We start from the raw sequence: 45,345 nt of genomic DNA, 5'->3' as shown, positions 1-45,345 counted from the left end.
ACATCGTCGTCCAGGTGCACGTAGAGTGCGATCAGAAGGGCGTCTAGATCTGTCTTCACACACCGATCCTGGGCGCCCTTCACCATGCTCGCGGCCGGTTCAGCAATAACCCATCAACGATCTAGGGTGCGGCGCGTTCGCGGCACGGCGAACACGCCAGCGCACCCACCGACCACCATCGGCGCTGACTCATGGTCCTTGCTCGGCAACAAGTTACCCGGGTGGCCGTCGTCCCGGGGCGATTCGGTCGAACTTCCTGTACGCCCCGGGAAGAGCACGCGGTGACCGAGGACTCATCGATGACCGGTACTTCGCCGCCCGGGCTCCGGTGACCGTTCAGAGGTCGAGGCCGGCGAGTTCGGCGCGGGAGGCGACGCCGAGCTTGGGGTAGGCCTTGTAGAGGTGGTGGCCGACGGTCCGCGGGCTGAGGATCAACTGGGCGGCGATGTCCTTGTTGGACAGGCCCTGCGCGGCGAGGCGGACGATGTGGCGCTCCTGCGAGGTGAGGTCGTCGTGGGCGCCCGGCCGGGTCCGTCGGGGAAGCCTGGTGCCGGTGGCCTGCAGCTCGATGCGTGCCCGGTCGCTCCAGGGACGCGCGCCCAAGCGGTCCAGAGTCTCCAGCGCGCTGGTCAGGTGGACGGCGGCGGTGCTCTTGCGGCGTGAGCGGCGCAGCCATTCGCCGTACAGCAGTTCGGTGCGGGCGTGGGCGTACGGCTGGGTGATGTCGAGCGCGGCCAGGTAGTGGCGTTCGGCCTCCTGGCCGGTCGCCAGCAGGGCCCGGCAGCGTTCGGTGGTGGCCTGGTGCAGGGGCTGGCCGGAGGCGCGGGCCCAGCGCTCGTAGCGGGCGAACGAGGGCCGGGCCCGGTCGGGTTCGCCGTGCCGTACCGCGGCCTCGACCAGGTCGGGGACACAGCGCATCGCCGAGACGTGGTACCAGCCCGGTCCGCGGGTGAGGGCGTCGAGCCTCACCAGGGCCGCCTCCACCCGGCCCTGGCCGAGATCGAGCACCGCCTGGGCCCAGTCGAGCCAGTGCGCGCCGGGCATCGGGACCGCACCGCCGCGCGCGGCCTCGGCGCTCAGCCGCAGACAGCGGTGCTCGTCGCCCTCCACCGCGGCCGTGTAGGCGAGCAGTCCCCGCAGGAGCACGGCCCACTGCGCCTGCCGGGTGTCCTCGGCGGTACGCAGCGCGTCCTCGGCGGTCGCCGTCGCGTCCTGGTGGCGGCCGTGCTGGAACAGTTCGGCCTGGGCCTGGAAGAACTGCAGCATCGGCAGGACCCCGATGCCGCCGTGGGCGCGGCAGAGGGCCTGCATCCGGGTCGCCTGCTGCAGGACGTGGGCGTCCGCGCCGATCAGCAGGGGCGCGCCGCAAGCCAGCGCGTAGTCCCGGAGCGGGGCTCCGGGCACAGGGGTCAGGTCGGCCAGCGGCACCGCGTCCCCGGGGTCAGGGTCGAGCAGCCGGGTCAGCACGCCAAGGAACAGTTCGGCGACGGGACGCAGTTGCGGGTCGGCCCGCGGCGCGGCGGCCCGCAGCCGGTCCCAGACCTCCAGGAGGGCATCGTGCCCCAGATACCAGGCGGTCTGCACCGCCTGGACCAGGGCCCGAGGCGCCCGTTCAGGGGACAGGTCGGCGGCCGAGATGACCAGGCGGTGCGCGGCTCCGTACTCTCCGCGAGAGAACGCAGTGGTCGCCCGGACCTGGGCGAGCCGCGCCGCGAGGGCGGGATCGGCGGCGTCGCCTCCGGCTTCGTCGGCGAGCCGATCGGCCCCGTCCAGATCGCCGGCCTCGGTGGCCGCCTCGGCGGCCAGAGCCAGCCGGCCGGCCCGTTCGGCGGAGCCTTCGCTCAGCTCGGCCGCGCGCCGGTAGGCGGCCGCGGCCGCGGCACTGCCCAAGCGCGCGGCGGCCCGCCGCGCGGTGCGTTCCAGTTCGGCGGCGATGCGCTCGTCCGCGCCGGCGGTGGCGGCGGCCCGGTGCCAGGCCCGGCGATCGGCGTCCCGGTCGCCGGACAGCACCTCGGCCAACGCGCCGTGCACCGCCAGCCGTAGGCCGACCGGCGCGCGCTGGTAGACCGCCTCCCGGATCAGCGGATGGCGGAACCGTACGGCCCGCTCGTCCGCGGTGATCAGCCCGGCCTCCTCGGCGGGCGGCAGATCGGCCGTGCCCACGCCGAGCCGGGCGCCCGCCGCCAGCACTTCACCCAGCCCGTCTGCGACGGCCGCGACCAGCAGCAGCAGCCGGGAACGCTCGGGCAGGTGGTCGACCTGCCCGGCGAACGCGGCCTGGAGGCGGGCGGTGAGCGGGAGAGCGGTGGACGCCGTGCCGCCAGGGTCGTGCAGCGCGGCGGGCAGCTCGATCAGCGCGAGCGGGTTCCCGCGCGCCTCAGTGAGCACCCGGTACCGCCGCGCGGGCGTCAGCCCCGACCGCGCGGTCTCCTCCAGCAGCGCCGCCGCGGCAGGCACGCTCAGACCGCGCAGCCGCAGTTCCGGCAGGCCCGGGAACTCCTCGTCGCCACGGGTGGCGACGAGGAGGCCCACCGCGTCGGCGTCCAGCCGCCGCGCCGCGAACGCCAGTGCCTCCATGGACGGACGGTCCAGCCAGTGCGCGTCGTCCACCAGGCACAGCACCGGGCGCTCCTCGGCCGCCTCGCCCAGCAGCGACAGCACCGCCAACCCGACCAGAAGCCGGTCGGCTCCCGTCGCCGGTGCCAGGCCCAGCGCTCCCGACAGGGCATGCCGCTGCGGTTGAGGCAGTGCGTCCAGCCGGTCCAGCAGCGGGCTCAGCAGCAGGTGCAGACCCGCGAACGCCAGATTGCGCTCGGAGCCGGCGCCCGCCCGCCGGATGACGCGCAGCCCCTCCCCCCGAGCGGCGGCCAAGTCCAGCAGGGCCGTCTTGCCGATCCCGGGCTCGCCGCGCAGTACCAGCGCCCCGCTGCCGCCCGTACGGACCCGGCGGAGGAGCCCATCAACGGCGGATATCTCCGCGTCGCGCCCGTACAGCATGGTCAAGACGCTACCGATGCCTGCCGGTCATGACCAAAACGATTACCTATGGACGACCGATTCGCCGATCACGGGGGCCGTCTAGCGTTCTGTGCGTACCGAGGCAATCACGGAGGGCATCATGAACGACGTCACCGAACTGGTCACCGACTATCTCGCCATCTGGAACGAGACCGACCCGGCCGCGCGCCGCGCCGCGATCGAGAAGATCTGGGCCCAGGACGGCACCTACACCGACCCGATCGCCGTCGCCGAGGGCCACGACGCCATCGACGCCACGATCGCCGCCGTCCAAGGCCAGTTCCCGGGCCTGGCCTTCAAGCTGGCCGGCCAGGTGGACGCCCATCACGACATCGCCCGCTTCACCTGGGAGCTGGGCCCCGAAGGCGGTGAGGCCATGGTCGTCGGATTCGACGTCGCGGTCCTGACTCCGGACCGGCGCATCGCCAACGTCTACGGCTTCCTGGACAAGGTCCCCACCGGATTCTGAGAGCGCCCAAGGGGCGCGGCCCTCCACGCCGCGCCCCGGCCGCCGCAGCGATTCTGCGCGGCCGTCGGCCATGCGGAGAAGAACGCCGCCTGGGCCCGCGCGCAGGCCGGGACCTCGACCTGGTGGTGAACTCCTCAGACGCCCTGAGCGGTCACTCCGTACGGATCCAGGCGTGCGAGCAGGTTCCGCGGGAGTGCTGTCGGGTTCGGATGACCGCCGGTGCCCGCTGCTCCGGTCCCGGCCACGGCGAACGCGAGATCCTCGACGGTCTCGGCTTCGAGGTCGACCGCGGCGAGCCGATCTGTATCGTCCGCCCCTCGGGCGTCGACACGTCCAGACCAACGGTCGGGGTTCGAATCTACGCCTGCGGTCGGGCAGCGGCCCGTAGGCGCAGGAACGCGGTCAGCAGCACCAGCCCGACGAGCCAGCCGAAGAGCAAACCGTAGCCGTAGCTCTGGGAGGCGTCGCTCATCGCGTACGTCCCGTCCAGAAGACGGCCAGGCCGGCGGCCAGCAGCGTGACCGCGATGACAGCCGGCGAGACACCCCAGTCGGGACCGCCGGGGAAGATCCGATCCGGCGGGTCATCGGGCCTGGCCGGAACGTCGGCCCGCGGGATGCCGGTCAGCCCGGCCTCCGCACCGCCGAGCCGGTCGAGCCGGCCCAGCAAACGGCCACCGCCAAGACCAGCACCGGAATCAAGGCCGCCTCGGTCACAAACAACCGTTGCCTGTACGACATGTCCGTGAACGCTAGGCGCGCGACTTCCCCATGCGGATGGATGGCTTCACGTGATCGTTACCTTGCCCCGGCACATCCGCCGATCCACCGGCTCGTGGTGTGCCTCGGGTTGTGCGGAGTCGCGTTTCTGAACCCCGCCAGACCGCGCCGATCTGTCTGCGTGATGACGTGTGCTCGGATCGCCTGTATCCCTGGCCGAGCGGCCGGTATTGGCTGGTAATCGGTCGGTCACTGCTGGGGCTGCGCCGGCCGCCCGGGTCCGTCTGGAGGCCAGAGCCCACGGGTGCCGGCGCCGGACGGTCCTGGGCCGGCGGCCGGTCGCAACAGGATCTGCGGCGTTCGTGATACCCCTCGGACAGCCATGGTCCTGCCATTACGGCTCGGCCACCAGTGCGGGGACGAAGCCGTCCTCCGCTTTCCTGCCGCGTCGAGAGAAGTCAATGGTGAACAGCGCAGACCTTGATCGAGCAGCCTGTGACCCGCTGAGCCGGGTCGCTTCGGCCGGACCTGGCCGTGACGCCCCGCGAGGGGGCACCGCTGCACGTGCGGTGGCGCGTGGCGGCCCGCGGACCGGTCTCCTGCCCGCCGGGGCCCTCCCCGCCCCGGTACCGGCGCAGGTGCGGTACGCCCGTGCCTACCTGACCTCCCGGTACGCCACCGGCGTGCACGAGGTCCTCTGGGAGGCCAGGGAGCGGCCGATGCCCGACGGTGATGCCGTCGACGCGGTCCTCACCGCCTCCGATCACTCCCGGCGGGGCGCCGGCGAACCTCTCGGGCTGATGGACGTCGCGGCGGCGCTGGTGGTGCTGAGCGCCATCCGCCTGGGGCTGGACCGGGCCGAGGCCCGCCTGCTGGACACCGCGCAATCCTCAGGCATGAACGTCGAGCAGATCGCCGCGATCCTCGATCGCAGCACCGAGGAGGCCGGGGAACATCACCGGAGCATCAAGGCCCGCCCGGACGAGCCGGCGGCGGGGTGAAGGTCACGGCTCCCGTGGCCGGTGAACTCGTTCAGACCTCGCGCTGGTGCACGTAGCACCATCTCCATGACGATCCAGGCTCCATGGCGCCCACGACCGGGTGATCGGTCTCCCGATAGTGCGCTCGGCCGTGCTGGCTGGGAGAGTCGTCCGAGCACGCCACCCACCCGCAGTGCAGGCATGCCCGCAGCTTCGTCCAGGTGCCGCCGGCCTTCTGGCAGAGCGGGCAGCCGCCCTCTCGCGGGACCGCCGGCACCACTCCGTCGAGATGTTCGCAGCGAGGGGCCGACCCGTTCGGGCGGATCGCAGGGATGTTGAGAGTAAGGGGTGGGCGAATGCCGTCGTGATCGATGTGCATGACCGATGCTCCTTCCGTTCCGAGCCCGGCAATACGTCGTTCGGATGGACTTTTCCCGCTCATCGCCATCCAGCCAATCGCGCTGCCATCACCGCGGAAACAGGTAAGGTGCGCGGAACTCATCACCAAAGCGCATGACCCAGAGCGGCGAAAAGCCGCCCTTCCTGCCGAGCGGACGCCAACGTATGCTCGGCTGAGGGCCGTCGCGACTCGGGAAAGAAGCCCGGCGGCCGTGGGCCGGCCGTCTGCGCGAACGAACCGCACCGGCTCGGCCGAACGGGCGATGACATCCCCCGGGGGGTGCCGCTTGGAACTCCGCCAGCTGCGTTACTTCGTCACCGTTGCCGACGAACTGCACTTCGGACGGGCGGCCGCCCGGGAGCACATCGTGCAATCGGCGTTGAGCCAGCAGGTGCAGCGGCTGGAACGCGAGCTGGGGGTGCGCCTGCTGGAGCGCAGCACCCACCATGTCGCGCTGACCACCGCCGGAGCGGCCTTCCTGGTCGAGGCGCGGCAGATCCTGGCGCACGTGGACAGGGCGGCACGGGTCGCGCGAACCGCGGGCAGTACCTCACCCGCTCTGAGGGTGGGCATCATCGACGCCGGCTACGACTCGATGCCCCAGCTCCTGCACCAGGTCCAGGCCCGCTATCCCGACCTCGTCATTCACCAGATCGAGGCAGGGGTGCCCGAGCAGTACCAACTGCTGGCCGACGGCCGGCTGGACGTCGGCATAGGCCGTGCCGCGCTCGCCCCACCCCAGATCGCCTCGCAGCTGTTCCGCCTGGACCCGCTGGGCATCCTGCTCCCGCGCGGGCACCGGCTGGCCGACCTGGAGGCGGTGCCGGTCGCCACTCTGGCCGAGGAGCCGCTGCTGCTCGCCGAAGATGCCCGGGCTCCGGAGTTCAACCAGTTCACCATCGAGCTGTGCCGGTCGGCGGGCTTCACCCCGACGGTGTACGAGGGGACCGTCGAAAGCACCCGAGCCGCCGCCGCCCTGGTCGCCCAAGGGCGCTGCCTGTACTGCGTGCCGTCCTCGTGCACCAGCGCGCTCCCCGGCACCCTCTGGCGTCCGCTCACCGGGCCGGCCTCCTTCTACCCGTGGTCGGTCCTGTGGCGCGCGGGCAACGAGTCCGACCACGTCACCGCGATCGTCGACTGCGCCCGCGCCATGGCCGCGCACTTCGGGTGGCTCACCGGCACGGAGCCGTCTTCCGCCGGCCACACCGGCACCGGCCGCAGCGGATCGCACCGGCTTCGGTGATGTCCTTCTCGACGGCGCGGTCCCAGCCGTTGGAGCGGTCCTGCGGTGCGGGCTCAGGGGAGCGGAAGTTCGGCACGGCTCCATGCGGGGAGCATGGCCTTGGCGGTCGACAAGCCCGGCGGGACGTCCGGGCCGGAGGAGATGATGTGCATGAGGGGAACGGTGCCCGAGGTGTGGGTCGCGGCCGGCGGCGGCTGCGACCTGGTCCGCGCCGACGCGATCGTGATGCTGCGCATGGACAGGACCGGCCGGCTGACCGCGCAGCTCCGCGACGACGCCAAGCTCAGCGTGACCCTCCTGGAGGGCTCGGCGGGCGACCATCCGCCCGCCGACTTCCATCGCCGGTTGGTCCGGACGATCGCCGAACTCGCCGACTCCAACGATCCGCACCTGGTGAGCGCACGCGACGAAGACGGCACCTGGCGCTGGGTCAGCGAACCGCTGTAGACGTCCGGCGTTCGTGCTCGGCGGCATGCGGCGACGTCGGCGGAAAGGTCACGATGCGTTCCGACGACCGGCTCCAGGCCGCCCTCGGACGCAGCAGATCGACCTCGGCCCAGTCCCTGAACGCGGGTACCACGAGCCGGGCCAGCCGCCGCAGCGCCTCGATCTCGTTCAGCGGGGAGCTGGATCGCCGCCGTCTGCTCACCGGATGCCCAAGCCCGCGCAGCCGCGGGCGTCCTCCGGAGCCGAAGTGACTGCACCGGGTGTTCGGATCTCGGTCTGCCGCCGGCGTTCAGGCGAAGGGAGCCGGCACGGGCGGCATAGTGGTATTTGGTGGTCGATGGAGTAGGTTGGCATCATCCGGTAACGCCGAGGTCGCGTTCTGAGGCCGACGCCAAGCCGGGCTCACCCCTGAAGGGGATGGCATCGTGATCTCGGTTTGAGGCGATCCACTCATGGGCCTGCACGGTCCGTACGGGAGCACCGGGCGTCTCGTGCCCGTGGCCGCCGAGGAGGCGGCGCACCGCACCGTCCGGCATCGCACCGGTCACGCGGCGGCGAGGCCGGTCACGGAGTCGGCCGCGGACTCCCCACATGCGATCGGAGTTCGCGATGACCATTCATCCGCTGCCGGTACCACTGACGGCTTGGCGTAAGACGGCCACACCTCCTGCCGAGGTGAGCATGCCCGCCCACCCGCGCCCTGGCCACACCATCGTCGCGCTGCACGGTGACCTTGACGCGGACTCGGCCCCGGCTCTGCGCGCGCATCTGCTGGGCGTGCTGCACCGCAGTGCCCGGCTGCTGTTGCTGGACCTGGGCGAGGTGCCGCTCTGCGACGCCGCGGGACTGGCCGTGCTGATCGGGACCCAACGCCGCGCCACCGGTCTGGGCATCACTCTTCGCCTGGTTCGTCCCCGCCCTCAGACCACCATGTTGCTGCACAGCACCGGGCTGGCCCGCAGCCTCACCGTCCAACGCTCCGCCACATCACCGGCCATCACCATGGCCCGGGCCTGCTGAGTCCGGCGCCGCGACCTGAGCGGGCGGCGACGACCGCTGGGTGCCACAGAGCCGCCGCGCCGGGGCGGCCCGTTCCAGGACGGGCGTCCCGGTTCCGTCCTCGCCCGGGTGGACGACGTCACCGGCCACAGCTTCCGGATTGGATATCCAGCATGCACATCATCGGCGCCCTGCGGGATCCGTCTCAGCAGACTCGCGAAGGCTCTTCCGGCCGCACGCTCGACTCGATGCGAGAGAAGCTCGTCGCTCTCCCGCCCCGGCGCGAACGTCCGAACGCCGCTCTGCCCGGCCCCGGCCCGCTGAGGAACGCCGGCGTCGCAGGTGTGAACACGTGTACCGCCACCCCCTGCCGCCCACCTGGACACGGACGCCCCCGCGCCCCGGGCCGGGAACCGGGAGTACGGCCTCACCGAACCAACGCACGGAGCCGGGACCTGGCGACATGACGGACGCCGAGATCACCCCCGCCGCCTGGAAGAGGGCCAACAGCACTCGCACCGCCACGGGCCGCCGGCGGCTCGATGCCACCTTCGAGGTGATGACGGCGGTCCTGGACGGTACCGACCTGACCGCCGCACTGACACTGGTCGCCGCCCGTGCCCATTCCATGGCCGGCGCCCGGCTGGCCTTCATCGTTCTGCCGCTCCCGCAGACCGATCTGCTGCGGATCGATATCGCGGTCGGGACCGACTGCGCCCGGCTCCGAGGTCAGACCTTCCGGTGCGGCCGCTCGGTCATCGGCCGAGCCTTCAGAGCCCGGCGTGCCCTGTCCACACAGATCGCCGTGGGGCAGGTCCTCAGTGATCTGCCGACCGGCCCCATCCTCTTGCTGCCCCTGGAGACCGGCGAGGCCACCCACGGAGTCCTGGCCGTCTCAAGCGGCCCCGGCAAGCCGCCGATCGACACCCCCACCGCCCGGGAACTGTTCCGCTTCGCCACGATGTCCGCCACGTTGATCGACCTGGCCGAGGAGCATCGCGTGGCCGGCCAGCCGACACTGTGAAGCACATGCTCCAAGCGCGCGCGTCGTCACGAGTGTAGAAGCCGACTGCGGGGACGGTGCTGGCGGGAACGGGGGACAGGCGGCGGGCCGAGCGGGTGGTGGCGCAGGTCGGCGGTTCTGACCATAGTGGCCGGGGCCCGTGGGTGCACCTATTCGCACTGGGTACCGGCGGGCGTGCGCATGGAGGTTTGAGAGCGGCGTATCCGGCGAGAGTAGGGGCACTCTGGGGCGTCGCGACGACGCCCGAGGTGTGGGGGATGGCCGATGGTGCCGCACGACGAGGCGTGGCCGGCGGAGGATTGGCTGGCCGGGAAGCTGGGCCTCGGCGTGGAGCCGGTGGGTGCGTGGTGGCTGGTGCGGCTGCGGGGAGACCTGGATGTGGTCACCGCGCCGCTGCTGGTGGAGCGGGTCGGCAGGCTGATCGAGCCGCACGCGGCGACCCCGGTCGCGTTGGAGACCTCGCAACTGCTCTTCTGTGACTCCTCCGGTCTCAACGCGCTGGTCCGCTTGTGGAAGCGTGCCGCCGCGGCCAGCGGGCGGCTGGTACTGGTCCAGCCCACTGCCCGGCTGGTCGACGCCCTGGCCGTCACCGGGCTGGACCGTTTCCTGCAGGTGCACGGCACCCTCCCGGATGCGTGACGCTTCCGACGGCTGGACCCATGGGACGAACCCACGATCGCCCTGGCCGGATAAGCTGTGGGGCGATCTGTGCGTCCAGCCACCTTCACGGTGCGGCTCTCGTGGCAGCAACGTCCGCAGGCCGGTGGCGGCCTGGAGTTCCACGAGCCAGGAGTGATTCGGCCAGAGAACGTAGATCGCTTTCCTGGGCGGTGGCAGGGCGTGGGTTGTCTTTCAGCTTGCGCCCCCCTGAGTTCACCTGCGTCTGGGCAGCAGCTCCCTCGACCTCACCCTGGTGATCGTGTCGAGGCCCGCCGTGCTCGGGGATTCGTGGTCATGCCACGCCGCTGGAGCGTGGAACGCACGCTGTGCTGGCTGGTGCGAGCCTGCCCCCGACATGCGGCACTACGAGCGGCCGCCCCAGCACTCCAAGACTCGTCTGACCTGGGCGGTCGTGACCCGGCCAAGCCGCCGTCGGGCCAAGCGGGCGCCGCGCCGCCCGGCGCCGCGTTCCCGCCGCCGACCTGGCACCGAGTGCCTTGGTCTCCGGCGGCGGACGGGCGGCCGTTGTCCGCGATCGTACGGGTCCCGCCGGATGGGGTTGGGGTGTTGGCGGCGGGGGTAACGGTGGGTTGAAGCCGGTTTGTGGCGGTGCTGTCCTGCGAGGTCGTGCCGCCCGGCTTGGCGGGGTGTGCGCCCCGGACCCTGGTGTCGCCCCGGTCTGTGCAGATGTCGGATCGGGTGAGGTCATTGATGGTGTCCAGGCGGGCCGCTTCCCGGTCCGCGTCGCCTGTCGCGGCGGTGTCGGCCGATGCGCGCGGCCACGTCGGCGTGGAACCGGCGGTGGCGGCCCCGTCTCGGCGCGTGCTGGTCAGTGCTGAGCAGTGGGAGGTGCTGGCCGCGGCTGCGGCGCTGGCGGGGATGAGCGTGCCCGATTACATCGCGGTGGCGGTGGCCGCTCGTGTCCGCCGGGACCTGGAGCATCTGGCCACCCCACTCTTAGAGCCCGGCAGGGGCGTGCAGGCGTGCGGGGAGGAGGCCGCGGGGCCGGCCGGACCGGTGACGGCGCTGGTGCGCGCGGCCGCGGCGCACGGTGCCGTCGGCGGCGGGCGGCTGGTGCACCGGGAGTTCGAGTGTGCTCAGGCGGCGGTGGCTCAGGGCCGGGTCTTGCTGCGTGAGGCCTGGCGGGAGTGGGGTGCGGTGGCGCTGGCCGGTGAGGGGATGCTGATGGCCAGCGAACTGGTCACCAACGCCGTGGTGCACGGTGGCGGAACGGTGTCGGTGTGGCTGGGAACGGGCCCGAGCGCCGGCGGGCACGGTCGCGGTGAGGTGGTGTGCGCTGTGGCCGATCCGAGTGCGGTGCCGCCTCGCCGCCGGCGGGCCGGCCGGGGTGATGAGAACGGGCGTGGGCTGGCGCTGGTGGCGGGGCTGGCGGACCGGTGCGGGTGGTATCGGGCCGGTGCGGGCAAGGTGGTGTGGTTCTCCCAGTGCCTGGGGCGTGCCGGCCACGATGGCGACTGCGGTCGCTGCCACGGTGAATGCCGGGGCGGTGACGCGGGCGGGGAGGGAGGTGCGGGTTTTCCGTTGGCGGCCGGTGCGCCGCATCCGCTGTTGGAGGGGGCGGTGCGGTAGAGCAACCGTCCCGGCCGGGCCTCGGGGCGTTCGGCCGCTGCCGCGCAGGGAGTGTGCCGGGCCGGTTCCGGAGTCGGCTGCCGGTGGGGGGCTTAGGTTGGGCGATGGCTGACATCGATGCGGTGGGCGGTGAGCGGTGGTGATCGGTGGTGAGGCGAGGGTCTGGGGGCTGATCGCCGCGTGCGCGCGGCGGCGGGCGGCTGCGGTCTCGGCGCAGGACGCCTGCATCGCTTGTGCGCGGGCGCTGGCTCTCAGCGGGGTCGGGGTGTCGCTGGTGGCTGGGGATCGGCTGGAGCCGGTGCAGGTGGCCGGGCGGTTGGGGCGTGAGTTGCTGGAGGCGGAGTTGACCAGCGGGGACGGCCCGTGTGTGGAGGCGGTGGCCACTGGTGGTCCGGTGCTGGTGGCGGATCTGGCCGAGCCGGTGTGCGGGCGGCGCTGGCCGGTCTTCACTGCGACCGCGCGGGCGGCCAGGGTGCGGGCGGCGTTCGCGTTTCCGCTGGGCAGTGGTGCGGCGCGGGTGGGGGTGCTGGTGCTGTGCCGCGATCGGCCTGGCCCCCTGGGGCCCGCTCAGCGCACCGATGCGCTGATCTTCGCCGACGCGGTCTGGACGCTGCTGCTCAACGACCAGGCCGGCGCCGCCGGGCAGCCGTTGCCGGCCGGGGCGCTGGCGCTGGGGCCGCAGATCCATCAGGCGGCCGGGATGGTGTCGGTGCAGCTGGACTGCGCCATCGACCAGGCGCTGGTGCGGCTGCGCGCGCACGCCTTCGCCCATGACGTTGCGCTCACCGAGGTCGCCCGGCAGGTGGTGGAGCGGCGGATCCGGTTCACCCCCGACCCCACCCCGCAGGACTGAGCAGGTTCCGGCAGGACCGAGCAGCATTGACGCTTCGAGGGGCCAGGGAGGCGACCATGACCGAGGCCGCAGAGGGACCGCCGCGTGATCAAGAGCTGCGGCGCCGGGGCGTGCGGACACGCCGGCGGATCGCCCAGACCGCTGAACGGGCCGCCCAGGCCGCCGTGCGGCAGCGGCAGGTGACCCGGGCCAACCGGCGGGCCGGTGAGCGCGCGGCCGCCGCCCGGCTGCGCGGTGACCGCGTTCGCGCGCAGCAGGCCCAGCTCACCGCACCGGCCGGGTTACTGAGCGAGCTGCAACGGGCGCTGGCCGGCCCGCCGGCCGGTGCCGCCGGTCACGGCGCGCCCGGGCCGCCGGTGAGAGCGGGGCGCGCCCGGCAAGGCACCGAGGTGGGCGGCAGGGCCTACGACGGCCCAGGCGGCGGGCGTAGGCTGCCGGGTGTGAGTACCCTTCCTGCCCCTGAACCTCACCGGGTGGCGCGGGCGTTCGTGGCGCTGGCCGACACGCTGGTGTCGGGGTTCGACGTGATCGATTTCCTGCAGGAGCTGGCGGAGCGGTGCGTGAACCTGCTGGAGGTGGACGCGGTCGGGATCCTGGTGACCGATCAGCGCGGTCATCTGCGGCTGATGGCGGCCTCCAGCGAGCAGACCCGGCTGCTGGAGCTGTTCCAGCTGCAAAACGAGCAGGGCCCCTGCCTGGAGGCCTTCCACGATGGCGCCGTGGTGCACTGCACCGACCTCAACCACGACGACGCGGCGGCACGCTGGCCACGCTTCACCCCGCGCGCCCGCGAGGCCGGGTTCGCCGCGGTGTCGGCGCTGCCGATGCGGCTGCGCACCGAAGTGATCGGCGCGATGAACCTGTTCCGCGCCCGGCCCGGTGCCCTCGCCGCCGACCAGGCTGCTCTCGGGCAGGCGATGGCCGACATCGCCACCATCGGGCTGCTGCAAGAACGCGCCATCCGCCAGGGCGAGATCCTCACCCAGCAACTGCAGACCGCCCTCAACAGCCGGGTGGTCATCGAGCAGGCCAAAGGCGTTCTGGCCGAACGGCACGGCTGCTCGATGGAACAGGCCTTCACCGCCCTGCGCGACCACGCCCGCAGCCACAACCACCGCCTCACCGACCTCGCCCACGCCCTGATCACCCGCACCCTGGACCCCACCGAACTCCACCGGCTCGACCAGAGCGTCACCGGCACCGGCAGCACCGGCTGACCAGCAAAGCCGCCCCCCGAACACCATCGCCCCTGACCGCAATCCCCACCGCCGGGCTGAGCACCGTCAAGAGCCGCTGTCGGGATCGCCGTCAGGCTGCAGCCGGCGCTCGACCACGCGCCGGGCGAGATCGCCGATCGGCTCATCGTGAGCGAAGGCGTAACCGCGCAGCCGCACCAGCGCATCGGCGACCGGCACGTCCAGCAACGCCGCCAGCACCCCCGCGGCCTGATGCACCACCGGCGGAAACCCGAACGGCGGCTCACCCGCGGCCATCTCGGCCAGCCGCATCGCCACCGGATGCTGCGAGAACGCCACCGCCGCCGCCACACCGGCCAGCGCCTCACCATCGGCCGCCTGCCCGGCCGTCAACGCCCCGGCCCGGCACCGGTAGAAGTCCACCGCACCGATCCGCACCCCACCCACCTGCAGCACAAACGCGAACACCGCCCGCACCCCCGCGCCGCCACCACCGGCACGAACCCCGGCCACCGCCCCGCCGCAGCCGCCAGATCGGGCACCAGCACCGGCACCACAGCAGCGTAGGCATCGGTGCACGGCCCCTGCCCGCACGCCAGCTGCGCCTCCTCCACCAACACCCCCAGCTCATCCGAGGCGCACCCCAGCTCCCGCACCCCCGGCGCGGTCAGCAACGTCACCCCGAACCCATCGGCGCCCACCACCTCGGCCGCCACCGCACACACCCGCTCCAGCGACACCGGCCCGCCCAGGCCGGCCGACCCCTCGGCCGCCCGCCGCCACGCCCACTCCTGCCGGTCCACACCCGCACCGTACTCCTGGGGCACCGAACCACCTCAGTAGCGGACCCGGCCGGACTCGGCGGCCGACCAGGACTCCAGCGGCACCCCGCCGCCCCGCTCCGCGGCCGCGCTCACCCGCCACGACGAGCGAATGGGGGAGTCGCTGTTGCCTGCGCCCAAGAGGCCGGGCCGGCCGTCGCGATGGCCCAGACGCCAGCACATCGACGGGATACGCCGGCGGGTCCGGGCCGGTGCGCCCTGGCGCGACGTACCGGCCCGCTACGCACGCCCGGACCGGAAGCAGCGCGGTGATGCCGGTTCATGGAGAAGACACGGCCGGCGATTGAGGTCGGGTGAGGTCCGGACGGTCAGTCGATCTGCGGCCCTGGCGCGGCCATGAGCTGAACGCTGGTTCCGCCGTCCACCGCCAGCGCCTGCCCGGTGATGTAGGACGCCGCGTCCGAGCAGAGCCAGACGATCGCCTCCGCCTGCTCGACGGCCGTCGCGTACCTCTTGAGCGGAACGAGCGCGTCCACCATGGCGGCACGCTCGGCGCCGATGCCGCCGGACCGCGAGCTCTGTGCCAGTGCAGGGGTGTCGGTCCACCCGGGGCACAAGGCGTTCACGCGGACACCGGCCTGGCCGCACTCGTTGGCGGCGGTGGCCGTGAGGTGGATGATTCCGGCCTTGCTGGCCCCGTACGCGGGACGCGTGGGCGATGCCTTGAGCCCGCCGACCGAGGCGACGTTGACGATCGCGCCCGCGCGCTGCCGCACCATCTGGCGCAGCTGCCGCCTCACGCGATCCCATGTCCTCTGGTCGGCGTTCACGATGGGCGCCGCGTCTCCGGCGGCGGCCATCGTGAACGCCGGTGGAACGCCGAGCGCGCCATGGCGCGATTCGCGCGCCTCGACCGGGACGCCGTCGGGCCGGTGCCCGACGAGGTGATCTCCGTGTCCAGCACTGGAGCGCTGGTATCGGTGTTGTCCTGGTGGGTCACCAACGACTTCCCCCTAAGGCCCGAGACCATGGCCGAGCAGGTGACGTCGCTGCTGGGACGGGGGACGCGCGCCGCCGCGGGCCTGCACTGATCCGCAGGGCCGCGTTCCAGCGCGTGTTCTGGGCGGGCAGCGGCGCGATCGAGCAGGGCTCGAACCTGCCAGGTCCTGGACAACCTGCAGCGACTGGCTGGCCGAGGAGTTCAGGCTGGACGGGTTCGGATGGATCAAGGGCCAGAGACTCAAGGCCCTAGCCGTCGCCGGCCTCAGCCAGCCAGGTCAGTTCGGTCAGCTCCAGCAGCCGCCACATCCCGGCGGACATCCCGGCCAGCAGCAGCGGAACCCCCTCCCGCCGGGCAGCGTTGCGCAGCGCCACCAGCGCTCCCAGCCCCGAGGCGTCGATGAACGACACCCCGCCCATCTGCACCACCACCCGCTCGGCCCGGCACCGGTCGCCTATCCCGGCCAGCACCCTGCCCACGCAGTCCAGCAGCGGATCGGCCGTGGCCACATCCACCTCTCCGACCACCCGCACCGTCACCGTGCCACCGGCACGGCCGACCGACACGCGAAAAGCGTCCACATGATCCATCGGGCCCAGCTCCCGGGGTCGCGGCGGAACGTTGCCGACGACCGCGAACCACCCGCCCCTGACCGGGACCGGGCGCAAGCTCTCCGCCCGACCAGGGGAACGCGCCAACGGCCGCCGGAACCGACATCCGTCGTGACGCGGGGTCTGGGCGGCACGCAAGAGATCGATCGGTGAGCGATACACCAAACGTCACGATCACCGTAATCGCATCCTTCACCACCTAGCGTAGCGATATGTCGTTGATCGGTCCACCGAACCTCCACTCGCGGTACCCGCAGAAGCATGGTGTTGCCGTCATCGGCTGGGGCCTGGAGCCGGGCCTGACATCGGCCGAGCTTGCCGATCCGGTCGCCGCGCGGCGCAGGATCGTCCAGCTGGAAACCGAACTGGCCGTCACCAGACGGGCGGTCGAGCTGGTGAGAGAGGCGGTGCCCCCAACGACGCTTCCAAGCCATCGCGGTGATGGCCGGGCGAAGGCCCGCCCATCAAGGCCGGCTGCCGCGTCCTGAGCGTGTCCGAACCGGGGTTCCACATGTGGCGCAAGCGGCCGCCTTCACCGCGGGTCATCCGGTACGTGTGGCGGACCGAGCAGATCCAGGGGATGGACAGTGCTACCGCCCCCAGTGCGATGACGTCGTGCGGGCATGGTCGACATGGCGAGCTCGACGATCACGAGTCTGCGGCTCCTACGCGCGCATAAGCCTGTCGGCCTGAATGGTCCGTTCGGCACGTCCTCGGAGAGCTGGAACATCCCGCCTCGCAGGCCCATCCCAGAGGCAGGGTCGATGCCTGCACGCTCGCGGCAGGACACGGAAGTGCAGAGGCCGCCGAGGCGAGATGGCCGAGGACCACCAATGGATCTCGCGGCCGGACTGCTGCAAGGTCACCAGCGCCCACGGCTGGGTCTGCAGCCGACCTGCCGAGCACCCTGACGGGCACGCCTTCACCGTCGAGCGCTTGCCTACGAGGTCCGGGAACCCCGTCTTGAGCCGGGCCAGTTGGAGCAGAGGCCATACGTGTAGGAGATCCCTCTGAGGTGCGGATGTACACGCCTCCACCCTGATCGGAACCTGTCGAACACCTGACCGCCGACCCCTGACCGGGGGCTGATCGAACGGGATGTCCCAGCCCGGCCATGACGCTGTGCCGTTACCGGTGGGGCGGCAAGATGCCGCAGCGTGGACGTGGGCGCTGTGGTGCCGTACGGAGGTGGCCGGCCCTCTATCCAGGCTCGGGCAAAGGGCGTAAGCAGAAGGAGGGAAAGGCCCGAGGCGTCCGATCTGGCCCCGTGGCCGCTGGGGGGGGTAAGCGACCCGGCGACCAAGCTTCGGGCCTTTCTCCTTGACCTGACCTAAACCCGGCAGCGCGCGCCGGTCAAGTGGCCGGGCCGGGCCCGCGCTACGACCGCGGCACCCGCCAGCTCGACGGCCGCGCCACCTACCGCCTCGCCTCCCGGCTGGCCAGCGGGTCCTGATCAGAGCGCCCAGGCCATCCAGGGACCATGTCGGCGCCACTCAAGGCTTGCCCGCGCGGCGCTCACCCAGCAACGCGAGCGATTGCCCGCGGCAGGCTGCTCATGCCAGCTCTGTGAGCGCGGCCATGTTGACGAGCAGATGCATGGCGTCGTCGACGACGATCTTCCCGAGACCGACGATGATGCCGCGGCGGCGTGGCGGGCCGAGCTGGTCAAGGGGTACCGGACGGTGCAGCAGTTCATCGAGCTGCTGTCGGAGGTCACGCGCCGCCCTGCGGCGCTGGCTCGGAGCAGGTGGAGCCGGCCAGCGCCGGAACGGTCGATGGAGGAAGGCGAGTGCCGTGGAGCGGCCGACCGCAGTAGTGATCGACGCCGTCGTCTTCGCGCTGACGGCGATCACCACCACCCACATGACGTCCCGCGCGGGCAAGTAGCGAGGAGTGGACGGCGCGCCGCCCGGTGCCGGCCTGGAAGCGACAGGTACGGGCGGCGTCACCCACCCGGCCTTCCACGCCGGCGTGCTCCGCGCGTCGTCCCGCCGTGTTCACTCGCCGCTGTCGGTTCCGGCGGCGGCCCTTTCGGCCGTGATGCGGAAGACGGGCGTGTGTTCGGCGATGCGCTCGAACTCCTCCAGCGGCGCCCGCACGTCCACCGGGACGTGCGGGCGGGCGCCGGGTGCGCACTGCAGATAGCGGCGCAGGATGGGGCGCGGCACTCCGGCGTCACCTCTTCGAGACGGACGTTCTCGCGCCGCCCGTGCCGTAGTACGACCCGGTTCCCGGCCGCGCGGACGTGACGTAGCCGGTTCGCTTCGGCGCCGAGCATCGCGGGCGCGTGCCGGCATGCCGCGTTCAGCGGCGCGTGCGATGGGGTGTCCGTCCGCGGTTCGCCTCTCGGGACCGACGTCATCGGAGCCGGGACCAAGGTCCACCTCTGAGGGCCGGAACGGAGATCTAGCGTGTGGCCATGAACGAGATCGTGGTGGGGGTGGACGGCTCCGAACCCGGCATGGCCGCCGTCGATCGGGCGGCCTGGGAGGCCGTGCTGCGGAACGCCCCGCTGCGCGTCGTCCACTCGGCCCCGCCCTGGCTGTTCCACCCGCCGGCCACGCACCGGCTCGCGGCCGTCCGCGACTGGATGTACGCCAATGGCGAGGAGATCCTGCGGAGAGCGCTGGCCCGGGCTCGCGGCAAGGCTCCCGGGGTACGGGCGTCCGGCGAGCAGATCGGCGGGCAGGCCGCCGACGTGCTGATCAGGGAATCGGCCGAGGCGGCCATGGTCGTCGTCGGCGGCCACGGTGCCGGTGCGCTGGCCGATCTGCTGCTGGGGTCGGCCGCTCTGCAGGTCGTCTCGCACGCCGTTTGCCCCGCCGTGGACGTGCGCCCCGGCGGGGATGCGCACGCGCAGGACCCGACCGGGGAGATCGTCGTCGGCGTGGACGGCTCACCGGGCAGCGCCGATGCCCTCGGCTTCGCCTTCGAGGAGGCGGCACTGCGCAAGGCCCCCTTGCGGGCTCTGCTGGCTCGGAGCCGTCCCGCCTCGCAAGGGCCGGGTGACATGCAGCCGCTGGTGCACGACCCGGCCGTGGTGATGAAGGAGGAAAGGGCGCTGACCGAGTTCGTGGCGGGATGGGTCTCCGAGTACCCCGACGTGGCCTTCACGCATCAGGTGGTGCACGCCAGGCCCGCACGCGCGCTGGTCGAAGCCTCGGCCGGGGCCGGCCTTCTGGTGGTGGGGGCGCGGGGGAGGGGCGGATTCTCCGGCCTGCTGCTCGGTTCGGTCGGCCACGCGGTGCTCCACCGCGCCCGCTGCCCGGTCGCCGTGGTGCCACACCGGCGGCGCTGACCGCTCGGGAGCCCCGGACGGCGGATGCCGCAGAGGTCGCCTACACCGTCCGTTGTGAGGTGTGCTGATGCGGGTGCGCACCGCCGTCCGGGATGCGGCGGCCGGTGATGATGTCCGCGCGGATGCGGAGGAAATGGTCGCGTTCGCCAGGCGCCCATGGATGGAGGGGAAGGTCGCGCAGGGCGGCCAGGTCCGCGGAGTCGGTGACGGCATGGGCACGCCCGACCACGACGACCGACCACCCGCTGCGGTCGGTGGCGTCGAAGTCGTCGATCTCGAAGGCGACGACCGCGTCGCCGGCGGCGGCCGCCAGGCGGGAGGACGCGGAGGTGCGCACGACGACGTCATCACCGGTGAAGGCGAAGTTCACCGGCTGGATCGCGGGAAGCGCCCGGTCGGTGAAGACGATGCGCCCCAGTGACGCGGCGGCGAGCAGGGACCGGCACTCCTCGGCGTCGAGGATCTCCAGTCCACCCTGATCGAATGGCATGGTCACAGCTTGACACGGCGGGGACACCGATCGTCAGGGACCAAAGTCCCCAATCCGCACCACAGGGCTGACGTGCTGTTTTCGAAGCAGGTAAGATCCCCTGCCCGCTTCGCGTGCCGTGCGGACCCTCCTGCCCGGGCCGGCGGGCGCGCGCCGTCACCCGCGGCCGAGCCGCCGGTGGCCCGTGCCGAACGAGACCGGTCCCAGCACCAGCAGCGGCTCCACGATGCCCAGCCCGCCCGGGAGCGGCCCAGCAGGCGCACCGGGATGACCGCCAGGTGCAGCGCGGCGAGGACGGCCGGAGTGGTCGCGACCCGCGCCACGTGCGCCACCGGCAGGAAGGCCGCATCGCGAGGTTCCACACTGGCGCGGTCCCGTGACCGCGTCCCGCCGCGGCCGGGCCCTTCACCGGAGCCGGCGGCCCCGGTCCGTCGTGGTGCGGTCGCCGGCATTTTGGTCTCCTTCGCGCGGCACGTGGCACCGCATGCCGGTACCGGGGTGGTCAGTCGCGGCCGGAGCCGTCCAGGACGGCGACCCTGGTGACGCCGGGGACGGTACGGACGATGGCGTCGGCCAGCCGCCGCGCGGACTCGTCGCCCCGGCCGTGCAGCTCGACGATGCCGTCCCACACGGTGACCGCCCACCGGCCCTGCTCGCCGTACTCGGCCAGCGTCGCGGTGACGTCGTCGTGGACGCGCGCGTCGCCCCGGGCCAGGACGGCGATGAGGTCGCGGCGGCTGACCATGCCGATCAGCTCGCCGTCGGCCACGACGGGCACGCTCTTGATCCCGGTACGGACCATCATGTCGGCCAGCGCGGCGGCGTCGGAGTTGGCGCACGCGATGCGGACGTCGGCGGTCATGACGTCGGAGACCAGGCGCGGCGGCGCCTCGCCGCGCCCGGCGACCGGCCGCGCGAAGGCGCGCGGGTCGGCCTCGAACGCGCCGCGCAGCAGGTCCATCTCGCGGACGATGCCGACCATGCGCCCGCCCGACCGGGCGACCGGCGCGGCGGTGATGTCGTGCTCGTGCAGGACCCGGATCGCCTGGCGGACGGTGGCGTACGGCGGAACGGTCACCACCGGAGCGGTCATCACTTCGTGGGTCAGCATGGGGCACCTCCGCGGAGGCTCGGGCCGGGGCGCAGGAAGCGGCGGTCGGTTCCGGTGATCCGCAGCAGACTGCGCAGCCCGGGGCGGGCCCCGACCATCGTGATCGTCCCGCCGCACGCCGCGGCCAGGTCGGCGGCAAGTTCCACCGCGGCCAGCCCGGCCGAGTCGCAGAAACCGAGCCGCGAGGCGTCGATCACCACGTTCGGCCGCCGGGTGCCGATCACACCGGCCAGCGCCGCGCCGAAGGAACCGGCGGTGGCCATGTCGAGCTCGCCGCTCACCCCCACCACGGTGGACGTGTCCGTGGTGCTCCACACCACGGTCGCCAGGCGGACGCTCTCTCCGGCCGCAAGGTTGGGTCGCATCGTGCGCCTTCCCACGCATTCCTTCAGGACGGTTCCATCCTTCGCCCGCCGCTGCGGCACCGACAGGGACCAAGGTCCTTCCCGGCCCGGACGAGGTCCGTGATTCACCTCGCATCAACGGCCGTTCCGCCCGGACCGCGAGGCCCGGCGGCCTGGCCGGCGGGGACCTTGGTCCTCATCGCGGTCAAGGGGGAGTGTTCTACTCCGCCCCGAGGGCGAGCCAGTGGCACTTGCGGGCGGAACGGACGGCCCCGCTGGACGAGGCGAGCCAGTACGCGCAGGAAGCCGGTCAGGCCCTCGTGGCTGCGAGCGGCCGGGCGGCGTCGCTGCTCGCCGTCGGCACCCGCGGAGCCCGCGGCTTCCCGAAGTGGCCGTGACCCCGGCGATGGCAGCCAGGCCCTCCTTCCCAGGCCCTGGTCACGGTGCCGGAAAGCGGCGCTGGTCGTGGTCGGGGACTACGAACGGCGCCATCGGCGCGGCATGCCCCTCGGCCGCGTGAACCACTCCGTCCCGCACCGTGCGTGCCCGTGGCGGTCGTCCCGGCCCCGTCTGCTCAGGCGGCTCGGCCGCCATGCTCGGGCGCATGGAGAGCGAACCGCCGCCCCGTCATCATCCGGTTGCCGATGCGGAACGTGCGAACGCTCCCGCGGACCGGCCGCGCACGTGATCCCGCCGGCCACGGCCCCGCGTGATCCGAGGACTCGGGCGGCGTCCCGGCCCTGCCGATGATGGTGACCGACCAGCCCGTGCCCGCCGGGCCGGAACCGTCGACCTCGAAGGCCACGATGGCGTCCCGCACCGCCGCGGCGAGTTCCGAGTCCGGTGCGGTGAACACCGTCACGTCCCCGTTCGCGTCCAGCGCGAAGGCGACCGGCTGGATCGCGGGCAGCGCCCGCCGGGTGTACACCACCCGGCCGACCTTCACGGAGCGTGTCAGCGCCAGGCATTCGTCCCGGCCGAGCTCCGGGATGTCGTCACCGTTCGTCTGCATGGCACCAGGCTCCACCCGGGCTGATGGCGGAGAGCAGAGGCCAACGTCCTGGCCGGAGGGTGGCGTACGCCGTCAGAGAGCATCGCCTGAACGCCGCCGGGGCACGAGCCGGGGACCAACGACTCTAGGTCGGTCCACCGGCGGGCGGTGGACTCCAGACGAGGGGAGGGCACGTCCGGTGCCTGACACGAGCGGGAGGAGGCGGCATGCCCAGAATCCTTGTGACCTACGGTTCCAAGCGGGGCGGGACCGCCGAGATCGCCGAATGGATCGTCGAGGCGCTGCGCGAGGAGGGCATCGAGGCCGAGGCCCGCCGGGCCGGCCTGGTGCAGGACGTCACCGGCCATGACGCCGTGATCGTGGGCGGTGCCCTGTACGCCTCCCGGTGGCACCGGGACGCGCGCCGCTTCGTCCGGGCGCACCGGGACGCGCTGGCGTCCCGGCCGGTCTGGCTGTTCAGCAGCGGCCCGCTGGACGAATCGGCGGCCGACCGGCAGCCCGCGCCGGTGCGGGGCGTCGCCGGCACCATGCGGCACCTTGGAGCGCGCTGGCACGTCACCTTCGGAGGGCGGCTGGTCCCCGGCGCGCACGGGACGATCGCTTCCAAGATCGCGCAAAGCGCGAGCGGCGACTACCGCGACCGCGAGCGAATCCGGAAAAGGGCCAAGGGCGTCGCCCTGGAACTCCGGGCGCTCGTCGCCTGAGCCCGCTGGATAGAAGTGCGCTGAAGCTGCGCCTTGGGCCTTGGCACTGCGCGCAGCCCCAGCCGCGGATACCGGGCGAGCGCCATGTGGCCGGTCACGTACGTCGTGATGAGGCACGTGGCCGATCACATGGCGGTGAGCGCCTCGTGCCGCTCCAGCTCCGAGAACGACCTCTGGAGTCCGCTCCTCCGATGCAGGTCGGTAAGGCGCCGGAGCCTCGTGTTCAGTCGTATCACCTGGGCTCGGTCGGCGTCCGGGGGCCGGTGCCGGGTGTGCCGATCAGCATGGACATGAGAACGGCAGGCGCTGGAACGGGGCCGTCGACGAGGCCCGGCGGCACGAGATGTCGCTGTCCGCGCTGCACCTCTGGGATGTCTACATCGTGGGCTCGATGGCCAGGGGCACCGTGGATCTTCTGGGGTTCGGTCCAAGGATTCCGGCCATGGCCAGTTCTCTCGCTCGCTCTTAAGCATCAAATCCGTTTGATGTACCGTCGCCCTATGGTGCCGCCCGGGCAAGCCGATCCGCGGTCGTTCCTCGGCCTGGTCGCTCATCCGCTGCGCTGGCGGCTGGTGGCCGAGCTGGCACGCGGCGACCTGCGCGTGGGAGAACTCGTCGGCCTGGTCGCCCAGCCGCAGAACCTGGTCTCCTACCACCTGCGGCTGCTGCGCCAGGGCGGGCTGGTCACCGCGACCCGGAGCAGCTTCGACGGCCGCGACAGCTACTACCACCTGGACCTGGACCGGTGCGCGCACGCGCTGGCGGGCACCGGTGCCGCCCTGCACCCGGCACTGCGGATGGCCCCGGCCGCTCCCGCCTTCGCCCCTGGACGGCCGCCGGTGACCGTTCTGTTCGTGTGCACCGGCAACAGCGCCCGCTCTCCGATCGCCGAAGCCCTTCTACGCGACCGCACCGCCGGGCGGGCCGAGGTGGCCAGCGCGGGCAGCCGTCCCAAAGCGACGCTGCATCCCCGCGCGGTCCAGGTCCTGCGCGACCGGTACGGCATCGACATCGCGGGCCGGCGCCCCCGCCATCTGGACGCCGTGCGCGGCCGCCGCTTCGACCACGTCATCACCCTGTGCGACAAGGCCCGCGAAGTCTGCCCCGAATTCGGCGACTCCGCCCGGCGCGTCCACTGGAGCATCCCGGACCCGGCCACGGCGGGCCGCACCGAGCACGCCGCGTTCATCGGCGCCGCCGACGACATCGACACACGCATCCGCCACCTACTGCCCGTCCTCGCCGCATCGGAGGCCCAGCAATGACGGCACCCGGCCAGTACGCCAGCGTCCGCTACCTCGTCGACGACGTCCAGGCGGCCGTCGACTTCTACACGACCCACCTCGGCTTCACGCTCCACGCCAGTGCCGCGCCCGCGTTCGCCGACGTGGTACGCGGCCCGCTGCGGCTGCTGCTGTCCGGTCCCGCCAGCTCCGGCGCCCGTGCCACCCCCGCCGAGCATGCCGCCGCCGGACGCAACCGCATCCACCTGATCGTCCAGGACCTCGACGCCGAGATCGCCCGCCTGCGGGCCGCGGGCCTGCCGTTCCGCAGCGACGTCGTCGCCGGTCCCGGCGGGCGCCAGTTCCTGCTCGCCGACCCCGCCGGCAACCTCATCGAGGTGTTCGAATCCGCGTCGCGGCCCGCCGGGTCTCACCACCCCTGAGGAACTCCGCCCGCCGCGAGACGTGATCGGCATGCCCCCGCGCACGCCGGCGGGGGCTGTCAGCCGAGTGCGACGATCATGCTGGTCACCGCGAGTGCGAGCGCAGCTGGTGTGCCGATGTACCGCTCCGGCTGGCTGCGGGCCAGCGCGTTGGTGACGGTGCTGAGCACCGAGAGCCCGAAGACCGCCCAGGTGCCGGCGACCGCTAGAGGCCGAGCCAGCACGTCGATCCCGCCTGCTCGGCTCGAGAAACGACGGCTGCGAACGCGACGTACAGGACGAGCGCGGCGGCACTCCCGATCCGCAGCCGGACCGGAAGCACCCCGTGCTGCCCCCGCCCCACGCGAGCCCGCCCCACGGCGCGCCGCACACGAGCGCGAGTTGGAGCACCGCCAGCAGCGTGAGGACAGCGACGAAGAGGACCGCAGCCGGCGCGGCGCCCGCTTAACGAGCGTCCCCTGTGCCCGCCACGGAGTGGAGACCGCCGCCGACCGTCCCCGCGCGGTCAGGATCGAACGGTTGCGACTTAGATGTCCATCTAATTTGACTTCGATCTATATAGGGCGTCAGACTTGGTCCAGTGCCTAGTTAGACCAACTTCGAAGCAATGGGTGCGGGGATGATCCATCGCCGTCCGCCGGCTCGCGTGCCACTGGCACGGTCCTGGCGCGCCCCCATGCCCCGGTCACCGGGCCGGGGCGCCCGCTGTAGCCGCACGTACCCGACGAGAGGGGAACCCGATGTCCCGCGTCCAGCTCGCTCTGCGCGTGTCCGACCTGGAAGGCTCGATCGCCTTCTACACCAAGCTGTTCGGCACCGGACCGGCCAAGATCCGCGACGGTTACGCCAATTTCGCCGTCACCGAGCCGCCGCTCAAGCTCGTCCTGATCGAGGCCGAGGGCAGCGAGCCCACGCGCCTGGACCACCTCGGCGTCGAGGTCGAGACCACCGGCCAGGTCACCGCCGCCGGACGGCGCCTGGCCGACGCCGGACTGGCCACGTTCGAGGAGAACGACACCTCCTGCTGCTACGCCGTCCAGGACAAGGTCTGGGTCACCGCACCCGGGCGAGAGCCCTGGGAGGTGTACGTGGTCAAGGGCGACACCGACACCCTGACCAAGGCCGAGGACTCGGCATGCTGCACCGCTACCGCCGGTGAGTCCGCGACGGCGCCCGCGGGTTCCGCCTGCTGCTGAACGCCTGACGTGGGCAGGATGCCCGCGGCCCGCCGAGGCCGCGGGCACCGCTCCGGCTTCCGCGGTCAGCGGGTGGCCAGGCCGTGGGCCTGGAAGGTCGCCTGAACCCGGGCGACGAGGTCGGTGCCGGGCGGTTCGGCGTCCCTGAGGGGAAGGGGATCCCGGGCCGGTCGTACTTGGCAGCGCCGAGGCGGTGGGACGGCAGGACGTCCACGTACTCGATGTTCGGGAGCGCGGCGGAGAACGAGGCGATGCCCGCGACCTCGTCCGGCCCGGCGGTGACGCCCGCCCCGAGCACGAAGCGCACCCACACCGGCACCCACACCGGCACCCGCAGCCGGGCCAGCCGTTCGGCGAAGCGGAGCGTCGGGCGCAGCTCGGCGCCGGTGAGGCGGCGGTAGGCGGACGGGTTCCATGCCTTGATGCCGAGCAGGATCAGGCCGGTGCTGGCGAGCAGGGCGTCGGACGCCCTAGCGCCGAGAAACTCGGAGGTGTCGAGGGCGGTGTGCAGCCCGAGGGCGCGGCAGCGGCGCAGCAACTCGCCGGTGAAGGCCGGCTGGAGCAGCGGTTCGCCGCCGCTGATCGTGACGCCGCCGCCCGCGACCGCGAGGAAGTCCCGGTACTTGGCGATCTCGGCCATCAGCCCGTCCACGGTGGCCCGGCGGCCGTCGCGCATCCGCTGGCTGTCGGGGTTCTCGCAGTACAGGCAGCGCAGCGGGCAGCCGCTGGTGAAGATCACGAACCGGGTGCCCGGCCCATCGACCCGGGTGGACAGGTCCCAGGAACGGACGGCACCCGAGGAGGCCGGGCCGCCGGGCTCGCGCAGCTCGGCGACGGCTTCGCTCAGGACGCGCTCGCGGGCGTTCACAGCGCACCGTGGAAGGTGCGGCCGACGACGTCGCGCTGCTGTTCGGGCGTGAGCCGCACGAAGTTGACCGCGTAACCGGACACGCGGATGGTCAGCTGCGGGTACTTCTCCGGATGCGCCATCGCGTCGAGCAGCGTGGCCCGGTCGATCACGTTGACGTTCATGTGGAAGCCGCCGGAGGCCGCGTACCCGTCGAGGATCTCCGCCAGGTTGGCGACCCGGTCGTCCTCGGTACGGCCGAGGCGGGCGGGCATGACGGTCTCGGTCAGCGAGATCCCGTCGCGGGCCCGGTCGTAGGGGATCTTCGCGACCGACAGCGCGGCGGCGACCATCCCGTGCCGGTCGCGGCCGTTCATGGGGTTGGCGCCGGGCGCGAACGGCTCTCCGGCGCGGTGGCCGTCGGGAGTGTTGCCGGTGTGGCAGCCGTACACGACGTTGGACGTGATGGTGAGCACGGTCGGCGTCTCGGTAGGCAGGGTGGCGGCGCACCTTGGCCATGAACGACTCGACCGGCGCGACCGGCTCGACGGTGATGCGGTCGGCGCGGTCGTCATTGTTGCCGTTCGCCGAGTAGTCGCCGTCGATGGTGTGGTCGACCGCGAGGCCGGGCTCTTCACAGATCACGCCGACCCGGGCGTACCTGATCGCCGAGAGGCTGTCGGCGGCGGCCGACAGGCCGGCGATCCTCCGGGCGGGCGGTCTCGCGCCCCGGTGGCCGGGGCCGCCCGATTCCCGCGCTCCTCCGCGGCGTCCCTGCGGGGACGGCCGGAGCTCATCGGCTGCGGGGCGAAGGTCCCTGGCGTGATGCCGTTCAGCGCAGCGGGAAGCCGAGGAGGCGGCCTTCGCGGCGGAGGCCGTCGCGGGCGTCGGGGTGGGCGACGTGGTCGACGATCTGCTGGGCCTGGGCGGCGGCGTCGTTGCCCCAGACGGTGGCGGTGCCCTGCTCGCTGACGATGTAGCTGTGCTGGAACGAGGTGACCGGCCCGGCGAGGCGCGGGATGACGGTGGAGACGTCGGCGCGCGGATGCCAGGACGGCAGCGCGATGACGGCGTGGCCGCCGGGGGAGTGCAGGGCGCCGACGACGAAGTCGGTCTGGCCGCCGAACCCGGAGTAGATGGCTCCGCGCAGTCGGCTGGCGTTGGCCTGGGCGAACAGGTCGACCTGGAGCGCGGAGTTGACCGACACCAGCCGCGGCTGCCGGGCGATGAGGCCGGGGTCGTTGGTCTTCTCGGTGCGCAGCATGCGGACGCGCTCGTTGCGGTCGGCCCAGTCGTAGAGCTCCTGGCTGCCGAACATGAACGACGCGGTGATCGGCGTGGCGGGATCCAGGGCGCCGGCCTTCTCCAGCGCGAGCACCCCGTCGCTGAACATCTCCGACCACACCGCCAGCCCCGTGCGCTCCTGCAGCGCGGCCAGGACGGCGTCCGGTACGGCGCCGATGCCCAGCTGGAGCGTCGCGCGCTCGGGCACGAGCCGTGCCACCCGCCCCCCGATCTCCAGGGAGACCCCGCCGGGCGGCCGCGGCACCGGCGTGGCCAGCGGCTCGTCGGCCTCGACGGCGTAGTCGACCTCCTCCAGCGCGAGCACCGCGTCCCCGTAGGTGTAGGGCATGCGGGCGTTGAGCTGGGCGATGACCAGGCCGCCGCGGGCCCGTACGGCCTCGATAGCGGCGGGCAGGATGTTGACCTCGATGCCGAGCGAGACCGTCCCGTTCACCGGCCGGGACGCCTGCACGACCACGACGTCGGGCGGCAGGGAGCCCTTGAGCAGGTTCGGGACGAGGGAGAGCCGGGAGGGGAAGTAGCGCAGGTTCGCGCGCCCGCGCATGCCCGCACCGACGAACGGCGTCTCCAGCGTCACGCCTTCGCGGTCGGGCGTCTCCTGCTGCGCGTTGAGCATGAACAGCCGGTACTCCGCGAGCGCCTCGTCGATCACCGCCAGGGTCCGCCACGGCGTCGCGAAGTTGCCGCCGGCCACCACGCGCGGGCAGCCGGGAAGCCCCGCCAGCACGGCGGCCAGATGGGATTCCGAGATCACGCGCATACCGACGCCCTCCAGGCTCGCTCGTTCCGATCATCGCACCACCGGCGAGCGGGGGCGGCACGAAGGTGCCGCCCGGCCCGCTGCCTGGAGCGTCACTTCGGATCGGCTGAGTCGCACGAGCCAGGCGTGAACGCCCCGCCGTTCCGTTCGACCGGCCGCCGCCCGGCCGGCTTCACCGAAGGCCGGGGCCGGGCGGGCTTCGACCGCCCGTTGGTCACGGGGACCCGCGTGCGCGCCGCGGGACGGGGCAGCACCGGCTCGATGCGGTAGAGGGACGGCATGCCGGACCGCTGGGGCGCCTTCTCCGGTGCCGCACCGGCCAGCGCGCCGATGAGGTCGTTCGCGGTGAGCAGGCCGACGAGCGCCGCGTGGGCATCGACCACGGCGACATGGTCGGTGCCGGCGTCCAGCATCACGCGGGCCGCGACCCGAACGGAGTCCGTCGAGCGCACCCAGGCGGGTGCGGCGCTGGACAGCAGCGTCGTGACGGGCTTGCGCGCCTTGTACGAGCCGGCGGAGTCCCAGGCGGCCGTGAGCGTCTGGGCGTCCACCACTCCCAGGAAAGCGCCCTGGTCGTCCACCACCGGCAGATGGTGGACATCGGCCCGGCAGATCAGTTCCCAGGCCATCAGAACGGACTCCCCGGCGGCGATGGTCAGCAGGTCCGCCGTCATGATCTCGGCGACCCGACGCTCCCCCAGCGGAATGTCAATGGTCATCGTCTTCTCCTTGAGAATCAATTCTTCAGGTGACTGTTGAAACGGATCGATTCGGCGTCCATATCGCTGCGACGGCGCTCGTCAAAGTGCCGACGCAAGAACGCGTGGGCGAGAATGGTCGGACGACCGCGCCTCGACGCGATCGATCGTCGCGAGGGCCTGGTGCCGTGCGGCCGCCTCCTGCCGCTCGGCACGGACGCCGTCATCGAACGTGCGGTCGGCGGCGCCCGCGTCCGGCGGCGCGGCGACGGCCACGTACAGCGCGGCCAGGAGCAGCGCCGTCCTGTGCTGCCGCCGGCCGACGTCCCGCCGGAGGTCGTTGCGGTCGAATCCGCAGCGCCGCCGCAGGCGATCCGCCCGCGTCCGAACCGATCCTGGCCCGAACCGTCTCATCGGCACCTCCACTTTCCCTACCCGACGCTATGGAGGTTTCTGACCGGCTGTTAGAGGCGAAGGCACGGCGGCGAAGGACGGTGGACCTCTCGCGGCCACCGAATCCAGGGACCAAGGTCACAGAGATCGCGAGTCTTTCGCTCCTACTCCCGGCGCCGGCCCGGAAGTTGACTGCAGGTGAACGAAAAAGGGATCGAAGAGAAAGGGGAGGCACAATGGCTGTCTCGACCCCCAGGGCCGGCGAGCACCGCCGGTTCGTCCCCGCCTTCCACGCCCCGCAGCCCCCGACCGAGTCCCCGGCCGCGCGGTTCGTGTGGGCCATCGCCCGGCTGTCGCTGGGCTGGGTGTTCGTCTGGGCGTTCCTCGACAAGACCTTCGGGCTGGGCCACGAGACCCCGGCCGCCAAGGCATGGATCGACGGCGGCAGTCCCACCGCGGGCTTCCTGAAGAACTCCCCCGAGGGCCCGTTCGCCGATTCCTACAAGGACCTGGCCGGCATGGCATGGGCCGACTGGCTGTTCATGATCGGCCTGGCCGGGATCGGCGCCACGCTGATCCTCGGCATCGGCATGCGGATCGCCGCGGGCGCCGGCGCGCTGCTGCTGGTGATGATGTGGACCGCCGTCCTGCCCCCCGAGAACAACCCCTTCATGGACGACCACATCGTCTACGCCATCGTCCTGGTCGGCCTGGCGCTGGTCAGCGCGGGCAACACCCTCGGCCTCGGCCGCTGGTGGAGCGAGACCGCCCTCGTCCGCCGCTTCCCGGTCCTCAAGTGACCGCTCGACCCCCGCACGACAAGGAAGGGCGCTCCAGACCCGGAGCGCCCCTTCTTCTGTCTGGCGGAGGCCGGAACGGGCCGAGTGGCGAGAGCCGTCCCGCCGGGTGCGCGCCCGGACCGGCGGCCGCGGAATCCGCGCCGCGCCGCGTCACGACCGGTCGCCCATGGCGAGCTGGCGGCGGTGGAGGTCGAAGTGCAGGGAGGGGGAGCGGTAGACGTCGGCCAGCGTCATGTACGGCTTGAAGAACGGATCCCAGCGCTCGGGGTAGGGCATGCCGCGGGCCAGGGCGGCCGGGCTCTCGCGGTCCAGCCAGCGGTGCAGCGCGGCGATGACCCGGTCGAGTCCGGCGCTCATCCGGCGGTGGTCGTAGAAGGTGGCCGCCGCGCACGAACCCAGGTAGTTGACCACGTTGAACGGGCGTGTCGCGGCGTTCAGCAGCCGGGCCCAGGACCGGCCGGCGGGGCGGGCAGCCGCCCGATCAGCCGCACCAGGACCAGCAGCCGCAGCACGACCAGGTAGCCGAACATCATGTGGAAGAGCAACTGCTCGTTGGTCCAGCGGGTGCCGTCGCTGCGCCGTGCCAGATCGGCCGCCGCGGCCTCGTTCAGCAAGCGGTGTGCAGGTCGTCGCGGGCGGGGCCCAACTCGGCGTGCATCGCCCGCGGTTCGAAGGACTGGGCCGCCTCCATGGCCACGCTTCCCGCCAGACCTTCCGGACGTGCCGGCTCCGCCTCTCACGGTAGACGCGCCGCGCCCGGTGACGCCGTTCCGGCAAAGGACCGGCTGTGCCGCCGGACTCTCCTGGGAGCGGATCGGCGGCCGGCTCGGCGTCGACGCCGGCACCGCCCGCCGAGGTTACGCGGCGTCCCTGCAGGGAGGCGCGGGGATGACGGTGAGGACGCGGTCCAGCCGGGTGATGCGCAGTAGCTTGGTCACCTGCGGGTTGGGAGCGGCCAAGTGCAGGGTGATGCCGAGCCCGGTGGCGCGGCGATGCGTGCCGATCAGCACGGCCAGTCCGGAGGCGTCGCAGAACGACACCTTGCTCAGGTCGAGGATCAGCAGGCCGGAGCTGTGGCCGAGCACTCCGAGCAGGTGCTCGCGCAGTGCGGGGGCGGTGACGATGTCGAGGTCTCCGCGCAGCGCGACGATGGTGCCGCTGGGACGGCGGCGGATGGGCATGACGATTTCGGCGGGGGCCTTGGGGCGGCGAGCGGCTGTGCCGATGACGGCCGTCGCGGCCATGGTGGTGGTCAAGGTGGGCTCCGATCGAGTGGGCGGGAGTGTGGGGCCGGCCGGGAGTGTTCCGGTGTGGTTCTCGCAGCCGCCCGCTCCGCGGTCCCGGACCGTGTGAGCCGGGTATGGGGGGTGCTGCAGGACAGAGCTGTACCGCCGGTTCCGCCGCGGCGGCCTTCTTCCCTTCCGGGGGACCGCCGCGGCGGCGGGTGGCTCAGGCGGGGACGATGTTCTCGGCCTGCGGGCCCTTCTGGCCCTGGGTGACGTCGAACTTGACCTTCTGGCCCTCCTGGAGCTCACGGAAGCCCTGGGCGGCGATGTTGGTGAAGTGGGCGAAGACGTCGGCGCCGCCGCCGTCCTGCTCGATGAAGCCGAAGCCCTTTTCGGCGTTGAACCACTTCACGGTTCCGGTGGTCATGGCGATCTCCTCTGGTCGGTCCCGGCCGCACGCCTTGCGCGGCCGAGGACGCCGCGATGCCCCATCCGGAAGATCCGAGGCAACAAAAAATGCGCCTGACGTCACACCGACAGGCGCACGAGAATGTCTATGGGAACCGCAACTACACGTACCGTATCACGTTTTCGAGGAAGCGAGCGTGAGAGGGATGTCGGGGTGGCGGGCGGTGGTGCCGTCAAAAATCCGAAGAGCCGACCCCGGCTCGAATTGGGCGCATAATACGACCATGGTGTCCTTCAGTTCGACTCCGCGGCGGCGACTTCCCACCAGCCCCTTCCCGCCTCCGCCCGTTGTGCCGCCCGTCCCGGATCCCGTGCTCCACGCTCAGGTCACGCATGACAGGTACGGGCTCGGGCGCGTGGTCGAGGTGGATCCGGGACGCTCCGCGGTGATCGACTTCGGGGCGCAGAAGGTGCGAATATGGGCACCGTACAAGCTGCTTTTCAGGCTCTGACACCTCGCCGGTTATGCGCGAAATGCCGTAGAGGCCGTCTTTGATCCCGCTGTGAACAAAGACGGCCTCTTGGGAAAACCGCGGCGGAAGTCAGCCCGGGGCGAGGCGCGGGCGGCGGGCCCGGCATCGCAGCGAGTACAGCTCGGCCTGGACTTCGCCGGCGAGTTCGGTGGCCAGGGCGCGGTTCTCCCGGGAGGTCCAGGAGGCGTCCAGGACCACGGTCTCGCCCAGCTCCAGCAGCCGCCGCGCCCGCCGGACGAGCTCGGTGTACGTGCGCCGCTTCCAGCCGGCGCCGTAGAGGCCGGTGCCGTACGGGGACGCACCGGAGTCGGCGGGGAGAGCCCGGCGAGCTCCTTGCGGACGCGGTCGCTGCCGAGCAGGGTGCAGCCGAGGTGGTCGGCGATCGTGCCGGCGAGGGTGCTCTTGCCGGTGCCGGGAAGCCCGTCGGCCAGGATCAGCCCCACCGCGCAGGTGGCGCAGGTGACGCAGGGCGACCTCGGTGAGGGTCCCAGCCTCGGCGGCGGCGCGGGCGTCGCCTTGGGCGTGGCGGAAGGACGCCACCTTCGCGCGGACGAACGCGCGGTAGGCGACGTAGTGGTGGCGCAGCGCGGGCGGGGCCGGATCGGCGGCGAACTCGGCGTACCAGCGGACGAAGCGTCCGGCCAGGTCCGGGGTGTCGAGGTGCTCGAGGTCCATGGCCAGGAGCGCGGCGTCGTCCAGCCCGTCGAGGAAGCGGAGCCGGTCGTCGAACTCCAGGCAGTCCAGGACCCGCGGGCCGTCGTCCAGGCAGAAGATGTCACCGGTCAGCGACGACCTGGTGGGCGGCGGCCCGTTCCCGGGCTTCGTCACGCACGCCCGCCTCGTACGCCGCCCGGGGCGCGCGTGGGCACAGCACGACGGCGATTAGTAGCAAGGCGGCGAACAGCGCGGCGTCCGCCCGCCGCTGCACGCGGTCGACCTTCCGGCGCAGCGGGTTGCGGTCGAAAGCCGAGCCGCCGCCGGGTCCGGTCGGCCTTGTCCAGCAGAGCGGAGATCACACGCGGCCGCATCTCCTCCTCCTTCCGCGCTCTTCCTCGCGACCTCCACCGCGCGCCGGTGGCCGGAGCCCGCGTCAGAGCGCGCCGGTGGGCTGCCCGGTGGCCTCTTCGATGCCGAGCCCGGCCAGCCGGACCAGCCGGTGCCCGAGGTCGAGGAAGGCCCGCCCGGCGATCCGATCACAGCGTCCGCCGCGGTGTCCCGGCGTGCCACGGCCGATGGTCTCCGACCAGGGGGACCGTCGGCCGCGGTCCGGCGCGGCCGGGCCGCCGGCGGCCCGGCGATCGCGAACGCAGGCGGCACCCTGCTCGTCTTCGGCCGAGGCGCGGACGGCAAGCTCTGGCAGCCTTGGGCGAAAGCCGACGGCCTGCCGATCTCCGCCGCACCGGCGGCCGTTGGCCGGGCCGGTCGGTGGGTCGACGTCTTCGTCCGCGACTCCGCGGACCGGCTTCAGATCCGGACGTACCGGGCGGGCACCGGCTGGGGCGGCTGGGCCCGGCTCGACGGCACCGTCCACAGCGCCCCGGCCGCCGCGGTCACGGGGACGGAACACCCTGCGGGTCGTGGCATGGGGCAGAGCCACGCCGTGTGGACCCGCACGCTGACCGGGGGACACCTGGTCGGAGTTGGCCTCTCTGGGCGGCCGCGCGTTCCGCTCGCCCGCCGTCGCCGCGGGCGTACGCGGAAGGGCACCGGTGCGAGCCCGGTGCCCTTCCAGGGGACGCACGCCGGTCACTCGCCGATGGTGATCCGCTTGGTCTCGGGCTTCTCGGCCTTGGGCAGCGGCACCCGCACGGTCAGGATCCCCTGGTCGTAGGCGGCGTCGATGTCGTCCACCTTGACGTCGGCGGGCAGGGCGATCGACCGGGTGAAGGTTCCGTACCGGAACTCCGAGCGGTGCGCGTCCTTCTGCCCCTCGTGGCGTTCGGCGTGGATGCGCAGCACGCCGCCGGTGACGGTGATCTCGATGTCCTTGCCGGGGTCCAGGCCGGGCAGCTCGGCGCGGACGACGTAGCGGCCGTCCTCGACGTAGTTCTCGACGCGAATGGCCTGGGCCAGGCCGGGCCGCAGCATGGTGACCGGCGACTCCAGCCAGTCGAACAGGTCGGGGAACAGGCTGCGCGGCTCCCAGCGCTCCAGTCGGCTCATCTCCGCCTCCCGTGGGTGAAGGGGTGCTTTCGCTCCCGAGTTCACGCGGTGTTCCGGCCGTGCCGCAGGGTCCTGGTTCCCCGCCGGGCCGGGACCTTGGTCCCGGCCCGGCGGTCAGGGCGAGGGCGTGAGCGCGCGGGCCGTGCCCGGCTCGGCCCGGCCCGGGCGGGCCATGCGGGCGCCGGAGACGTGCCGGGGCCGGATCCGGATGAAATGGCGGCGCCGCCCGGGGGCCCAGGGGTGCAGCCGCAGCCGTTCCACATGAGCGATCTCGGCGGGATCCGTCACCTGGACGGCCTGGCCGACGAGCGTGACGGACCAGCCCGTGGCCGTGCCGGGGTCGATGTCGTCGGCCTCGAACGCGACGATGGCGCCGCGGAGCGCGGCGGCGAGCTCGGAGTCCTCCCCGGTGCGGACGATCACGCTGCGGTCGCCGTCCAGGACGAAGTCGACCGGCTGGACCGCGGGCAGGGCACGATCGGTGAACGCCACCCGGCCGAGCGGGACGGTCGCCAGCAGAGCCAGGCTCTCCTCGCGGCCCAGGGTCTCTGGGGATTCGTGCGCGGTCCTCATGACCCCAGCCTCCGCTCCGTGCGGCGGTCACCGCAGAGCCCGACGTCCTGGAGACACGGGGCCGTTGGTCCGGGCCTTCGCGCCGGACGTCCGGCGACGGCTATTCGCCGTTCTTCGGCGGGGCCGCCTTGAGGCGCGCGGCGTAGGCGGCGGCCTGGGTGCGGCGGTGCATGCCGAGCTTGGCGAACAGGTTGGAGACGTAGTTCTTCACGGTCTTCTCGGCCAGGAACATCCGCTCGCCGATCTGCCGGTTGGTGAGCCCCTCGCCGATCAGCTCGAAGATCTGGCGCTCCTGGTCGGTGAGGGCCTGCAGGGGGTCCTTGCGCTCCTGGCGGTCCCGGACCCGCTGGAGCATGCGGGCGGTGGACCGCGGATCCAGCAGGGAGCCCCCGGCGGCGACGGTGCGCACCGCGCCGACCAGGTCCGAGCCGTGGATCTGCTTGAGGACGTAGCCGGCCGCGCCCGCCATGACGGCGTCGAAGAGGGCGTCCTCGTCGTCGAACGAGGTCAGCATCAGGCAGGCGATCTCGGGCAGCCGCGACCGGATCTCGCGGCACACGGTGATGCCGTCCCCGTCGGGCAGGCGCACGTCTAGTACAGCGACGTGCGGGCGGGCGGCCGGGATTCGGGCCAGGGCGTGGTCGGCGGTGCCGGCCTCGCCGACGATCTCGATGTCCTCCTCGGCCGACAGCAGGGCGGCCACGCCGCGGCGGACGACCTCGTGGTCGTCCATCAGGAACACCCGGATGACGTCCTCCCCGCCGCGTTCCATGTCGGTCATGACCCGGTTCCCCTTTTGATCCTGGCTGGTGATGGAATCGACGTTAGTCGGTCATTCGGCGCATGAGGGAGGGTCGAATTCTCTGGAGAATGGGACCAAGGTCCCGAATCCCGGCGGAGAGGTCGATCAGCGGTGAACGCGCGGCGCGGCGATGACCGCGCGAGGCTGACCCTGCCCCAGCTGCAGCTGGACGACCTGCTGGCCGAGTTGCAGGCGCGGCTGGAGACGGCGCGCGGCACCAGGGACCGGGTGCACGCGCTGCTGGAGGCCGTGGTCTCGATCGGCGGTGAGCTGGACCTGGAGACGGTCCTGCGCCGGATCGTCGAGGCCGCGACCACGCTGGTCGACGCCCGCTACGGCGCGCTGGGCGTGATCGGCGAGGAGGGCGAGCGGCTCGTCCAGTTCATCACCGTCGGGGTGGGCGGGGACGAGATCGAGGCGATCGGGCACTGGCCGCACGGGCACGGGATCCTGGGCCTGCTGATCAAGGAGCCGCACCCGCTGCGGCTGCCGGAGATCTCCGATCATGCCGAGTCCTACGGCTTCCCGGCGAATCACCCGCCGATGCACACCTTCCTCGGCGTGCCGATCCGGGTACGGGACGAGATCTTCGGCAACCTCTACCTGACCGAGAAGGCCGGCGGCGGCGACTTCGAGGAGGAGGACGAGGTGGTCGTCACCGCGCTGGCCACCGCGGCGGGCGTGGCGATCGAGAACGCCCGGCTCTACGAGGAGGCGCGGCGCCGGGAGCGGTGGCTGGAGGCGTCGGCGGAGATCTCCACGGCCCTGCTGTCGGGGACCGACCCGCACGAGGTGACGGACCTGGTGGCCCAGCGCGCCCGGGAGATCGCCGACGCCGACCTGGCGGCGGTCGCGCTGGTGGACCTGGTGGCCGGTGAGTTCGCGATCGACGCCGCGCACGGCGACCGCGCCGGTGAGCTGAAGGACCTCCGGATCCCGATCGACCACGCCGTCGCCGGCCGGGTGTACGAGACCGGCTCACCGCTGCGGGTCGCGGACGGCCAGGAGGCCACCCTGAACACCCCCCTGCCCGCCGACCTCGCCGTCGGGCCGCTGCTGGTGGTCCCGCTCGGCCTGGGCAACGCGGCGCGCGGCGTGCTGTCGGTGCTCAACCAGCCGGGCGGCGCGGTGTTCAGCGACTCGACCCAGCGGCTGATGGAGGCGTTCGCCGGACAGGCGGCGGTGGCGCTGGAGCTGGCCGACCGGCGCCGCGACGTGGAACGCCTGACGCTGCTGGAGGACCGCGACCGGATCGCCAAGGACCTGCACGACACCGTGATCCAGCGGCTCTTCGCCACCGCCATGACGCTGATGAGCGCCATCAAGCTGGCCGAGCGGCCGGACGTGGCCACGCGGATCCAGCGGTCGGTGGACGACCTGGACGACACGATCCGGCAGATCCGTTCCACGATCTTCGCCCTGCAGGCGTCCGACGAGGAGGACGAGACCCTGCGCAGCCGCGTTCACCATGTCGTGGAGGCCGTCGCCGAAGGCATGGACTTCGTGCCCTCCACCCGGCTGGACGGGCTGCTGGACACCGCCGTGCCGCCCGAGCACGCCGAGCACCTGCTGGCCGTGCTGCGCGAGGCGCTGTCCAACGTCGCCCGCCACGCGCACGCCACCGAGGCGGCCGTGGTGATCAAGGTGGGCGACGACGACCTGGTGCTGCAGGTCGACGACGACGGCGCCGGCATCCCCGCGACCGGGCGCCGCAGCGGGCTGCGGAACATGCAGGAACGCGCCGAGGACCTCGGCGGCACGTTCGACGCCGCCCCGCGCCCGGAAGGCGGGACGCGGCTCCGCTGGAGCGTCCCGCTCGAACGCGCCTGACCGGCTGGAGGTCCCTCCCCTCCGGGCCCTTCGCCTCTACGCGCGCACCCGGGCGCGGAGTGTGCTGGAGGCGAGCCCGAACGATGGAGGGATCATGAGCTGGGGTTCCCACGTCCTGGTCGGCTACGACGGGACGCACGGAAGCGAACGGGCCCTGAAATGGGCCGCCGAGGAGGCGCGGCGGCGCCGCCTTCCGCTCACGGTCTGCCACGCCTGGCGCTGGCCGTACCCGATCGGCCACATCGACCACGAGGGCGTGGCGATCGTGAAGCGGATGGGCGAGCACCTCCTCGACCACGCCGTGGCCCTCGCCCGGCGGACCGCCCCGACGGTGACCGTGCGCGGGAGGATGCTCGAAGGGCCGGCGGACGCGGCGCTGACGCACGAGGGCGAGGGCGCCGAGCTGATCGTGGTGGGGTCCCACGAGCGGGACGAGCTCCCGGTGGGATCGACGGCGCTGCGGCTCCCCGCGCGCGCCCGCGTCCCCGTCGTGGTCGTCCGCACGACCGGCACCCGGCATCGGGAGATCGTGGCCGGCGTGGACGGCTCCCCGGGCGGTGACGCGGCGCTGGCCTTCGCGTTCGAGGAGGCCGCGCTGCGCGGCTGGACCGTCCGCGCGGTCTACGGCTGCTGGGAGGCCGAGGCGGTCGGCGGTGACCTCATGCTCCTCGGCGACGACCGCCGGCTCAGGGAGACCTGCGGGGCGCGGCTGGAGCGGGCCGTCTCGCCGTGGCGCGTCAAGTACCCCCACGTGGAGGCACGGACCTCGCTGGAACTGCGTCCGCCGCGCCAGGCGCTTTTCGAGGCGGCCGAGAAGGCCGATCTGGTCGTGGTGGGGGACCGGGGCGCCGGCGGGTTCGACCCGCTGCGGCTCGGCGCCACCAGCAGCGCGGTCTTGCAGCACGTGCCCTGCACGGTCGCCGTCGTCCCGTCCGCACGCGGCTGACCCCCGACGGCTCGGGCCTGTCCGGGCGGCCCCGGCCAGGCCCGAGTGCCATCGCCGAGAGCCTCCCTCCCCAGATCCAGCGGGGGCGAAGCTCCCCCTGGCCGGCGGACCGGCGCCTCTGCCGGCGCCGCGCCGCCTCGGTGACGCTGAAGGCGCACACCCCCGGAGGACGGGCGCAGGAAGAGACGATGAAGCGGACGAACGGGCGACCCGGCGTACTCCTCGGCTACGGCACGTCGCCCGCGAGCGAGCGGGCGCTGAACTGGGCGGTCCGCGAGGCCGAGCTGCGCAGGACCTTGGCCATCGGGGCGACGCAGTTGGTGGTGCACGAGGCGTTGGAGACGATCTCGTGCCGGGCCGGGTCGTACGTCCCCTCATTGACGCCCATGACGAGCGTGGCGTCCACGCCCTTGCCGGGCGCGGAGATGATGACCTTGCGGGCGCCCGCCTTCAGATGGGTGGCCGCGTCGTCCCGGCGCCGGAAGCGGCCGGTCGACTCGATCACGATGTCGGTGCCGGTGGCGTCCCACGCGAGCTCGGCGGGGTCGCGGCGGGCGGTCACCGGGATCGGCCGCCCGTCCACGTAGAGCGTGGACTCGTCGTGCTCCACGGTACGGCCCAGGCGGCCGTACGTGGAGTCGTACATGAGCAGGTGCGCCAGGGTGGCGGTGTCGGTGATGTCGTTGACCGCCGTCACGGTGTGCCCCTTTCCAGGGCGCGGCGCAGGTAGTTGCGGCCGATGCGGCCGAAGCCGTTGATGCCGACGCGGGGAGTCATCGCCCGCCTCCTTCACGGGGCGTCGAGGTGCGGCGCGGGGCCTTTCGGCGGGTCTCCCAGTACTGCGCCATGTGCTCCACGCGGGCGCGGAGGCGGCTGCCCGCCAGGCCGATGGCCTCGGCCATCGTGGGACCGGCGGCGTAGGCGTTGACCGGCCGGCCGTTGAGGTCGACCCGGATGGACACCAGGTACGGCCGCGGCACGGCGGGGTCGTTCAGGATCCCGAGGGTGACCTTCGTGTACAGGACCGGGCGCGGCGCGTGCTTGAGGGCACGGGTGACGACCTCGCGGGCGTGCCGCACCTCCTCCTCCGGCACGTCCACGGCCGTCATGAACTGGATCTGCAGCTCTTCCGGAGCGGTGGCAGGCAACTGAGCCTCCTTCGGGAGGTTTTCCGACACCTCCAGGCTCGTCGCACGCAGGCCGTCCCTCCAGGGACCTTCGTCGTCACCGCGCTCGCCGTACGGCCTTGGCGATCGCCTCCGCGCGGCGACGTTTCGAGTGAGCGCGAGTCCGGCGAACGTCCTCGCTGAGAACCGACCTTCGCCCCTTCCACCCCGATCCGCCCCGGACGGACGCTGGCCGAATGAAGGCGAGTACGGACCCCGACACCACGGTCCTGCGCCGGCTCCTGACCGGCGGCCCGGCACTGTCGCTGTACTTCGGCCTTCCACCACCGGCCGAGGCGGAGACCGTGTCAGATCGGTGGAGGTCGACGCTGAACCGGCTCGCCCGGCACGGGGCCGGCACTGCCGCGTGCGACGCACTGACCCGTTCGGTCGAGGCCGCGTTGCCCGGTCCCGGCGTGCCGTCGCGCTCCGCGCCGCCATCCTGACCGGCGCCGAGGTGAGGATCCTCAGGCCCGGCACCGCCGAAGCCCCGGCCGAGGGAATCGGAGCACTGTGCGGATTCGGCGGCTGAAGAACGCCGGTGAAAGGACTCTGGTCCCTTTCCTTGCCTTTAGTGGTAAAGGTACGGAAAAGCGGACAGAGGTCGCGCACCGCACAGCTCGCAGCGCTGCCTAAGCTGCGGAGGATTTTCTCTCACCCGCTCCCGATGGCACTCGCCGGAGCGCCGAGTGAGCCATGCCGGGTTCGGTGGCGTCGAGCCTGCGGTTTCGCAGGGAAAGCGCGCCCCGCACGCGCGCCGCGTGGTCATGCTTGTGGTGTGCGCTCCATGGCGGACATATCATGCTTGCGCCCCGAATGTACGATCTTGACGGCGGGGGCGATGGAGAGGGTCCGGGTGGAGCTGCGCGATATTGAGATCTTCCTGACCCTTGCCGAGGAGTTGCACTTCGGCCGGACCGCGGAGCGGCTGCACGTCTCGGTGGCGGCGGTCAGCAAAGCGATCAAGAAGCAGGAACGGGCGATCGGTGCCGAGCTGTTCGCCCGGGACAGCCGCAACGTGCGGCTGACGCCGGTGGGGGAGCAGCTCCGCGACGACCTGCGCGAGCTGCATCAGGGCTTGACGCAGAGTCTGGAACGGGCCCGGCTGGCGGCCCGGGGCAAGACCGGCACGCTGCGGGTCAGCCTGTTCCCCAGCAACCACCAGGAGCTGCGCCGGTACTGGGAGACCTTCCGTTCCCGCCATCCGCAGTGGGAGCTGCGGCTGCGGGTGTCGGCGTGGGCGGATCCGTTCGCCCAGCTGCGCAACGGGAAGGTCGACGTCCTGGTCACCTGGCCGCCGGTGGACGAACCCGACCTGACCGTGGGCCCGCTGCTGTTCGCCGAGCCCAGGGTCTTGGCCGTGGCGGCCGACAGCCCGCTGGCGAAGTGGTCCACGGCCTCGGTGGAGGCCGTCGGCGACTACCGGCACGTGACCGCCGATCCGGTGCCCGGTGGATGGTTCGACCGCTACGTTCCCGAGACCACTCCGGGGGGCCGGTCGATCGAACGCACAGCCGTCGTGAACAACATCGAGGACACCCTGCTGCACACGGCCATGGGAGAAACGGCGTCGCTGTTCCCGGCTCACGTGGCGCTCTATTACCCACGGCCGGGCATCGTCTACCTGCCGGTCACGGACATGGAGGCGCTGCCGTACGGGCTGGTGTGGCGCAGCGAGGCGGAGAACGACCTGATCCGCGCCCTGGCCCGTGTGGTGCGCGAGCTTGGACCGCTGCCCGGCTGAGACCGTTGACCGGCGGTTGACGACCGTTGCGATGGTCGCCGTTGATCGGCGGCACCGCCCGACGTGATGCTTGTTGCGTCCGAAGAACACGCCCTGTCGGGAGGTGAATGGGAACGTGTCCTTTTCTGGTGCCGCGGCGTGAACATCGTCTCTTCCGCGGTTTCGGTGACCGTTGACGATCCGGCGGCTTCCAGCCGGTTCTTCACCGGCCACCTCGGCTTCCGCGAGACCCTGACCGGCGACGGGTTCATCGCATTGGGCCGCGACGACGCGGCCGTCGACCTGATCCTGACCGAACGCGACGCCGAGCGGTGGCAGCCGGGGCGGGGACTGGCGGACGCGATCGTGGTCTTCGCCGTCACCGGCCTGGCCGCCGAGTATCAGCGGCTGCGCCGCGAAGGCGCCGCCATCACCGTCCCGCTCCGGCGGGAGCCGTGGGGTGAGCTGACGATGCGGCTCAGCGACCCCAACGGCGTGGCGATCCAGCTCACCGAATGGATCCCCCCGACCACGAGCTGAGCCGGCGACCGCCGGGAGGTTCGCGCGCAACGCGTTCCGAACCCGTCGCGACGACTCCGTCACCACGACGGCCTGAGGCGGGCATCACGGCCCGCATCACTTACCCGAACCGACGCACATCACTGGAAGGCATCCATGTCCCGCAATCTCAAGGTCCCCGTCGCCGACACCGTGCTGGACTGCAACGACACCGAGGGCTCCGGCCGGCCGGTGCTGCTGCTCAACGGCATGTACGCCACCCAGCGCTACTGGAAGGGACTGCTGCCCCTGCTGACCGGCCGGTACCGCGTGGTCACCTTCGACGGACGCGCCCGCGGCAAGTCCGGCACCTCCAGCGACTACTCCTTCGCCGGCTGCCTGGACGACATCACCGCCGTCCTGGACGCCACCGGCCTGCAGCGGCCGATCCTGGCCGGCTGGTCGCACGGCGCCGCGCTCGCCGTCCGCTACGCCGCCCGGCACCCCGACCGGGTCGCCGGCGTGGTCTGCGTCGACGGCGGCTACCCGATGGAGCCCATCGACGACGCCTTCCGCGCCAAGGTCCGCAAGCTGTTCCGGCGCAACGCCGTCCCCATCAAGATCCTGGCCGCGCTCGGCCTCGGCTCCCGCATGTCGGCCGCCCAGGCCGCCGAAGCCAACATCGAGTTCAACGAGGTACTCGCCGGATTCAGCGACGACTACACCCACATCCAGTGCCCGGTGGCCTTCATCAAGGCCACCGGCAAGCACATGGGCGCCACCGAGGAAGAGGTCCGCACGATGCGCGCCAACCTCGACCCCGTCCTCGCCGCCCACCCCAACGTCACCGTGTTCGCCACCGTCCCCTCCAACCACAGCCGGATGGTCGCCAAACACCCCGACACCATCGCCGCCGCCATCAACGCCGTAGCCGACCGGACGGCCCGCACCACCCCCCACGCCCCCAACACCCGATGACCGGCACCGGGCCGCCATCGAGCACGCAGGCATGTCCCTCACTCTGTCCGAGCAGGACGAATCCACCGTGCGAACGGCCGCATGGGGCGCGGTGTCGCTGATGTCGGCGGCCGGTGCCGCCGGCTAGGCGCACAAGGCCGCCACCGAGGGCTCCATCGCCCCGACCTCGGCGACCGGCCTGGTCGGGCACGTGCTCGCCAAGGCGCCCAAGGGCCTGAACGGCAAGACCGTCGCCGCCCTGGCCGACCAGGTGCTGCCGGCCCTGACGACGTCCATGGGACTGCTCGGCGAGCAGGCTCCGGCCGAGGCCGATGGCCGGGCCGCTGCCGGGCAGGACCGTCCGGAGTTGCAGAAGGCGATCCAGGAGGTCGTTGACGCCGGCTTCCTCGGCGTGCAGGCGCGGGTGGACGATGAGCGGGGCGAGTGGGTCGGCAGCGCGGCGGTGCGCAAGCTGGGCGAGACCGCCGAGCCGCCGGCCGACGGGCGGTTCTGGGCGGGCAGCATCGCCAAGACCTTCACCGCGGCCCTGGTGCTGCAACTGGTGGCCGACGGCACGATCGGGCTGGACGCCCGGGTCGCCGGCCACCTGCCGCGGTTCGGGCTGGACGAGCGGATTACCGTGCGGATGCTGCTGCAGCACACCAGCGGGATCTACAACTACACCGGCGAAGTGGAACCCGACGGAACGTTCGTCCAGGGCATTCCCTCGATGGGCAAGGACTGGGTGGACAACCGCCTCCCCGCATACCGGCCCGAGGAACTGGTGGAGTTCGCGCTGGCCAAGCCGGCCCGGTTCGAGCCGGGCACCGACTTCGGCTACTCCAACACCAACTACACGCTGGCCTCGCTGCTGATCGAACACCTCACCGGCCGCACCTACGCCGAAGAGATGCAGCGGCGGATCCTGGACCCGCTCGCTCTGTCGGGCACCGTGGCGGGCGGCTCCTCCCCGGACCCGCCCGAGCCGTACGCCCACGGCTACTGCCGCTACCAGGACGGCGAGCAGTGGAAGGTCGCCGACGTCACCCGCCCAAACCCCACCATGCTCCGCGCCGCCGGCGACCTGATCTCCACCACCCGGGACCTGCACACCTTCATCTCTGCGCTGATGGCCGGCAGGCTCGTGCCCGCCGACCTGCTGGCCGAGATGCGCAAGCCGCACGGCATCCCCGACTACGGCCTCGGGCCGTTCGCCCAGGAGATCGACGGCGGCACCATCTACCACCACAACGCGCCCCGGCGGCTACGGCGCACTGATGTACAGCACGCCCGACGGCGCCAAGACACTCACCGCCTCCCTGACCATGGGGGACGCCGATGTCGACACGGCGGAGGTGTTCCCGAAGATCCTGGACATGCTCATCAGCACGGTCTCCTCCGGCAGCCAGTCCGAGCCGGCCCAGCCCACGAGCTGAGCCACCGCAGTGTCCGCGTCCCTTGCGGGCTGACACCGCAAACGCGCATCGCAGAGAAGGGCGCGCTGAGGCACGCCGAGCCTGGCGTGCCCCAGTGCGATCGGGCTCGGCCTCGTTCTGCCGTATGTCGAGATTCTGATCGGCTAAGCCCGCGTCCATCGGCGGGCGGAGCCCGGAGCGTCAACTCGCCGCCCTCGCTCGCGCGGGCTGCCGCGGGTCCTGCCTGCCATTCAGCGGTGGTCGTCGGAGGCAACAGCAGGAGCCGGGTGCGGCCAGGCGCCAGCGCGGAGCCCGGCGCGAGCGCGAGGTCTGGACGGCACACGAGATGAGCGGCCGTTAGCTCGGCGCAGAGCGTTAACTCTCAGTCCGTTGCAACGAATACGGCTCCGATGTTGCATTAGCCTTCAGTGTTGTTGCAATGATTAAGCAGCTTCTACCTGCGAGAACGTGAAGCCAGCGCAACATGTAT

At 72.3% G+C, this 45,345-nt stretch carries 55 protein-coding genes and 1 pseudogene; 26 read left to right on the top strand and 30 right to left on the bottom strand.

Going from position 1 to position 45,345, the window contains the following annotated elements; all coding sequences use genetic code 11:
* Positions 1 to 336: 336 nt before the first annotated feature.
* Positions 337 to 2,997 (bottom strand): AAA family ATPase, encoded by a 2,661-nt coding sequence (locus ACA361_RS41665; RefSeq protein ID WP_375020685.1) that lies wholly within the window; start codon positions 2,995 to 2,997, stop codon positions 337 to 339.
* A 121-nt stretch (positions 2,998 to 3,118) separates the two neighbouring features.
* On the opposite strand from ACA361_RS41665, the gene ACA361_RS41660 reads away from it, so the two are divergent.
* Positions 3,119 to 3,487, top strand: coding sequence for a nuclear transport factor 2 family protein (locus tag ACA361_RS41660; protein ID WP_375020684.1), 369 nt, complete (start codon positions 3,119 to 3,121; stop codon positions 3,485 to 3,487).
* A gap of 468 nt (positions 3,488 to 3,955) precedes the next feature.
* Here the strand turns inward: ACA361_RS41660 and ACA361_RS41655 are convergent, their stop codons facing one another.
* Entirely contained in the window at positions 3,956 to 4,156 is a 201-nt protein-coding gene (locus tag ACA361_RS41655) for a hypothetical protein (protein WP_375020683.1), read from the bottom strand.
* Positions 4,157 to 4,775: 619 nt separating this feature from the next.
* Here ACA361_RS41655 and ACA361_RS41650 point away from each other — a divergent pair.
* On the top strand, positions 4,776 to 5,207 hold the full coding sequence (locus tag ACA361_RS41650; RefSeq protein ID WP_375020682.1) for a hypothetical protein: 432 nt from the start codon (positions 4,776 to 4,778) through the stop codon (positions 5,205 to 5,207).
* A 31-nt stretch (positions 5,208 to 5,238) separates the two neighbouring features.
* Here the strand turns inward: ACA361_RS41650 and ACA361_RS41645 are convergent, their stop codons facing one another.
* Positions 5,239 to 5,565, bottom strand: a complete 327-nt coding sequence (locus tag ACA361_RS41645) for a UBP-type zinc finger domain-containing protein (RefSeq protein WP_375020681.1) — start codon at positions 5,563 to 5,565, stop codon at positions 5,239 to 5,241.
* On the opposite strand from ACA361_RS41645, the gene ACA361_RS41640 reads away from it, so the two are divergent.
* The 8 genes from ACA361_RS41640 (at position 5,558) to ACA361_RS41605 (ending at position 13,619) form a co-directional block, all read left to right on the top strand.
* Positions 5,558 to 6,829, top strand: a complete 1,272-nt coding sequence (locus ACA361_RS41640; RefSeq protein WP_375020680.1) for a LysR family transcriptional regulator — start codon at positions 5,558 to 5,560, stop codon at positions 6,827 to 6,829. The two genes, ACA361_RS41645 and ACA361_RS41640, sit on opposite strands and share 8 nt — an antisense overlap.
* A 99-nt stretch (positions 6,830 to 6,928) precedes the next feature.
* On the top strand, positions 6,929 to 7,276 hold the full coding sequence (locus tag ACA361_RS41635; RefSeq protein ID WP_375020679.1) for a hypothetical protein: 348 nt from the start codon (positions 6,929 to 6,931) through the stop codon (positions 7,274 to 7,276).
* Positions 7,277 to 7,885: 609 nt separating this feature from the next.
* Positions 7,886 to 8,296: an STAS domain-containing protein gene (locus ACA361_RS41630; RefSeq protein ID WP_375020678.1), complete on the top strand. Its 411-nt coding sequence runs from the start codon at positions 7,886 to 7,888 to the stop codon at positions 8,294 to 8,296.
* A 442-nt stretch (positions 8,297 to 8,738) separates the two neighbouring features.
* On the top strand, positions 8,739 to 9,299 hold the full coding sequence (locus ACA361_RS41625) for a hypothetical protein (RefSeq protein WP_375020677.1): 561 nt from the start codon (positions 8,739 to 8,741) through the stop codon (positions 9,297 to 9,299).
* 264 nt (positions 9,300 to 9,563) lie between these two features.
* Complete coding sequence (locus ACA361_RS41620; protein WP_375020676.1) at positions 9,564 to 9,938, top strand: STAS domain-containing protein; 375 nt, start codon at positions 9,564 to 9,566, stop codon at positions 9,936 to 9,938.
* A 780-nt stretch (positions 9,939 to 10,718) separates the two neighbouring features.
* On the top strand, positions 10,719 to 11,549 hold the full coding sequence (locus ACA361_RS41615) for an ATP-binding protein (protein WP_375020675.1): 831 nt from the start codon (positions 10,719 to 10,721) through the stop codon (positions 11,547 to 11,549).
* Positions 11,550 to 11,688: 139 nt separating this feature from the next.
* Positions 11,689 to 12,402, top strand: coding sequence for an ANTAR domain-containing protein (locus ACA361_RS41610; protein ID WP_375020674.1), 714 nt, complete (start codon positions 11,689 to 11,691; stop codon positions 12,400 to 12,402).
* Positions 12,403 to 12,458: 56 nt separating this feature from the next.
* A complete protein-coding gene (locus tag ACA361_RS41605) occupies positions 12,459 to 13,619 on the top strand; it encodes a GAF and ANTAR domain-containing protein (RefSeq protein WP_375020673.1) in 1,161 nt (386 codons plus the stop codon).
* 66 nt (positions 13,620 to 13,685) lie between these two features.
* Here ACA361_RS41605 and ACA361_RS41600 read toward each other — a convergent pair whose 3' ends face one another.
* The gene (locus tag ACA361_RS41600; RefSeq protein ID WP_375020672.1) at positions 13,686 to 14,066 is read right to left on the bottom strand and encodes an ANTAR domain-containing protein; all 381 of its coding nucleotides are present in this window, start codon (positions 14,064 to 14,066) and stop codon (positions 13,686 to 13,688) included.
* A 368-nt stretch (positions 14,067 to 14,434) separates the two neighbouring features.
* Complete coding sequence (locus ACA361_RS41595) at positions 14,435 to 14,602, bottom strand: hypothetical protein (RefSeq protein WP_375020686.1); 168 nt, start codon at positions 14,600 to 14,602, stop codon at positions 14,435 to 14,437.
* Between ACA361_RS41595 and ACA361_RS41590 the strand changes: the two genes are divergently transcribed.
* Positions 14,532 to 14,780 (top strand): transposase, encoded by a 249-nt coding sequence (locus ACA361_RS41590; RefSeq protein WP_375020671.1) that lies wholly within the window; start codon positions 14,532 to 14,534, stop codon positions 14,778 to 14,780. The two genes, ACA361_RS41595 and ACA361_RS41590, sit on opposite strands and share 71 nt — an antisense overlap.
* Here ACA361_RS41590 and ACA361_RS41585 read toward each other — a convergent pair.
* On the bottom strand, positions 14,749 to 15,180 hold the full coding sequence (locus ACA361_RS41585; RefSeq protein ID WP_375020670.1) for an SDR family NAD(P)-dependent oxidoreductase: 432 nt from the start codon (positions 15,178 to 15,180) through the stop codon (positions 14,749 to 14,751). The two genes, ACA361_RS41590 and ACA361_RS41585, sit on opposite strands and share 32 nt — an antisense overlap.
* A gap of 90 nt (positions 15,181 to 15,270) precedes the next feature.
* On the opposite strand from ACA361_RS41585, the gene ACA361_RS41580 reads away from it, so the two are divergent.
* Positions 15,271 to 15,471: a TetR-like C-terminal domain-containing protein gene (locus ACA361_RS41580; RefSeq protein WP_375020669.1), complete on the top strand. Its 201-nt coding sequence runs from the start codon at positions 15,271 to 15,273 to the stop codon at positions 15,469 to 15,471.
* A gap of 157 nt (positions 15,472 to 15,628) precedes the next feature.
* Here ACA361_RS41580 and ACA361_RS41575 read toward each other — a convergent pair whose 3' ends face one another.
* Positions 15,629 to 15,946, bottom strand: coding sequence for an STAS domain-containing protein (locus tag ACA361_RS41575; protein WP_375020668.1), 318 nt, complete (start codon positions 15,944 to 15,946; stop codon positions 15,629 to 15,631).
* Positions 15,947 to 16,203: 257 nt separating this feature from the next.
* On the opposite strand from ACA361_RS41575, the gene ACA361_RS41570 reads away from it, so the two are divergent.
* The gene (locus ACA361_RS41570) at positions 16,204 to 16,479 is read left to right on the top strand and encodes a hypothetical protein (protein WP_375020667.1); all 276 of its coding nucleotides are present in this window, start codon (positions 16,204 to 16,206) and stop codon (positions 16,477 to 16,479) included.
* A gap of 1,065 nt (positions 16,480 to 17,544) precedes the next feature.
* On the opposite strand, the gene ACA361_RS41565 is transcribed toward ACA361_RS41570, so the two are convergent.
* Positions 17,545 to 17,847, bottom strand: a complete 303-nt coding sequence (locus ACA361_RS41565; protein ID WP_375020666.1) for a hypothetical protein — start codon at positions 17,845 to 17,847, stop codon at positions 17,545 to 17,547.
* Between the two features lie 141 nt (positions 17,848 to 17,988).
* On the bottom strand, positions 17,989 to 18,159 hold the full coding sequence (locus ACA361_RS41560; RefSeq protein WP_375020665.1) for a hypothetical protein: 171 nt from the start codon (positions 18,157 to 18,159) through the stop codon (positions 17,989 to 17,991).
* Positions 18,160 to 18,410: 251 nt separating this feature from the next.
* Here ACA361_RS41560 and ACA361_RS41555 point away from each other — a divergent pair, with 251 nt between their 5' ends.
* Positions 18,411 to 19,289 (top strand): universal stress protein, encoded by an 879-nt coding sequence (locus ACA361_RS41555; RefSeq protein WP_375020664.1) that lies wholly within the window; start codon positions 18,411 to 18,413, stop codon positions 19,287 to 19,289.
* A 40-nt stretch (positions 19,290 to 19,329) separates the two neighbouring features.
* On the opposite strand, the gene ACA361_RS41550 is transcribed toward ACA361_RS41555, so the two are convergent.
* The 4 genes from ACA361_RS41550 to ACA361_RS41535 form a co-directional block, all read right to left on the bottom strand.
* Positions 19,330 to 19,779 (bottom strand): pyridoxamine 5'-phosphate oxidase family protein, encoded by a 450-nt coding sequence (locus ACA361_RS41550; protein ID WP_375020663.1) that lies wholly within the window; start codon positions 19,777 to 19,779, stop codon positions 19,330 to 19,332.
* A 502-nt stretch (positions 19,780 to 20,281) separates the two neighbouring features.
* The gene (locus ACA361_RS41545; RefSeq protein WP_375020662.1) at positions 20,282 to 20,890 is read right to left on the bottom strand and encodes a CBS domain-containing protein; all 609 of its coding nucleotides are present in this window, start codon (positions 20,888 to 20,890) and stop codon (positions 20,282 to 20,284) included.
* On the bottom strand, positions 20,884 to 21,255 hold the full coding sequence (locus ACA361_RS41540) for an STAS domain-containing protein (protein WP_375020661.1): 372 nt from the start codon (positions 21,253 to 21,255) through the stop codon (positions 20,884 to 20,886). Before ACA361_RS41540 ends, ACA361_RS41545 begins: the two co-directional genes overlap by 7 nt.
* 553 nt (positions 21,256 to 21,808) lie before the next feature.
* On the bottom strand, positions 21,809 to 22,246 hold the full coding sequence (locus tag ACA361_RS41535; protein ID WP_375020660.1) for a pyridoxamine 5'-phosphate oxidase family protein: 438 nt from the start codon (positions 22,244 to 22,246) through the stop codon (positions 21,809 to 21,811).
* 206 nt (positions 22,247 to 22,452) lie between these two features.
* On the opposite strand from ACA361_RS41535, the gene ACA361_RS41530 reads away from it, so the two are divergent.
* From ACA361_RS41530 to ACA361_RS41520, 3 genes are all read left to right on the top strand, one after another.
* Complete coding sequence (locus tag ACA361_RS41530; protein WP_375020659.1) at positions 22,453 to 22,950, top strand: flavodoxin domain-containing protein; 498 nt, start codon at positions 22,453 to 22,455, stop codon at positions 22,948 to 22,950.
* A gap of 500 nt (positions 22,951 to 23,450) precedes the next feature.
* A complete protein-coding gene (locus tag ACA361_RS41525) occupies positions 23,451 to 24,215 on the top strand; it encodes an ArsR family transcriptional regulator (protein ID WP_375020658.1) in 765 nt (254 codons plus the stop codon).
* A complete protein-coding gene (locus ACA361_RS41520; RefSeq protein WP_375020657.1) occupies positions 24,212 to 24,616 on the top strand; it encodes a VOC family protein in 405 nt (134 codons plus the stop codon). Before ACA361_RS41525 ends, ACA361_RS41520 begins: the two co-directional genes overlap by 4 nt.
* A gap of 59 nt (positions 24,617 to 24,675) precedes the next feature.
* Here the strand turns inward: ACA361_RS41520 and ACA361_RS41515 are convergent, their stop codons facing one another.
* Complete coding sequence (locus ACA361_RS41515; RefSeq protein WP_375020656.1) at positions 24,676 to 24,840, bottom strand: hypothetical protein; 165 nt, start codon at positions 24,838 to 24,840, stop codon at positions 24,676 to 24,678.
* 516 nt (positions 24,841 to 25,356) lie between these two features.
* On the opposite strand from ACA361_RS41515, the gene ACA361_RS41510 reads away from it, so the two are divergent.
* Positions 25,357 to 25,812 (top strand): ArsI/CadI family heavy metal resistance metalloenzyme, encoded by a 456-nt coding sequence (locus ACA361_RS41510; RefSeq protein WP_375020655.1) that lies wholly within the window; start codon positions 25,357 to 25,359, stop codon positions 25,810 to 25,812.
* Here ACA361_RS41510 and ACA361_RS41505 read toward each other — a convergent pair.
* The 6 genes and pseudogenes from ACA361_RS41505 to ACA361_RS41480 form a co-directional block, all read right to left on the bottom strand.
* Positions 25,763 to 26,680, bottom strand: a complete 918-nt coding sequence (locus tag ACA361_RS41505; RefSeq protein ID WP_375020654.1) for a radical SAM protein — start codon at positions 26,678 to 26,680, stop codon at positions 25,763 to 25,765. The two genes, ACA361_RS41510 and ACA361_RS41505, sit on opposite strands and share 50 nt — an antisense overlap.
* Positions 26,677 to 27,135, bottom strand: a complete 459-nt coding sequence (locus tag ACA361_RS41500; RefSeq protein WP_375020653.1) for a glycine radical domain-containing protein — start codon at positions 27,133 to 27,135, stop codon at positions 26,677 to 26,679. The genes ACA361_RS41505 and ACA361_RS41500 overlap by 4 nt, the downstream gene beginning before the upstream one ends.
* A 58-nt stretch (positions 27,136 to 27,193) precedes the next feature.
* Positions 27,194 to 27,325: pseudogene (locus tag ACA361_RS41495) on the bottom strand (hypothetical protein); the annotation flags it as partial.
* Positions 27,326 to 27,491: 166 nt separating this feature from the next.
* On the bottom strand, positions 27,492 to 28,724 hold the full coding sequence (locus ACA361_RS41490; protein ID WP_375020652.1) for an acetyl-CoA hydrolase/transferase family protein: 1,233 nt from the start codon (positions 28,722 to 28,724) through the stop codon (positions 27,492 to 27,494).
* 92 nt (positions 28,725 to 28,816) lie between these two features.
* Complete coding sequence (locus ACA361_RS41485; RefSeq protein WP_375020651.1) at positions 28,817 to 29,443, bottom strand: HPP family protein; 627 nt, start codon at positions 29,441 to 29,443, stop codon at positions 28,817 to 28,819.
* 81 nt (positions 29,444 to 29,524) lie between these two features.
* Positions 29,525 to 29,836 carry a hypothetical protein gene (locus ACA361_RS41480; RefSeq protein WP_375020650.1) on the bottom strand — a complete coding sequence of 104 codons (312 nt, stop codon included), beginning with the start codon at positions 29,834 to 29,836 and terminating at the stop codon, positions 29,525 to 29,527.
* Positions 29,837 to 30,051: 215 nt separating this feature from the next.
* Here ACA361_RS41480 and ACA361_RS41475 point away from each other — a divergent pair, with 215 nt between their 5' ends.
* Positions 30,052 to 30,615 (top strand): hypothetical protein, encoded by a 564-nt coding sequence (locus ACA361_RS41475; protein WP_375020649.1) that lies wholly within the window; start codon positions 30,052 to 30,054, stop codon positions 30,613 to 30,615.
* Positions 30,616 to 30,765: 150 nt separating this feature from the next.
* Here the strand turns inward: ACA361_RS41475 and ACA361_RS41470 are convergent, their stop codons facing one another.
* The 8 genes from ACA361_RS41470 to ACA361_RS41435 form a co-directional block, all read right to left on the bottom strand.
* Entirely contained in the window at positions 30,766 to 31,026 is a 261-nt protein-coding gene (locus ACA361_RS41470; RefSeq protein WP_375020648.1) for a hypothetical protein, read from the bottom strand.
* A gap of 23 nt (positions 31,027 to 31,049) precedes the next feature.
* Positions 31,050 to 31,229 (bottom strand): hypothetical protein, encoded by a 180-nt coding sequence (locus ACA361_RS41465; protein ID WP_375020647.1) that lies wholly within the window; start codon positions 31,227 to 31,229, stop codon positions 31,050 to 31,052.
* Between the two features lie 243 nt (positions 31,230 to 31,472).
* Positions 31,473 to 31,871, bottom strand: a complete 399-nt coding sequence (locus ACA361_RS41460; RefSeq protein ID WP_375020646.1) for an STAS domain-containing protein — start codon at positions 31,869 to 31,871, stop codon at positions 31,473 to 31,475.
* A 193-nt stretch (positions 31,872 to 32,064) separates the two neighbouring features.
* The gene (locus tag ACA361_RS41455) at positions 32,065 to 32,268 is read right to left on the bottom strand and encodes a cold-shock protein (RefSeq protein ID WP_375020645.1); all 204 of its coding nucleotides are present in this window, start codon (positions 32,266 to 32,268) and stop codon (positions 32,065 to 32,067) included.
* A 504-nt stretch (positions 32,269 to 32,772) separates the two neighbouring features.
* Positions 32,773 to 33,225 carry an AAA family ATPase gene (locus ACA361_RS41450; protein ID WP_375020644.1) on the bottom strand — a complete coding sequence of 151 codons (453 nt, stop codon included), beginning with the start codon at positions 33,223 to 33,225 and terminating at the stop codon, positions 32,773 to 32,775.
* Between the two features lie 1,303 nt (positions 33,226 to 34,528).
* Positions 34,529 to 34,945, bottom strand: a complete 417-nt coding sequence (locus ACA361_RS41445; RefSeq protein WP_375020643.1) for an Hsp20/alpha crystallin family protein — start codon at positions 34,943 to 34,945, stop codon at positions 34,529 to 34,531.
* A gap of 114 nt (positions 34,946 to 35,059) precedes the next feature.
* Entirely contained in the window at positions 35,060 to 35,518 is a 459-nt protein-coding gene (locus ACA361_RS41440; protein ID WP_375020642.1) for a pyridoxamine 5'-phosphate oxidase family protein, read from the bottom strand.
* A 100-nt stretch (positions 35,519 to 35,618) separates the two neighbouring features.
* On the bottom strand, positions 35,619 to 36,299 hold the full coding sequence (locus ACA361_RS41435) for a response regulator (protein ID WP_375020641.1): 681 nt from the start codon (positions 36,297 to 36,299) through the stop codon (positions 35,619 to 35,621).
* A 132-nt stretch (positions 36,300 to 36,431) separates the two neighbouring features.
* On the opposite strand from ACA361_RS41435, the gene ACA361_RS41430 reads away from it, so the two are divergent.
* Together ACA361_RS41430 and ACA361_RS41425 are read left to right on the top strand one after the other, a co-directional pair.
* Positions 36,432 to 38,150 carry a GAF domain-containing sensor histidine kinase gene (locus tag ACA361_RS41430; RefSeq protein WP_375020640.1) on the top strand — a complete coding sequence of 573 codons (1,719 nt, stop codon included), beginning with the start codon at positions 36,432 to 36,434 and terminating at the stop codon, positions 38,148 to 38,150.
* Positions 38,151 to 38,244: 94 nt separating this feature from the next.
* Positions 38,245 to 39,096 carry a universal stress protein gene (locus ACA361_RS41425; protein ID WP_375020639.1) on the top strand — a complete coding sequence of 284 codons (852 nt, stop codon included), beginning with the start codon at positions 38,245 to 38,247 and terminating at the stop codon, positions 39,094 to 39,096.
* Positions 39,097 to 39,322: 226 nt separating this feature from the next.
* Here ACA361_RS41425 and ACA361_RS41420 read toward each other — a convergent pair whose 3' ends face one another.
* Both ACA361_RS41420 and ACA361_RS41415 read right to left on the bottom strand, forming a co-directional pair.
* On the bottom strand, positions 39,323 to 39,793 hold the full coding sequence (locus ACA361_RS41420; RefSeq protein WP_375020638.1) for a glyceraldehyde 3-phosphate dehydrogenase NAD-binding domain-containing protein: 471 nt from the start codon (positions 39,791 to 39,793) through the stop codon (positions 39,323 to 39,325).
* Between the two features lie 76 nt (positions 39,794 to 39,869).
* A complete protein-coding gene (locus ACA361_RS41415; RefSeq protein ID WP_375020637.1) occupies positions 39,870 to 40,244 on the bottom strand; it encodes a hypothetical protein in 375 nt (124 codons plus the stop codon).
* Between the two features lie 215 nt (positions 40,245 to 40,459).
* On the opposite strand from ACA361_RS41415, the gene ACA361_RS41410 reads away from it, so the two are divergent.
* The 5 genes from ACA361_RS41410 to ACA361_RS41390 all read left to right on the top strand — a co-directional run bounded on the left by ACA361_RS41410 (position 40,460) and on the right by ACA361_RS41390 (position 45,205).
* Complete coding sequence (locus ACA361_RS41410; RefSeq protein WP_375020636.1) at positions 40,460 to 40,708, top strand: hypothetical protein; 249 nt, start codon at positions 40,460 to 40,462, stop codon at positions 40,706 to 40,708.
* 395 nt (positions 40,709 to 41,103) lie between these two features.
* Entirely contained in the window at positions 41,104 to 42,006 is a 903-nt protein-coding gene (locus ACA361_RS41405; protein WP_375020635.1) for a LysR family transcriptional regulator, read from the top strand.
* Between the two features lie 165 nt (positions 42,007 to 42,171).
* Entirely contained in the window at positions 42,172 to 42,525 is a 354-nt protein-coding gene (locus tag ACA361_RS41400) for a VOC family protein (protein ID WP_375020634.1), read from the top strand.
* Positions 42,526 to 42,660: 135 nt separating this feature from the next.
* Complete coding sequence (locus ACA361_RS41395) at positions 42,661 to 43,461, top strand: alpha/beta fold hydrolase (protein WP_375020633.1); 801 nt, start codon at positions 42,661 to 42,663, stop codon at positions 43,459 to 43,461.
* Positions 43,462 to 43,651: 190 nt separating this feature from the next.
* Positions 43,652 to 45,205, top strand: coding sequence for a serine hydrolase domain-containing protein (locus tag ACA361_RS41390; protein WP_375020632.1), 1,554 nt, complete (start codon positions 43,652 to 43,654; stop codon positions 45,203 to 45,205).
* Positions 45,206 to 45,345 lie beyond the last annotated feature (140 nt).

The sequence above is a fragment of the Actinomadura sp. 21ATH genome (assembly GCF_041951345.1).
In the GTDB taxonomy this organism is placed as follows: Bacteria; Actinomycetota; Actinomycetes; order Streptosporangiales; family Streptosporangiaceae; genus Spirillospora.
Note: the sequence above shows the minus strand (reverse complement) of the source record. Positions and strands in the feature narration are given on the sequence as shown.

Bases quoted from the DNA above. Each gene is read 5' to 3' on its own strand.
- ACA361_RS41665 (WP_375020685.1), bottom strand. From the start codon at position 2,997: ATGCTGTACGGGCGCGACGCGGAGATATCCGCCGTTGATGGGCTCCTC.
- ACA361_RS41660 (WP_375020684.1), top strand. From the start codon at position 3,119: ATGAACGACGTCACCGAACTGGTCACCGACTATCTCGCCATCTGGAAC.
- ACA361_RS41640 (WP_375020680.1), top strand. From the start codon at position 5,558: ATGTGCATGACCGATGCTCCTTCCGTTCCGAGCCCGGCAATACGTCGT.
- ACA361_RS41645 (WP_375020681.1), bottom strand. From the start codon at position 5,565: ATGCACATCGATCACGACGGCATTCGCCCACCCCTTACTCTCAACATC.
- ACA361_RS41630 (WP_375020678.1), top strand. From the start codon at position 7,886: ATGACCATTCATCCGCTGCCGGTACCACTGACGGCTTGGCGTAAGACG.
- ACA361_RS41625 (WP_375020677.1), top strand. From the start codon at position 8,739: ATGACGGACGCCGAGATCACCCCCGCCGCCTGGAAGAGGGCCAACAGC.
- ACA361_RS41620 (WP_375020676.1), top strand. From the start codon at position 9,564: ATGGTGCCGCACGACGAGGCGTGGCCGGCGGAGGATTGGCTGGCCGGG.
- ACA361_RS41605 (WP_375020673.1), top strand. From the start codon at position 12,459: ATGACCGAGGCCGCAGAGGGACCGCCGCGTGATCAAGAGCTGCGGCGC.
- ACA361_RS41590 (WP_375020671.1), top strand. From the start codon at position 14,532: ATGGGGGAGTCGCTGTTGCCTGCGCCCAAGAGGCCGGGCCGGCCGTCG.
- ACA361_RS41595 (WP_375020686.1), bottom strand. From the start codon at position 14,602: ATGTGCTGGCGTCTGGGCCATCGCGACGGCCGGCCCGGCCTCTTGGGC.
- ACA361_RS41580 (WP_375020669.1), top strand. From the start codon at position 15,271: ATGGCGCGATTCGCGCGCCTCGACCGGGACGCCGTCGGGCCGGTGCCC.
- ACA361_RS41570 (WP_375020667.1), top strand. From the start codon at position 16,204: ATGTCGTTGATCGGTCCACCGAACCTCCACTCGCGGTACCCGCAGAAG.
- ACA361_RS41555 (WP_375020664.1), top strand. From the start codon at position 18,411: ATGAACGAGATCGTGGTGGGGGTGGACGGCTCCGAACCCGGCATGGCC.
- ACA361_RS41550 (WP_375020663.1), bottom strand. From the start codon at position 19,779: ATGCCATTCGATCAGGGTGGACTGGAGATCCTCGACGCCGAGGAGTGC.
- ACA361_RS41545 (WP_375020662.1), bottom strand. From the start codon at position 20,890: ATGCTGACCCACGAAGTGATGACCGCTCCGGTGGTGACCGTTCCGCCG.
- ACA361_RS41540 (WP_375020661.1), bottom strand. From the start codon at position 21,255: ATGCGACCCAACCTTGCGGCCGGAGAGAGCGTCCGCCTGGCGACCGTG.
- ACA361_RS41535 (WP_375020660.1), bottom strand. From the start codon at position 22,246: ATGCAGACGAACGGTGACGACATCCCGGAGCTCGGCCGGGACGAATGC.
- ACA361_RS41530 (WP_375020659.1), top strand. From the start codon at position 22,453: ATGCCCAGAATCCTTGTGACCTACGGTTCCAAGCGGGGCGGGACCGCC.
- ACA361_RS41525 (WP_375020658.1), top strand. From the start codon at position 23,451: ATGGTGCCGCCCGGGCAAGCCGATCCGCGGTCGTTCCTCGGCCTGGTC.
- ACA361_RS41520 (WP_375020657.1), top strand. From the start codon at position 24,212: ATGACGGCACCCGGCCAGTACGCCAGCGTCCGCTACCTCGTCGACGAC.
- ACA361_RS41510 (WP_375020655.1), top strand. From the start codon at position 25,357: ATGTCCCGCGTCCAGCTCGCTCTGCGCGTGTCCGACCTGGAAGGCTCG.
- ACA361_RS41490 (WP_375020652.1), bottom strand. From the start codon at position 28,724: ATGCGCGTGATCTCGGAATCCCATCTGGCCGCCGTGCTGGCGGGGCTT.
- ACA361_RS41485 (WP_375020651.1), bottom strand. From the start codon at position 29,443: ATGACCATTGACATTCCGCTGGGGGAGCGTCGGGTCGCCGAGATCATG.
- ACA361_RS41480 (WP_375020650.1), bottom strand. From the start codon at position 29,836: ATGAGACGGTTCGGGCCAGGATCGGTTCGGACGCGGGCGGATCGCCTG.
- ACA361_RS41475 (WP_375020649.1), top strand. From the start codon at position 30,052: ATGGCTGTCTCGACCCCCAGGGCCGGCGAGCACCGCCGGTTCGTCCCC.
- ACA361_RS41455 (WP_375020645.1), bottom strand. From the start codon at position 32,268: ATGACCACCGGAACCGTGAAGTGGTTCAACGCCGAAAAGGGCTTCGGC.
- ACA361_RS41445 (WP_375020643.1), bottom strand. From the start codon at position 34,945: ATGAGCCGACTGGAGCGCTGGGAGCCGCGCAGCCTGTTCCCCGACCTG.
- ACA361_RS41440 (WP_375020642.1), bottom strand. From the start codon at position 35,518: ATGAGGACCGCGCACGAATCCCCAGAGACCCTGGGCCGCGAGGAGAGC.
- ACA361_RS41435 (WP_375020641.1), bottom strand. From the start codon at position 36,299: ATGACCGACATGGAACGCGGCGGGGAGGACGTCATCCGGGTGTTCCTG.
- ACA361_RS41425 (WP_375020639.1), top strand. From the start codon at position 38,245: ATGAGCTGGGGTTCCCACGTCCTGGTCGGCTACGACGGGACGCACGGA.
- ACA361_RS41410 (WP_375020636.1), top strand. From the start codon at position 40,460: ATGAAGGCGAGTACGGACCCCGACACCACGGTCCTGCGCCGGCTCCTG.
- ACA361_RS41405 (WP_375020635.1), top strand. From the start codon at position 41,104: ATGGAGAGGGTCCGGGTGGAGCTGCGCGATATTGAGATCTTCCTGACC.
- ACA361_RS41395 (WP_375020633.1), top strand. From the start codon at position 42,661: ATGTCCCGCAATCTCAAGGTCCCCGTCGCCGACACCGTGCTGGACTGC.